Source organism: Rhodoflexus sp. (genome assembly GCF_053489755.1).
Genome location: NZ_JBRCHD010000001.1, coordinates 1 through 47,235, shown reverse-complemented (window position 1 = coordinate 47,235; position 47,235 = coordinate 1). Strand labels below are relative to the sequence as shown.

General features: G+C 47.8%; 34 protein-coding genes, 1 tRNA gene and 1 pseudogene. 12 read left to right on the top strand and 24 right to left on the bottom strand.

Annotation, left to right across the window (positions count from 1 at the left end):
- Positions 1 to 5: 5 nt before the first annotated feature.
- The 5 genes from ACWIP2_RS00180 to ccoS all read right to left on the bottom strand — a co-directional run bounded on the left by ACWIP2_RS00180 (position 6) and on the right by ccoS (position 5,241).
- On the bottom strand, positions 6 to 1,340 hold the full coding sequence (locus ACWIP2_RS00180) for a sugar porter family MFS transporter (protein WP_448517860.1): 1,335 nt from the start codon (positions 1,338 to 1,340) through the stop codon (positions 6 to 8).
- 122 nt (positions 1,341 to 1,462) lie between these two features.
- On the bottom strand, positions 1,463 to 2,665 hold the full coding sequence (locus ACWIP2_RS00175) for a c-type cytochrome (protein WP_448517859.1): 1,203 nt from the start codon (positions 2,663 to 2,665) through the stop codon (positions 1,463 to 1,465).
- 12 nt (positions 2,666 to 2,677) lie between these two features.
- On the bottom strand, positions 2,678 to 2,872 hold the full coding sequence (locus ACWIP2_RS00170) for a CcoQ/FixQ family Cbb3-type cytochrome c oxidase assembly chaperone (RefSeq protein ID WP_448517858.1): 195 nt from the start codon (positions 2,870 to 2,872) through the stop codon (positions 2,678 to 2,680).
- Between the two features lie 11 nt (positions 2,873 to 2,883).
- Positions 2,884 to 5,052 (bottom strand): cytochrome-c oxidase, cbb3-type subunit I, encoded by a 2,169-nt coding sequence (gene ccoN / locus ACWIP2_RS00165; RefSeq protein WP_448517857.1) that lies wholly within the window; start codon positions 5,050 to 5,052, stop codon positions 2,884 to 2,886.
- Between the two features lie 27 nt (positions 5,053 to 5,079).
- The gene (gene ccoS / locus ACWIP2_RS00160; RefSeq protein WP_448517856.1) at positions 5,080 to 5,241 is read right to left on the bottom strand and encodes a cbb3-type cytochrome oxidase assembly protein CcoS; all 162 of its coding nucleotides are present in this window, start codon (positions 5,239 to 5,241) and stop codon (positions 5,080 to 5,082) included.
- Positions 5,242 to 5,455: 214 nt separating this feature from the next.
- On the opposite strand from ccoS, the gene ACWIP2_RS00155 reads away from it, so the two are divergent.
- From ACWIP2_RS00155 to ACWIP2_RS00140, 4 genes are all read left to right on the top strand, one after another.
- Positions 5,456 to 5,758 carry a type II toxin-antitoxin system MqsA family antitoxin gene (locus ACWIP2_RS00155; protein WP_448517855.1) on the top strand — a complete coding sequence of 101 codons (303 nt, stop codon included), beginning with the start codon at positions 5,456 to 5,458 and terminating at the stop codon, positions 5,756 to 5,758.
- A gap of 75 nt (positions 5,759 to 5,833) precedes the next feature.
- Entirely contained in the window at positions 5,834 to 8,983 is a 3,150-nt protein-coding gene (locus tag ACWIP2_RS00150) for a PAS domain-containing protein (RefSeq protein WP_448517854.1), read from the top strand.
- A 46-nt stretch (positions 8,984 to 9,029) separates the two neighbouring features.
- Positions 9,030 to 9,257, top strand: coding sequence for a DUF433 domain-containing protein (locus ACWIP2_RS00145; RefSeq protein WP_448517853.1), 228 nt, complete (start codon positions 9,030 to 9,032; stop codon positions 9,255 to 9,257).
- A 33-nt stretch (positions 9,258 to 9,290) separates the two neighbouring features.
- Positions 9,291 to 9,908, top strand: coding sequence for a hypothetical protein (locus ACWIP2_RS00140; RefSeq protein WP_448517852.1), 618 nt, complete (start codon positions 9,291 to 9,293; stop codon positions 9,906 to 9,908).
- Between the two features lie 6 nt (positions 9,909 to 9,914).
- Here the strand turns inward: ACWIP2_RS00140 and ACWIP2_RS00135 are convergent, their stop codons facing one another.
- From ACWIP2_RS00135 to ACWIP2_RS00110, 6 genes are all read right to left on the bottom strand, one after another.
- The gene (locus ACWIP2_RS00135) at positions 9,915 to 10,889 is read right to left on the bottom strand and encodes a YpdA family putative bacillithiol disulfide reductase (protein WP_448517851.1); all 975 of its coding nucleotides are present in this window, start codon (positions 10,887 to 10,889) and stop codon (positions 9,915 to 9,917) included.
- Between the two features lie 21 nt (positions 10,890 to 10,910).
- Positions 10,911 to 11,846, bottom strand: a complete 936-nt coding sequence (locus ACWIP2_RS00130; RefSeq protein ID WP_448517850.1) for a hypothetical protein — start codon at positions 11,844 to 11,846, stop codon at positions 10,911 to 10,913.
- A gap of 64 nt (positions 11,847 to 11,910) precedes the next feature.
- A complete protein-coding gene (locus ACWIP2_RS00125; RefSeq protein ID WP_448517849.1) occupies positions 11,911 to 13,410 on the bottom strand; it encodes a tetratricopeptide repeat protein in 1,500 nt (499 codons plus the stop codon).
- Positions 13,411 to 13,448: 38 nt separating this feature from the next.
- A complete protein-coding gene (gyrA, locus tag ACWIP2_RS00120) occupies positions 13,449 to 15,932 on the bottom strand; it encodes a DNA gyrase subunit A (RefSeq protein WP_448517848.1) in 2,484 nt (827 codons plus the stop codon).
- A gap of 104 nt (positions 15,933 to 16,036) precedes the next feature.
- The gene (locus ACWIP2_RS00115; protein ID WP_448517847.1) at positions 16,037 to 16,975 is read right to left on the bottom strand and encodes an MlaD family protein; all 939 of its coding nucleotides are present in this window, start codon (positions 16,973 to 16,975) and stop codon (positions 16,037 to 16,039) included.
- An 83-nt stretch (positions 16,976 to 17,058) separates the two neighbouring features.
- Entirely contained in the window at positions 17,059 to 17,850 is a 792-nt protein-coding gene (locus ACWIP2_RS00110) for an N-acetylmuramoyl-L-alanine amidase family protein (protein WP_448517846.1), read from the bottom strand.
- Between the two features lie 97 nt (positions 17,851 to 17,947).
- Between ACWIP2_RS00110 and ACWIP2_RS00105 the strand changes: the two genes are divergently transcribed.
- Complete coding sequence (locus ACWIP2_RS00105; protein ID WP_448517845.1) at positions 17,948 to 20,656, top strand: putative LPS assembly protein LptD; 2,709 nt, start codon at positions 17,948 to 17,950, stop codon at positions 20,654 to 20,656.
- Between the two features lie 156 nt (positions 20,657 to 20,812).
- Here the strand turns inward: ACWIP2_RS00105 and ACWIP2_RS00100 are convergent, their stop codons facing one another.
- Positions 20,813 to 23,281, bottom strand: a complete 2,469-nt coding sequence (locus ACWIP2_RS00100; protein ID WP_448517844.1) for a TonB-dependent receptor — start codon at positions 23,279 to 23,281, stop codon at positions 20,813 to 20,815.
- 122 nt (positions 23,282 to 23,403) lie between these two features.
- Here ACWIP2_RS00100 and ACWIP2_RS00095 point away from each other — a divergent pair, with 122 nt between their 5' ends.
- The gene (locus tag ACWIP2_RS00095; RefSeq protein WP_448517843.1) at positions 23,404 to 24,048 is read left to right on the top strand and encodes a MarR family winged helix-turn-helix transcriptional regulator; all 645 of its coding nucleotides are present in this window, start codon (positions 23,404 to 23,406) and stop codon (positions 24,046 to 24,048) included.
- 200 nt (positions 24,049 to 24,248) lie between these two features.
- Here the strand turns inward: ACWIP2_RS00095 and ACWIP2_RS00090 are convergent, their stop codons facing one another.
- Positions 24,249 to 25,151: a bile acid:sodium symporter family protein gene (locus tag ACWIP2_RS00090; RefSeq protein ID WP_448517862.1), complete on the bottom strand. Its 903-nt coding sequence runs from the start codon at positions 25,149 to 25,151 to the stop codon at positions 24,249 to 24,251.
- A 73-nt stretch (positions 25,152 to 25,224) separates the two neighbouring features.
- Between ACWIP2_RS00090 and ACWIP2_RS00085 the strand changes: the two genes are divergently transcribed.
- Entirely contained in the window at positions 25,225 to 26,274 is a 1,050-nt protein-coding gene (locus ACWIP2_RS00085) for a hypothetical protein (RefSeq protein ID WP_448517842.1), read from the top strand.
- Positions 26,275 to 26,466: 192 nt separating this feature from the next.
- Here the strand turns inward: ACWIP2_RS00085 and ACWIP2_RS00080 are convergent, their stop codons facing one another.
- The 6 genes from ACWIP2_RS00080 to ACWIP2_RS00055 all read right to left on the bottom strand — a co-directional run bounded on the left by ACWIP2_RS00080 (position 26,467) and on the right by ACWIP2_RS00055 (position 35,111).
- Entirely contained in the window at positions 26,467 to 26,607 is a 141-nt protein-coding gene (locus ACWIP2_RS00080; RefSeq protein WP_448517841.1) for a hypothetical protein, read from the bottom strand.
- A gap of 33 nt (positions 26,608 to 26,640) precedes the next feature.
- A complete protein-coding gene (locus ACWIP2_RS00075) occupies positions 26,641 to 27,324 on the bottom strand; it encodes a metal-dependent hydrolase (RefSeq protein WP_448517840.1) in 684 nt (227 codons plus the stop codon).
- Positions 27,325 to 27,359: 35 nt separating this feature from the next.
- Positions 27,360 to 28,886, bottom strand: a complete 1,527-nt coding sequence (gpmI, locus tag ACWIP2_RS00070; protein WP_448517839.1) for a 2,3-bisphosphoglycerate-independent phosphoglycerate mutase — start codon at positions 28,884 to 28,886, stop codon at positions 27,360 to 27,362.
- An 81-nt stretch (positions 28,887 to 28,967) separates the two neighbouring features.
- On the bottom strand, positions 28,968 to 31,301 hold the full coding sequence (pbpC, locus tag ACWIP2_RS00065) for a penicillin-binding protein 1C (protein ID WP_448517838.1): 2,334 nt from the start codon (positions 31,299 to 31,301) through the stop codon (positions 28,968 to 28,970).
- Positions 31,302 to 31,305: 4 nt separating this feature from the next.
- Positions 31,306 to 33,888, bottom strand: a complete 2,583-nt coding sequence (locus ACWIP2_RS00060) for an ATP-binding protein (RefSeq protein ID WP_448517837.1) — start codon at positions 33,886 to 33,888, stop codon at positions 31,306 to 31,308.
- Between the two features lie 86 nt (positions 33,889 to 33,974).
- A complete protein-coding gene (locus tag ACWIP2_RS00055) occupies positions 33,975 to 35,111 on the bottom strand; it encodes an NAD(P)/FAD-dependent oxidoreductase (protein ID WP_448517836.1) in 1,137 nt (378 codons plus the stop codon).
- A gap of 164 nt (positions 35,112 to 35,275) precedes the next feature.
- Between ACWIP2_RS00055 and ACWIP2_RS00050 the strand changes: the two genes are divergently transcribed.
- The 3 genes from ACWIP2_RS00050 (at position 35,276) to ACWIP2_RS00040 (ending at position 38,940) form a co-directional block, all read left to right on the top strand.
- A complete protein-coding gene (locus ACWIP2_RS00050) occupies positions 35,276 to 35,839 on the top strand; it encodes a hypothetical protein (protein ID WP_448517835.1) in 564 nt (187 codons plus the stop codon).
- A 141-nt stretch (positions 35,840 to 35,980) separates the two neighbouring features.
- Positions 35,981 to 38,158, top strand: coding sequence for a S9 family peptidase (locus ACWIP2_RS00045; RefSeq protein WP_448517834.1), 2,178 nt, complete (start codon positions 35,981 to 35,983; stop codon positions 38,156 to 38,158).
- 47 nt (positions 38,159 to 38,205) lie between these two features.
- Positions 38,206 to 38,940 carry a 3-keto-disaccharide hydrolase gene (locus ACWIP2_RS00040; protein WP_448517861.1) on the top strand — a complete coding sequence of 245 codons (735 nt, stop codon included), beginning with the start codon at positions 38,206 to 38,208 and terminating at the stop codon, positions 38,938 to 38,940.
- Positions 38,941 to 39,037: 97 nt separating this feature from the next.
- On the opposite strand, the gene ACWIP2_RS00035 is transcribed toward ACWIP2_RS00040, so the two are convergent.
- The 4 genes and pseudogenes from ACWIP2_RS00035 to ACWIP2_RS00020 all read right to left on the bottom strand — a co-directional run bounded on the left by ACWIP2_RS00035 (position 39,038) and on the right by ACWIP2_RS00020 (position 41,649).
- Positions 39,038 to 40,387, bottom strand: a complete 1,350-nt coding sequence (locus tag ACWIP2_RS00035) for a saccharopine dehydrogenase C-terminal domain-containing protein (RefSeq protein WP_448517833.1) — start codon at positions 40,385 to 40,387, stop codon at positions 39,038 to 39,040.
- An 81-nt stretch (positions 40,388 to 40,468) separates the two neighbouring features.
- Positions 40,469 to 40,789, bottom strand: a complete 321-nt coding sequence (locus ACWIP2_RS00030) for an ABC transporter permease (RefSeq protein WP_448517832.1) — start codon at positions 40,787 to 40,789, stop codon at positions 40,469 to 40,471.
- Positions 40,714 to 41,226: pseudogene (locus ACWIP2_RS00025) on the bottom strand (ABC transporter ATP-binding protein). The gene ACWIP2_RS00030 and the pseudogene ACWIP2_RS00025 overlap by 76 nt, the downstream one beginning before the upstream one ends.
- A 339-nt stretch (positions 41,227 to 41,565) precedes the next feature.
- Positions 41,566 to 41,649 (bottom strand) — tRNA-Leu (locus tag ACWIP2_RS00020).
- A gap of 106 nt (positions 41,650 to 41,755) precedes the next feature.
- Here ACWIP2_RS00020 and accC point away from each other — a divergent pair.
- Positions 41,756 to 43,267 (top strand): acetyl-CoA carboxylase biotin carboxylase subunit, encoded by a 1,512-nt coding sequence (accC, locus tag ACWIP2_RS00015; protein WP_448517831.1) that lies wholly within the window; start codon positions 41,756 to 41,758, stop codon positions 43,265 to 43,267.
- A 37-nt stretch (positions 43,268 to 43,304) separates the two neighbouring features.
- Here the strand turns inward: accC and dnaG are convergent, their stop codons facing one another.
- Complete coding sequence (gene dnaG / locus ACWIP2_RS00010) at positions 43,305 to 45,347, bottom strand: DNA primase (RefSeq protein ID WP_448517830.1); 2,043 nt, start codon at positions 45,345 to 45,347, stop codon at positions 43,305 to 43,307.
- Between the two features lie 284 nt (positions 45,348 to 45,631).
- Here dnaG and ACWIP2_RS00005 point away from each other — a divergent pair.
- On the top strand, positions 45,632 to 47,235 hold a 1,604-nt coding region (locus tag ACWIP2_RS00005; protein ID WP_448517829.1), incomplete at its 3' end, for an FAD-binding oxidoreductase.

The following is a 47,235-nucleotide window of genomic DNA, read 5'->3' as shown; positions in this document are numbered from 1 at the left end:
TTTTTTTATGAAAGCCCCAACTCATGCTGAATTTCTTCCAGCGATTTGCCTTTGGTTTCAGGAATGAAGCGTTTGACGAAGAGGAGCGTTATCGCGCTCAATACCGCAAAAATGCCAAAAGCTGTTGCGCCGCCTGCATTTTGGAGAATCCAAGGGAAAGTTTGAACCACCAAAAATGTGGACGACCAGTGTAGAAAAATAGAAAAGGACATGGCTGCCCCGCGAATGCGATTGGGGTATAACTCTGCCACAACAACCCACATCACAGGCGCAAGCGAGGCGGCAAACGAGGCGATGTATCCCAAAATGGCAAACAGCACCCAGTAGCCTTCTAACTTATTCATTGCAAAAGCCGCCACCAGCATGCCCAGCGAAATTGCCATACCTGCCGAACCCCACATCATCAGCGACTTGCGCCCGGCGCGGTCAATCAGCCAAATGGCGACAAAAGTAAACGAAAGGTTGATAACCCCAATGATGACCGATTGCCAGAACGCCGAGCCAACCCCTGCGCCGGCTTTCATAAAAATGGTTGGCGCGTAGTAGATAATCGCATTGATGCCTGTGATTTGCTGAAAACATGCCAGCAGCGTACCAAGGGTAATGATGTAACCCATCTTGCCTTTGAACAGGCTGCTAAAATTTACTTTTTCCTGATTGCTTCCGGCTAATGACGCTTTGATTTCGGCCATAGCGCTCTGGGCAAAGGCTATGCCGTTGATTTTGGTCAGTACCTGAAGGGCTTCTTCGGCGCGTTGATTTTGTACCAGCCACCGCGGGCTTTCAGGAACAAATAAAACCGCAATCAAAAACAATAGCGCCGGAGCGGTTTCCACGCCCAACATCCAGCGCCAGTTGTTGTCGCCAAGTCCTACAAGCAGGTAGTTAGATATGTAAACGACCAAAATACCGATAACAATCATTAATTGGTTAAGCGAAACGAGCCTGCCGCGCACATGAGCGGGCGATATTTCGGAAATGTAGGTTGGGCAGAGTACTGAGGCAGCCCCTATGCCCAGCCCGCCAACGATGCGGAAAATGATAAATATTTCAAAGGAAGTGGCGATAGCCGTAACGATGGCCGAAAATGTAAAAAAGACGCCTGTGGCAATCAGTACGAGCTTGCGCCCGAAGCGGTCGCTGAGTGCGCCAGAGCTTGCCGCGCCAATCGCACAGCCGATAATGGCGCAGCCTACCGCCCAGCCTTCGCCAATTTCGTCTAACTGAAAATAGGTTTTTACAAAAGGAATTGCGCCCGCAATAACGGCTGTATCAAAACCAAACAAAAAGCCGCCAAATGCGGCAATGAACGTGATGAACAGCAGAAAGTTTTTTTTCATTTTCAGCGTATTTGTGCGATGTGGTTGTGCGTTTTCAAATATAACTTTTGGCAATAAAAAAACCGCTCTGCAATGCGGAGCGGCTTTCGCAAATATGAATCAGCTTTAAAGATTTGCTACGATTATTGCATCACCGTGCCTTGTGGCGCTTTGGCGTTAGGCGGATTGCTGCCTTCCATCGTTTTGATGAAACTTGCCACTTGCAAAATTTCTTCATCGGAAAGTTTGCCTTTCCACGAAATCATGCCTTTGGCAGGTACGCCTTCGCGAATAACTTTGAAAATATCGGCTAATTGATTGCCGTGCAAGTAGGCGTTGTCTGTCAGGTTGGGGCCTACGCCGCCTTCCAGCGCTTTGCCATGGCAGGCTGTGCAGTTTTTCTCAAAGATGCTTTTGGCATTTTCCAACAGCGCTTTGTCGGATATTTGCACAATTTGTACTTTGACTTTGTCTTTGTTGTCGCCATAGCGAAGAACGGCTTGCGCTACTTCGGCTTGATACTCAGCTTCTTGTAGGTCGCTGATGCGGAATACGTGGTAGTTGAGCATATATACGATGCCAAAACCGATGGTAACGTAGAAGAAGTAAGCCAACCAAGGCGGCATTCCGTTGTCCATTTCCTGAATGCCGTCGTAGCTGTGGTCGGCCATGACCTCATTGGTAGCGATGCCGCTGAACAAGCCTCTAATGTCGGAAAGAATACCTTTGCCAAGTTCCGGCATGCGTTTAACCGCAGGTTCGCCTTCGGGCTGTGGCTCTAAGGCGCGTTGTAGGCTAATAAGTTGGCTGACGAGCGCAACTAGGGCCGCGAGGACCAGCAAAACAAAAGCGGCAAAAAATGCGAGAATTATTTTCTCATTGTCAGACAATTTGATGCCTGTCGCTGCCGGCGGCGCAACCGCATTTGTAGCGGCGGTTGTAACCGCAGGGGCAGGAGGAGGCGCCTCAGGGGCGGCTACTTTCAAATAGCTGACCAGCGCATCTATGCCCGCTTCGGGGATGGCGCCTTCAAAGGCTGTCATGGCTACTTTGTTGTACTTTTCGTAAACTGCCTTTGCCTCGGCATCGCCCTGCTCTATCATGCGCGTAGAGTTTTTGATGAACGATTTGACCCACTCGGGTTTGCGGCGGTCTAATATGCCTACCAGATTGGGGCCAATCAAGTCTTCGCCCAGTTTGTGGCAAGTGGTACAGTTTTCCAAAAACAACTTTTTGCCTTCGGCAACCGCCGCATCGTCCTGCGCCTGTGCAAACAGACTGCATCCCGCTATCAGAATGCCTGCTAACGCGGCTTTGGCATATGATTTTAATGGTTGAGTTCGCATAATTAAAATGGCTTAGCGTAAAAAATGTTGGTTAGCGTCTGCCTCATCGCTGTCTTTTAAGGGCAGTTCTGAGAGCGCTTTGATGGAATCCTTGTTAGCGCGGAACGCATAAACAAGCGCGGCGGTGAAGAGCGTAAAAAATATGGTTAGCGAGATGATGGGGTAAATATCTACCCCATCAATAGATTCTAAAACGTTGCGAATCATAGCTGTAACGATTATTGACTGTTTTTCTTAATGTCAGTACCCAGACGTTGCAGATACGCGATAAGCGCCACAATTTCCTTGTCTGATTTGACTTCTATACCAGCCTCTTTCAGGTTTTGCGCGATTTGGTCGGCTTGTTTTTTCAGGTCATCATTGGCGGTCGCTTCGTAGCCTTCGGCATAAGGCACGCCTAAGGTGCGCATAGCCTTGATTTTGTCGCCGGTGTTGTCTATATCCAGCGTTTGTTCAAACAACCACGGATAAGGCGGCATAATGGAGCCGGGTGTCATGGTGGTTGGGTCTAACATGTGATGGTAGTGCCACGAGTCGGGATACTTGCCGCCTAAGCGCAACAAATCAGGGCCGGTGCGTTTAGATCCCCACAAGAAGGGGTGGTCGTACACATACTCGCCCGCTTTGGAATATTCGCCGTAGCGTTCTGTTTCGGAGCGGAAGGGACGGATCATTTGAGAGTGGCAACCTACGCAACCCTCGCGGATGTAAAGGTCTCTGCCTTGCAGTTCCAAAGGCGTATAAGGCATTACGCTTGCAATGGTCGGCACGTTCGATTTAACCAGCCATGTTGGAATCAATTCTACCGCGCTGCCAATCAGAATAGCCACGGTCGCCCAAAATGTCATCTGAACAGGGCGACGCTCTAATCGGCGGTGCCAGAAGTCGCCGGCATGGTTGGCATGCAATATGCCACGCGCATAGGCTTGCGCAGGTTCATCGGCAAGGAATTTACCCCTAACGGCAGTCATAATCAGGTTATAGGTCATCATCAGTACGCCTGTCAGGTAGAGCAAGCCGCCTAAGGCGCGCATGGCGTACATCGGAATAATTGCATTAACGGTCTCAACAAAGTTGGGATATTGCAGCATGCCCTCGGCATTGAACTGTTTCCACATCAAACCTTGCGTAAAGCCAGACCAATACATTGGGATAGCATAAAACAGGATGCCCAGCGTGCCAATCCAGAAGTGAGCGTTAGCCAGTTTCCATGAGTACAGTTGGGTGCGGAACATGCGCGGGAACAGCCAGTAGAACATCGCAAAACTTAGGAAGCCGTTCCAAGCTAATGCCCCAACGTGTACGTGTCCCACAATCCAGTCAGTAAAGTGTCCGATAGCGTTTACATTTTTCAGCGAGAGCATCGGGCCTTCAAAAGTTGCCATGCCGTAGCCTGTCAATGCTACTACAAAGAATTTGAGAATAACATCTTCGCGCACTTTGTCCCAAGCGCCACGCATAGTCAACAGACCATTTACCATACCGCCCCATGAAGGCGCGATAAGCATTACGGAGAACACTGTGCCGAGCGATTGCGCCCAGTCAGGCAAGGCTGAATACAGCAAATGGTGAGGCCCTGCCCATATATAAATGAATATCAGCGACCAGAAGTGAACAATAGACAATCGGTAAGAGTAAACGGGACGCTGCGCCGCCTTAGGCAGGAAATAATACATCAAACCAAGGTAAGGCGTGGTAAGAAAAAATGCTACCGCATTGTGTCCATACCACCATTGCACCAGCGCATCTTGTACGCCTGCAAAGAGCGAATAACTTTTGAAAAATGAGACAGGCAATTCAAACGAATTGACAATATGCAGCACCGCAACCGTTACAAAAGTGGCGATGTAGAACCACATTGCTACATAGATGTGTTCCTCACGGCGTTTAATCATCGTGCCAATCATATTGATGCCAAAAACCACCCAAACAACCGCAATGGCAATGTCAATCGGCCACTCTAACTCGGCGTATTCCTTAGATGTGGTAATGCCCAGCGGTAGGGTGATTGCCGCAGCGACAATGATTAGCTGCCAACCCCAAAAGTGGATTTTGCTAAGTAAATCGCTGTACATGCGCGCTTTGCAAAGCCGCTGAATAGAGTAGTAAACCCCTGCAAAAATGGCGTTGCCCACGAAAGCAAAAATAACGGCGTTGGTGTGTAGCGGGCGCAAGCGACCGAACGTAGTGTACTGAATGCCGAAGTTCAACTCAGGATAAACCAATTGCAGCGCAACCCACAAACCTACGGTCATGCCTACAATGCCAAAAATGATGGAAGCATAGGCAAAATTGCGCACAATCGTATTATCATAACTGAACTGCTCCAGCATCGCCCCGACGGGGACTTTCTTTTCCTCTTGGCTAAGTGTTTGCGGAGTTATCATAATGGTAGCAGATTGTTTGTTTTTACTTTATTTCAGTGGTTGATTTTTCAATTCGTCATCAAAAAGCATCCGAATGCTTGGCGTGTAGCTGTCATCATATTGTCCATTGCGAACCGACCAAATAAATACGCCCAAAAAAATCAGAGCCACCGTAATACTGATTCCGATAAGTAGGAAGATGACGCTCATAAAATTCGCCTTTAAAATTTCTTCAAAACAACAGCACACGGCGGGCAAAAAAGATGATGTAGGTCATCAATTGCAGATTTTTTTGATTTTGACCCGCTACGGTTGCTTATGAGGATACATATTGGAGCGATAGTGTGCAATGCGGCGGACAACTCATGGGAAATAAATGATGACATGTAAAGATTATTCGTACAGCGGGCGCTCAATACAGAGGATGTTTGAGCCTATCAACCCGATAAGGTTGTCTGGGAATCTGATTTTAAAACTAAAAACCCCAAAAAATAAAGCTATGAAATGCGTCATTTGTAAAAATGGTACCACCAAAAGCGGTAAAGTAACCGTAACGCTGGAGCGAAAAGGTTTTATCGTACTGATTAAAAATGTTACTGCACAGGTTTGCAATAACTGCGGTCATTACTACCTGTCAAGCGCTATGACAAGAAAGGTTCTTGAAAAAGGGGAGGAGTCTTTAAAAAAAGGCGTAGAATTGGGAGTAGTAAAAATGCAGCCTGTGTAGATTGCGCATAAGCTCGTTGTTCATATCTTCACGAGCAACGTTTTTTGCTTATGTTAGCGTACTTTGAAGACAACTATGAACCCACCCGGCACAACCCCACAACTCTTTTCACCTTTCGCCATTATCGCAACTGCTGTTGCTTTTGCACTGATTATCTGCGTATTATGGCTCGCCGGCGAACCGCTGATACCTGCATGGACTATCCCGTTAGCAGCAGTTACAGGGACTGCGGCAATCGCATTCATGCTTTGGCGGCAGTTAAATATAATTAATGACAGCATCCAAGCCCAACAAGCCGACTGGCAAAGCCGTAGCGTTGCCGCAGCGGAGGCAGCCAATCGGCAAATTGCACAACTGGAACAGGAACGGCAAGCGTACCAAAAACAAGTCAATGCGCTGTTAAATGCGCTTGAAAAAGCTGCCTTTCAAGGGGATAATTTACAACAGCAGTTGCAGCGCCTAACGGCAGATTTAATTGATTATCAGTGTGTTGCCGCTTTTGAAATTTGGCAGATGCAAGCCGATGAAGTAAACATGATAAGCGGAAAAACAACAAGAACGTATGAAAAGTTGCCGCTCAATACGCCGCAATCATTGTGGGAGTGGTTAGCGCATCAGCCCGAAGGTTTGCGGTGGGACAATGTTGCCGCAACTTTCCCCGAGCAGGCGCAAGCATTTCAGGCGGCGTTTGTACTGCCACAGCAAATTGCCAAAGGGAAATTGCTGACATGGCAGTCTAATACAGGCGAGAAGGGATTTTTCCTATTGGAAAATATTGATAACCAACTGGTTGCAGATGCTTACTGCTACGCTGCCCGTCAGCTATTAAGCCAATATTTCAGCAGGCAAAAAGCCCGACAGCAGGATGAAAAAATCAAGGGACAAACTGAACAAATTGCTGTGGCGCTGGAGCAGTTGCGCCAAAAAGAGGCAAGCATCCAGCAGTTGCAGCAAATAATTAGTGAACTGAACGCCCAAATCAGCGCGCAGAAAAATCAGTATAGGCTGTTGCAAGATGAACATCGTCTTATCTATGAAGGCGCGCCCGGCGGCTTGGCCTATTTTACAGCCGAAGAACCCATCGGCTTGTTTTATGAAACCGATACGCAAGTGCGTTTGTTACATCAGCATTTGAAGCTCAAATCTTGTAACCGTCAGTTTGCGCGGCGCAATGGGCAGGAGCAGCCACAGCAAATGACAGGCACTCGCTTTGAAACGCTGTTTGCCAATCCCAACGGACGCGATACGGTCGCTATTCTGGGGCAAATGCTCAAAGAAGGACAGTTTGCCGAAGAAACGCTGGAGCAAGACAGAGACGGCAACCTATACCGTTGTTACAAGCAATACCGCGCCGTAAAGGCGGACAACCATCTGCTCGGTGTGCTGGCAGCACATTTGCGTTTTGCCAAACTCAATCCCGATGTGTCGCAGGCTGCGCTGCGCGAGCGACAACTGCGGGCATGGGTAACGCGGCAACCTGTTTTTTCCGCTTTGGCAGATGTTTCAGGAATAGTCAAAGAACTTACCCTTGCGCTGGAATTGTTTACAGCTTTGCAAAAAGGACAAAATATTTTTACCATTATCCATCCTGAGGATTTGGCAGAGGTTCAACAAAAATATTATGCCGCCGCCGCGCCCGATAGCCTGCATACCTTCTCGGCGCGTTTCCGCAATAAGGAAAACGACTGGCGCGAAGGCGATTTTGCGCTGCGCAATGTCACCGATGAAGTTGTTGGCGGAGGCATCATCATTGCCATCCACGACGTAACGGAGCGCAACCGACAACGCCGAACCGCCCGAGCGCGCATTGAGTTGCTAACGGCTACTTTAGATAGTGTTGCTGACCCGATAGCTGCAATAGATGTTAAAAATACCTTACTTTATGCCAACCCCGCCATGAAAGCGCTGGCAGGTAATGGACGTTTGGCTGTGGAAACGCTGGCGCATCCGCCCGAAATAGCCGCGCAGTTGCTCTACAAAGGCGGTCAGGCAGAAATCCGCTGGCGTAATCAGGCGTTGCAGCAAACGCAGCGCATGGAAACGCACGTAGTCAGACTTTCCGCAAGTGGGGGAGGGGCGCATACGGTCGTTCATCTGCACAACGTAACCCGCAGCCGCGAACAAACAGAGCGCCTACAACTGCTCGTAGAAAAATTTTCAGGGATAGCCATGCAAACAGCAGCGGCAATAGCTCTCTGTGCCCCCGATGGTGAAATCCGCTGGGCAAATGCGGCGTTCCGGCAGGCGTTGGGATTTGCCGAAGCCGATGCGATGCATCTATCACAACTTGCCGATAGCCAATCAGATGCAAGCCCCTTGTCGCTGCTGGAAGACGCAATCACTCACCCTAATTACCATTTGAGCGCCGCCATTTCCTACCTGAACGCACAGGGCAAAACCTGCTGGGGCGAGTGGACATTCCTCAACTTGCTGCGTCGGGAAGCGCTCAGCGCTGTGCTGATTACGCTGCACGAATGTACCCATGCCAAAATGCAGGTGGAAAAATTAGCCCGACATTATCGCTACACGCAAGCCATGTTGAACGCTACTCAACAGGCAATCATATTAGCTGACAAAGAAGGGCGCGCGCTGCTTTGGACTGCCGCCGCCGACTTCCTGCAACTGCGCGAAGGGCAGCGCATCCAACGCCTGCACGATGCTGACTTTTGGGCGGAAGAAAACGGGCAGACCTTCCGCCATCGCCACTCATTAGCAGGGGAATATATCGTTGCCGATGTGGAAAATATTACGCCTTTGGTTCAACTGCGCGAGGCTTTGGACGAATCTATTGCTGCGGAGAAAGTACAAGTGCAGCACACTTGCGATGTGATTGCTCGCTTTGAAGCCATTATTGCCGAAATGCAAACCCGCATTAACGCCTTGCAACGCACGACGGATTTAGCGGTGCAAACCGCCGCCACCGGCGCTACAGCCATTGCGGAAGCCCGCGCCCTGCTGCCCGAAATAGCGGCGGCAAGCCAACTGCTGCCCAACCTGCAACACCGCATACAAGACTGGTCGGCACTGCTGGAACGCTACGAAGAAATTGACGAAACAACCGACCTCGCCGCCAAACTCTTGGAAATCAATGCGTTCCGAGTAATAATAGAAGGCGATGAACTACCCAAAAAAACTAATTCGCTCATTGCGTCATTTACCGAAAAGCTGCATGCTATCCATCAGGCAATCATCCGCTTGCAGCGCTTAGAGCCTGCGTTGAAATAGGGTGTGGTTTTTTTTTGCGTATTTTTACGATACAGACAATGAAATAATGAATACAACAGCCAATTCATTACTTAACCGAATTAGCATTGACCCTGATATATGTCATGGAAAACCATGTATTCGGGGGATGCGATTTCCTGTGGAGGTGGTGCTGGATATGCTTGGCAGTGGGATGACTATTGCAGAAATTACCGAAGACCATCCTGAACTGGAAGCGGCGGAAATTTTAGCCTGTATTCAGTTTGCAAACAGCCTACGTATCATCAGCGACTAAATTTAGCTTACTTTTTTGCCTACATAACCTCACATGAACCTGAAAACCGCCTTCCGAATGATTTTTAATGCCTGCTTTGCTATTGTGCGGCGCGTCGTGTGGATAGCGGCAGGAGGTGCGGTAGTCAATTGGCTGTTTGCCTTTGTGCTGTTCTTTGTTCTTTCAGGATGGACTTTTGTCAAAGTCGCGCTTGTGATGCTGGTCTTTATGCTAGGCTTCCCGATTGCTTATTTGCTGCTGGGCAAAACCTACGGCTTTCGAAAGGGCATTTATGAATTGGTTACTGTACACAAAACCGCGTTGTTGGAGTATGTGATGTATCAATTGCTGACAACAGCCCAAACCAAGACCTTAGACAACCGGAAAATACAACAAGGTCTGCTGCAAAGCCGCCGCTGGATGGAGGGAATGCCCGCGCCTGTCAAATGGGTAATGCGCATGCTCAAAAGCTACTTGCCACTGAGTGAAATTTTACAGGAAGCAATTCAAAATCAGAAAGTTACAGAGGAAAATCTGACGACGGTCAGTCGCTTGGCTGCGCAAAAGTTAGATGCTCGTACCGAAATTAGTTTGCTGCAACCTTCGCCCTATCCTTTGCAGGGCTTGGCAGCAGGCAATTTGTTGGCGATGATAATAGCCTCATTTTTTTAGCAGTTGTCAGATACTAACAGTTTGTTTTTTACCTGCAATGCTGGCAATGATCTTATCGGCATGTTCGCGCGAGTTTTCAATGAACCACTTATTGGTTTCCATGCCGCCGCAGACTACTCCTGCTACATAAACTCCCTTAGCGTTGCTTTCATGGGTCTCAGGGTCATAAACCGGCGCTTGTTTATCGCCTGTAAATGCCACACCTGCCATTTCCAAAAGGCTGAAGTCGGGGCGATAGCCCGTCATGGCAAGTACGAAATCATTGGGCAGTGTTACGATGCCTTCAGGCGTTTGTACATCAATTTCATCTGGTCTGATAGCAATTAGCGTGGCATTGAAGTAGGCTTTGATACTGCCTTCTTTGATGCGATTTTCTATATCGGGCTTTACCCAGTATTTAACGCTTGGTCGGATTTCGCTTCCTCTAATAATCATTGTAACGTCTGCTCCACGCCGCCAAGTTTCCAGCGCTGCATCTACCGCTGAGTTGGCAGCGCCCACAACGGCAATTTTCTGGAAAGCATAGGGGTGCGCCTCATCGTAATAATGACGTACTTTAGGCAGGTCTTCGCCGGGCACATTGAGTAGGTTGGGCAACCCGTAGAATCCTGTAGCAAAAACAATATTTCGGCTCAAGTACTGATTTTTTGAAGTATGTACGTGAAATGTACCATCTGGCTGCGGGTTTATTACCTGTACTTCTTCATAGAGCCGCACCGACAAGCGAAAGGCAAGCGCTACGCGGCGGTAATAGTCTAATGCTTCGCGGCGACTGGGCTTATCTGCATGAGCAACAAAAGGCACACCGCCAACTTCCAACCGATCTGCGGTTGAAAAGAAGGTCATATTGGCTGGATAATGATAAATCGCATTAACTAAACAGCCCTTTTCTACGATCAGGTAATTAAGCCCCTGCTTTTGAGCGGCTATGCCACAAGCGATACCAATGGGCCCTGCCCCAATAATAAGTACATCTAACATTGCTGACACGTTATTTCAACTTTAGAAGATGCCAAAAAGTTTAGGTCTTTTCTGTTGTGTTTTCTTTGCAGGCGTTTTTTTGACAGGAGCTTTCTTGGTTGGTGTTTTCTTTGCAGGCGCTTTCTTTGTTTGTATTTTTTTGGTTGGTTGTGCAGCCTGTTTGCCTTTGGGTTGGTTTTTAAGCTTTTCAAAGGCTTCTCTTTCGCGCTGATTTTTGAGTTTGATCTCTTCGCGCCTTTTGGCGAGGCGTTCCTTGCGTACTGCATCGCGGTCGGGGGAGTCGTAGCTGAGCGGCGCAACTACGGAAAAACGGATACTCAAAGCATTATCTTTTGTAGCAGGATCGCCTAACTGGCTGATATTGTCTAAATAATCGGTGCGGGTATTCATTAGCCCTACTTCCAGCCCAAGGCCTAAGTAGTTTGGAAATTGATAAGTTCCGCCAATAGCAGTAGGCAGCATGAAAGCAAAATTGCCGTAGGTTTCGTCTGTGGCACGTGTGGCGGGCTGATTGATGAGCGTTCTATTGCGGTTGTCTTTCGGATTGAAGCGCATCAGCCCTGCCCCCTGACTAATGTATAAACGCTGATGCGGTTTTTTGATTATGTTTAGCTGTGCATGTCCCGAAAATTGGAAGAAAGAAGTAGTAAACGAACGGTTGGGAGATCCTGCCTCTGAAGTGTAGAAAACGTTGTTGCCCGTAAGTTGCCCCCAGCCAAACTCTATGGCAGGATTGATCCAGCGGTGGCGTGTTTGTACCAGCCGTCCGTAGAACATGGCGCTAAAAGATTGGTAGTTGCCCAATTCGCCGCTGTAGGCAAGCATAGAAGTACCGACAGCAAGCATGGCAGCAGGTTTGCGTTGTGCATCGTTTACTTGGGATTCCTGTGCAGCAACAGGGGTGTGAAATAGCCAACAAACAATCAGTAACAAAGAGAAATAACGCATGATTCGCATAAAAAAAGGGAAAAGCCCGATTAAAAATAGGCTTTTCCCCTGAAAGTGTGGAACTATTCCGCGATTAATTTTTTTTCTGCAACTGCTCAATCTTCACTTCAATCGCATCGGCTTCTTTCTTTTTGCCGATGGTGTAGAGGATTCTTGAATAGCCTTCCAACAGTTCTACATTGTCAGGATAGATAGAAACAGCCTGCTTGAACCATGGCTCAGCTTCTTTTACGCGCTTGGTTTTTTCGTACACGTACAACAGGTTTTGGAGCGTTTCTACGTCAGTTGGTTTCTTTTTCACGGCAGCCTCTACCAGCGGTACGACGTCTTGAACTCTACCTACTTTATCGGCAGACTGAATATAGCTTAGCATCAGGGTTGCATCATCAGGGTTTTTATCTACTGCAGCCTTGTAGAATGGCAGCATGTCGGCCGGTTTTTCCAGAATCGTAAAAATTGTATTCAACGCGTTGAGTCGTTGCAAGTCGTCAGGGTTGTTTTTAGTAGTCTTCTCAAAGAAAGGCAGCGCTTGTTCAAAGTAAACTTTCGCACGGTTAATAACCGCCTGACCGTCTTTTTTAAAGGTTTCTATGTCCATGTTATCGGCTTCCTTTTTGATAGCCGCGCCTTTGTTGTAGTAGAATGCGCCTAAACTGTAGATGGCATCGTCGTTCTCAGGTTGTGTTTCGTAGGCGATCTTGTATGCCTTTTCAGCAGCCTCGAGATTTTTGGCATTCTCTTGCAGGATACCCAGATTCAGCGCGATAGGGAAGCGCTCAGCAGGATCTGTCGTAGTTTCAAGGGCTTTTTCAAGATCCACAATTGCATCCTTTTCTTTGCCTGTCTTCATGTACACCTGAATCTGCTGGAACATCAAGTTCTTATCTGTAGGATTCTTTGCGCGTGCTTCTTTCAGGATTTCCAGTGCTTTCTCGTAGTTTTCGTCTATGTTGATGTACTTATCGAGCAGGGCATAGTAAACAGAGACATCTTGCACGCCCAGTTTGATACATTTTTGAGCTAGTTCTTCTACTTTTTTGTAGTCCTTTTTGTTCTGCTGCGAAGTAGCAACAAGCGCAAAGAAGGCAGCCAATGTATCCGTAGGTTGCATCATGCTGGCACGCTCAAAGTTAGCAGCTGCTTTCTCAAAGTCGTTGTCGTTTTGATAGGCAGATACACCCCAGTTGAAATATTTGGCATAGATGTTCTGAATCTTGGGCATAGTTCTGATCTGATAGCCTTTGCTTAGTTCTACAGCCTTTGCATAAGACTCATTCACAATTGCCAAGCGCTTATTAACAGCCTCAAAGTCGGTACTGGCACTGTCAATCATGGCAAATTCTGCATAGATATCTCCGCGTAGTTCCCATGCCTTAGGATCGTTTTTGTACTTTTCGGATTCGAAAGACTTTTCTATCTCAGTAGCGGCAGTAGCAAAATCTTTCTTTTTGAAAGATCCCTCGGCAGTTTTGTACGCTTCTTTAGCACGTGCAGTTACTTCTTTGTCTTCTTTCTGTGCATATCCACAGTAAGCGAGTGCCGCGAAAGTGACGGCAAATAACAACTTCTTCATCGTCGTTGGTATATTAAGTTCAAAAATCAGTTAAGTGGCTACTCTGTAAAGGTTGTATTATTCTCTGTTGAAGTAATATCTTCACTCAAGCCCTCAATTTTGGCTATAGATGAGATCTCGTCGTCTTCGTTGAGGCGGATAAGTTTTACGCCCTGTGTGGCCCTGCCCATCACGCGCAGTTCATCTACCGAAATGCGGATGGTGATGCCCGACTTGTTGATGATCATTAGTTGGTCGGTATCTACCACCTCTTGGATGCTTACCAGCGCGCCGGTTTTTTCGGTAATGTTCATCGTTTTGACACCTTTGCCGCCGCGGTTGGTGATGCGGTAATCTTCCACAGGCGAGCGCTTGCCATAGCCTTTTTCTGATACGACCAAAATTTGGCTCTCTGGTCTGCTAATGGCAATCATGCCGACTACTTTATCGTTTTCTTCGTCGAAACTGATGCCCGTAACCCCGGCGGCGGTTCTTCCCATCGGGCGCACGCGGCTCTCATTGAAACGAACAGCCCTACCCGAACGCACGGCAATGACAATATCATCCTTGCCGCTTGTCAAGCGCACATCCAACAAGTTGTCGCCTTCGTTGATGGTGATAGCGTAGATGCCTGCCGCGCGTGGACGCGAAAAGGCTTCTAACGTTGTTTTTTTGATGATGCCCTGCTCGGTACACATCACAATGTAGGTGTTGTTGATGTATTCGGGGTCGCTTAACGTGCGGACTTTCAGTGCGGTGCGCACTTTTTCGTCCGGCTCAATTTGAATCAGGTTCTGAATCGGGCGACCTTTGGCTGTTTTGCTGCCTTCGGGAATTTCATATGCTTTCAGCCAGTAAAGGCGACCTTTGTTAGTAAAGAACAGCACATAGCTGTGCATATTGGCAATGAACAACTGTTCGGTGAAGTCGTCCTCCTTGCTGCCTGCCCCGCGCGAGCCTACTCCGCCGCGGCTTTGCGTGCGGTATTCGGAAAGCGGGGTTCGCTTGATGTAGCCCTGATGGGAAATAGTGATGACCATTTCCTCATCGGCAATCATATCTTCAATGTTGATGTCCTCGGCGCTGTGAACAATAGCGGTGCGACGGGCATCGCCATACTTGTCTTTCAGTTCGCGCAGTTCGTCTTGGATGATGCTCATGCGCAAACGTTCATCTGCCAAAATGTTGCGCAAGCGCTCAATGGTTGCCACCAAGTTGTTGTATTCGTTTTGCAGTTTGTTGCGCTCCAAACCTGTGAGACGTTGCAGGCGCATATCCAGAATTGCCTGCGCCTGAATTTCGCTGAAACCGAACTTTTCTTCCAATCCTAATTTGGCAACAGCGGCATCTGCCGAAGCGCGAATGTGGCTAATGACTTCATCAATAATATCTAAGGCTTTAAGCAGACCTTCCAGCACGTGGGCGCGTTTTTCGGCTTCCTCCAAATCGAAGCGGGTGCGGCGCACAACAATTTCATGACGGTGTTCTACATAGTAGCGGATCAGGTCTTTGAGGTTGAGCGTCATCGGGCGACCTTTCACCAGCGCCACGTTGTTGATGCTGAAAGAAACCTGTAAGGATGTAAAAGCGTAAAGCGTGTTGAGCACGACCTGCGCATTGGCATCTTTCTTCAGTTCGTACACAACGCGCACCCCTTCGCGGTCGGACTCATCGCGGATGGCTGAAATGCCTTCAATTTTCTTTTCATTGACCAGCGCGGCGGTTTTTTCAATCATTTGCGCCTTATTGACCTGATAAGGCAACTCGGTTACAACGATTTGCTGACGACCCGAGGGCAGCTCTTCAATGGTAGCCACGCTGCGGATAACCACGCGCCCGCGACCTGTTTCGTACGCATCTTTTACGCCTTGATAGCCGTAAATAATGCCTCCGGTAGGGAAGTCGGGAGCTTTGATGTATTGCATCAACTCCGAAATACTGATTTGCGGATGATCAATGTAGGCAATGATGCCATCAACTACTTCGCCGAGATTGTGCGGGGCCATATTGGTAGCCATACCTACGGCAATACCCGATGAGCCGTTTACCAACAGATTAGGAATTTTGGCAGGCAACACAGAAGGCTCCTCGAGCGAGTCGTCGAAATTGGGCTGAAAATCAATCGTATTTTTATTGATGTCTGCCAACATTTCTTCGGCTATGCGGCGCAGGCGAGCTTCGGTGTAGCGCATCGCCGCTGCGTTGTCCCCGTCCATCGAGCCAAAGTTGCCTTGACCGTCCACCATCATATAGCGAAGGCTCCAAGGCTGGGCCATGCGCACCATCGCATCGTAAACGGCAGAGTCGCCGTGTGGGTGATATTTACCCAACACTTCGCCGACAATACGGGCAGATTTTTTGTAAGGTTTGTTAGGCGCTAATCCTAATTCATCCATAGCGTATAAGATACGGCGATGAACAGGTTTCAGACCGTCGCGAACATCGGGCAGCGCGCGGGAAACAATGACAGACATAGAATAATCTATGTACGCTCCCCGCATTTCATCCTCGATATTAATTGGAATAATATTTCCTTTTTGCATGGGCGCTCGTTTAGCGGGAAAGATATTTACACGGGTGCAAACATCTCTCCACGATTGAAAAAGTTATGCTTAAATGCGGCGCAAGTTACGAAAATACGACTAAATTATTTCTTAGCGGCAGGGTCTTTCTTACCGAATATAGAAAAGTGAACGTAGCGTTTAGGTCGCGCTTTGAGGTCTATAAACAGACTGTCTAAATGTACCAGCGTGCGGTTCAGGTTAGTATGCAGCGAATCGGTAGCTACTAACTTGCCGATTGTTCCCTGACCTTGTTCGATAGCCTGTAAATTTTTTTGCAAACTCTCTAACGTTTGGTTAGCACGATTTACCGTTGCGGCCAATTGCATCGCGTTGAGCGAATCGGCAAAAACATTTAGTTTGCCAATAATTGGGCGAATGTTCTTTTCTGTTTCTAAAAGCCGTTCGGAAAGTTCTTTCAGGTTGGAGATTGAAAGGGATATTTTGTCATTATTTGTTAGCAATAGCTCTTTGGCTTGGCCTGAGGCATCGGCAATATTGGTTATCATACGGCGGGCCTCGACGCTTGTGCCTTGATATTCTTTGATCAAAAGGTTGATATTGACCAATGTAGAGTCTAAACCTTTAATAACGGGCGAGGCTCTTTCCATCAGCATTTCGGTCATGCCGCTTTCCCGTCTGGCTATCAGCGTATCGCCTTTTTTGAGTTTTTGGTCAGAAAAAGCTACAAATAGATCTATTTTTTTTCCGCCGAGCAAGCCGTTGTCCGACAGTTGGGCAATCGTTCCCTTGCCGAGTTGAATGTCGTCTTGGATGTCGAGCGCTACCAGCAGTTGGTTGCTGCGTTCTTGCAGAATTTTAATAGCCGCTACTCTTCCAACCGACATGCCATTGATTTGCACTTGATTAGAAACGGTCAGCCCATCTACGCGGTCGTAAACAACATAGTAAGTTGTAGTAGGGTCAAAGAAGTCTATACCTTTCAGATAATTAAAGCCTACATATAGGATCACACCGGCGATTAATGCCAGCAAACCCACTTTTAGTTCGCTTGATAGTTTCACGTCTTTGCTTTATTTGGTACAAAGATGAAAAAAATGCGGGATTTTTAAAATTCTACGTTTTTAAGTAGTTGATAGTCAATTCATTATTTTTCGATGTATTCCTTGTATTCTCGGATGGAGCGGAAAATGACAGATGCGGTTTCGTTGATCCCCTCTTCGCTGTCCAAGTATTTCTCCTCTTCGCTGTTGGTCAGATAGCCTACCTCGATCAGCACGGAAGGCATGTAAGTTTTCCAAAGAACGAGCAAATTTGCTTGCTTTACGCCACGACTAATGCGATTGGTTAGTAACTTGTTGCCGAAATTTTTTTCGATAATATTAGCCATCTCGATGCTGTGTTTTTGTACAATATTTTGTCGGGTGTACATGGCTATAAAGTCAATGTCATCGTCTCTTACGGCATTGAAATCGCGGTAGTCTCTTTTTGCGTTTTTTTCGTAGTTAATGACTTTATTTTCGCGCATCACTGTTTCTATATGCTCTTGAGTAGAGGAAATACCCAGCACAAAAGTTTCTGTTCCTTTGATGTTAGGATTGGACGAAGCATTAGCATGGATGGAAACAAACAGATCAGCACCTTCCTTGTTGGCTAATCTGGCTCTGTCTAATAGTGATACAAATTGGTCTTCCTCGCGCGTGTACAAATAAGAAACTTCAGGCATATATATTTTGAGCATACTGCCCACCTGTGTGGTTACTGCAAAAGCAATTTTCTTTTCTTGCGTATGATTAGCACCCAAAGCACCCGAGTCTTTTCCGCCGTGTCCACCGTCTAAGACAACTTTGCGCACTTTATTACTGATAAAATTTGCATTGGAGAAGGATAACACGAAGAAAGCTAATGTTAGTAGTGAGATGTTAATGAGGGGTTTCATATAATTAACAAATGTTAAAGTGATTCATGGCATGTTTCAAACAGTTGTAAAAGTATATAGGTGCCACTAATATTGCGTGTTATCTAATTCAAAATTTTTGAAAAAGTTATCAAAAATTACATTGAAGCTATGCTGTGTGTATTGGGGACTATTTTTTAGCCAATTTCTCACAGCACAAACTACCTCACCCGTTGGATCACCAATACGAGATACGGCAGTAATTGTTATTGATTCGTTAGATATTTTACAAGATTCTGCTGCTCGTTCCGCACCTCAAGGCGACATTACAACTACCATCAAATATGCGGCCAAAGATTCAATCCGTTTTGATGTGAGGAGGCGCATGATTTACATGTATGGCGAGTCCAAAATTGACTACGGAGACATTTCGCTCAAGGCATCCAGAATAGAGATTGACTGGGAGAAAAGTGTTATAAAAGCCTCATATACAAGGGATAGCGCAACAAATGCCGAGATCGGGCTGCCCGAATTTACCGATCGGGGCGATACCTACACTTCCAAAGGGCTTTCTTACAATTTTAAGACTAGAAAAGCCAAAGTTGCAGGCGTAACAACCAAGTACGGCGAGGGTTTCATCCTGATGGATAATGTTAAGAAGGATGAGAACGACAACTCGTATGGAGAAAACGGCATCTATACGACCTGTGATTTGCCTGTACCACACTTTGGTATCCGTGCTCAAAAAATGAAAGTTATTCCCGGAAAAGTGATAGTTGCAGGGCTTTTCAATTTAGAAATTAACCAAATTCCTACGCCTTTGGGCTTTGTTTTTGGAATGTTTCCACAGCCTAAGACGCGTTCATCGGGCTTTGTCATGCCGCAATACGGCGAAACCCGCGAACGCGGATTTTTCCTAAGTCAGGGTGGTTTTTACTTTGTTATCAACGACAATATGGATCTTTCGCTGCTTGGGGAGATACACACCAAGGGAGGCTGGGGGCTTACGGCGGCTACCCAGTACAAAAAGCGTTACGCCTACAACGGTCAGTTGCGCTTCCAGTACAACCGACGGATCAACGAGGTACCCGGACGGGTAGAAAACAACGTCGTTAATGACTTCAATATCAGCTGGAATCACACTCCCGAAAGTCGTGGAGACAGCCGCTTCAGTGCCAGTGTGAATGCCGGTACGAATACTTTTGGACGCAACAACGCTCCGCAGTTGAACAACTTTCAATCTTCAGCATTTAACTCTAATATTTCCTACAGTAAGAATTTTACCGGAACGCCCATAACCGCAGGGGCAAACTTACGCCACGAGCAAAATATTGTTACCCGCGTGGTGAGCATATTCCCCGAAGCCAATGTAGGAATCAACCGTATCTTTCCTTTCAAGGGCAAAAAAAGCGACAGCAAATCCATTTTAAGCCAGTTGAACCTGAGCTATACAGGCAGGGCGAGGGCTGTAATTACCAACAATCGTCAAGGGCAGTCGTTTCCTTTCAGAGTGGCGGGCAACTTAGACACGGCAGGCAGAGCAGTCAATCAGATTCCTGCGAGCTTTCTGCCCTTTAATTTCGAGAACCTGAGCACCATTCTGGCGCGTTCACAAATGGGTGTGCAGCACAATATTCCCGTAACGACGGCCGTAACGCTTTTCAAGTATTTTACGACGAGTTTCAATGGCAACTACTCCGAGGTATGGTATCCCGAACGCTACGTGTACACACTGGAGCGCAACGATATTGTTCGCATTGATACCATTCGCGGCTTTTCGCGTTTTTATTCGTACAACATCGGCACCTCTGTACAGACGCGACTCTATGGCTTTTTCTATCCCAAATCGAAAAAGATTGATCGGATTCGTTTAACGATCAACCCGAGCGCGGGTTTGAGCTATCAGCCTGATTTTGGCGATCCGCGCTTCAACTTCTTTGACAACTTGACCATTCAGGCCGAGAACCAGCAAAACCCCAATTTGGTGCGCCAGAGTCGCCTCAACGGTATTTATGGGCAGCCTGTTTCGGGGCGGCAAGGCAATATCAGTCTTGGACTGACCAATACGCTGGAGATGAAAATGAAGGTTAAGCAAGACACATCTGCCGCACCCAATGCTAAGCCGCCTAAGGCGGAAAAGATTATGCTGCTCGATAACTTCAGTTTCAATACGAGCTACAACATGATTGCAGACTCGTTCAAACTTGCACCTATTGCCATTGCAGCGCGGACGAACCTTTTCAAGAAGTTCAATGTATCGGCCAGTGCCACCTTAGATCCTTATGGATTCGAACTGCTGCGCGTAGATACTGCCAGAGGAACGCGCAACGTGATTCAGCGACGCAATCAAACCTATGCCTGGCAAAATGGCAACGGCATTGGCAACATCACAAACGCAAATATTGCGATTACAACTAACTTTGCCCCGCCACAGGCAAACCGACAGCTTCGATCCAATAAAGCCAGCCAAGAAGAACTGGATTTTATCAGTCGGAATCGCAATATGTACATAGACTTTACGCTGCCCTGGACGCTGAGCGTGAGCTATAACCTCTCCTACAACAAAATCGGTTTTCAAGAGGCACGCGTAACGCAGACGCTGAATTTTAACGGCGATGTGAAGATGACCGAAAAGTGGAAAATTGGCTTTAATTCGGGCTATGATTTCGAGTCCAAAGGCTTGAGTTTCACTCAGTTTACTATCTATCGCGACCTGCATTGCTGGGTAATGAACGTCAGTTGGATTCCGTTCGGCCCGCGGGCAGGTTATACCTTAGACATCAACGTGCGGGCTTCTGTCCTTTCCGACCTCAAACTCAGCCGCCGCAACCTTTGGTACTTCAGATAGGACGTGCAGTTCTATAAGGCTGACATGAGTCATTCTGAAAATCTACATACAACACGGATTCAGGCAGATAACACAGATCAACACTGTTTGGATCAATCAACAAATCCGCTCGTTGCTGCATCGCTGTGTTATCCATCCAAATCCGTGCTATCCTCCCTAAAACTCAATAATAAAGCCCAGCGTAGGCACGACCGAAGGGTCGTTGTTGAGCAGGATGAACGGAATACCATTGCTGCCGTCGGCTGCCAGCGGCTGTCCATCGGTGGTTGCAAAGCCGCTGTTATCAGCCGTCCGCTGGAAAGTAAACTGCGGGAAGGCTGGATTAGGCTGTACAAAAGCATTTTGTACGTCAAAATACAGGTCAATAGTAGCGCGGCGCAGGTTCCACTTCTTGTCAATGCGGAAGTCGAACTGGCTGAAATTACCCAAACGCAGCGAGTTCACGCGGTTGAAGTCCAGTACGCCTGTGCCTAAGCTCAGGAAGTTGCGCTGGCTTGCTTCCATATCAAACGGCGTGTAAGGCGCGCCGCCGGCAAAGCGATATTTCAAGCCCATTTCCCAGCCTTTGTTGAACTTGCGCCCAAACAGCGCTGAAATCAGGTGGCGATTGTCCCATGCCGAAGGCACAAGCACACCGTTGATGCCTGCAAATTCGCTGCGCACAAAGGTATAAGAGAACACAGCGAAAATATTCTTGGTCAGTTTTTGTTGGAAGAAAAACTCAAAGCCATAGGCGCGCCCTGTGCCGTCCGATTGTACGGCTTCGTTGCCGATTGCGCCGAAATCGCCGCCTTGGTTGGCAAGGCTGATGCCGTCTCGAATAGAAATTGGATAGTTGGCGTAGTTTTTCCAAAAGCCTTCTAATGTGAAGCGTGTACTTGGGCGCGGAATAAATTCCAAACCGGCTACGTAGTGGTCGCTGCGGGTGTACTTGCTGTCGCGGTTGGCAAAATTGCCCTGCTCATCCTGAAAGCCGAGAATGGTGTAAATCGGCAACTTGTAGTAGCGTCCTGCCGAAACGTTTACGCTCCACTTATTAGACAGTAAGTAGGAAAGGGCCGCACGCGGCGAAAGCGTTTCCAGCGGATTGTTGCCCGATGTGGTGAAGTCGTTCATATCGGTGCGCAAACCACCCGAAAAGCTCAGACGGTCGTTGAGGAAACTGCGGGCAGCCTGCACAAAAGCTCCATAGCGGAAAAAGTCAATGCCTGTGTCAAAACTCACATTAATGGCAGGCTGAATCAGTTGCCCCTGTGAGTTGCGGATTTCGCGACGGATACGGGTAAACACATCATTATTAAATTTGACATATTGCCCTACCGCGCCATAAGAATATTTCCAACCGTTCCATGTTTTATTGACATCTATGCGCAGCTTATTTTCAATTTCCTGTGAACGCACGCGCAACAGGCGGCGGCTCTCATCGCCTTCCTGACGGTCTTCAAAACGGTCTAAGCTGTTGTCAAACATGTTGCGACTTAGGGCTACATTGAGGAAGCCCCTGTCCAAAGAGCGGCGCAGGCTTACACCAAAGGTGTAGTTCCACTGCTGGATAGATGGCTGCGAACGAAGCACATAATCGTTTTCGGGTGTGGTTTCGCGTGGCTGCGCGAAGCTGAACTCATCAATCGCACCTATGCCGATGAAATTGAGCGTGGTTTTCGGGTTGATTTTGTGGGTTACTTTGTACTGAAAATCCCAGTAGTTGGGGCGAATCGGCAGGTCAATCGCCTGAAACAGAAATTGCAGGTAAGAACGGCGCACCGATGCCAAAAAAGTTGTTTTTTGGGAAAGCGGCCCTTCGGTTGTAAGCGCCAGTTCGGTGCTGCTCAGGCGCACATTGCCCTGAAAGCGATCGGGGTTGCCGTCGCGCTGCTTGAATTGGAACACAGAAGCCAGCGCATTGTCGTAGCGGGCATCAAAGCTGGACGATTTCAGCGTTACATCTTCAATGAACGATACGTTCAGAATACCGACAGGGCCGCCCGCGCTGCCCTGCGTAGCAAAGTGGTTGATGACAGGAATTTCAATACCATCCAGATAATACACGTTCTCGTTAGGAGCGCCGCCGCGAATGATAATATCGTTGCGAAAACCGCCAATGCCGGTCGTGCCACCTACGCCGGGTAGCGACTGCACCACCCGCGAAATGTCAAAATTTCCACCCGGATTGCTGCGAATTTCTTCTGTCGTAAGTCGCTGAATGGAGTTGGGGGAAACGGCAGACGTTACGGCAATTGAGCGGTTGGCTGTGATTTCCACCTCGCCTAATTGGGAAACAGCCTCTTCCAGTTCTATGTTGAAAGTGTTGGCGTTGCCCGAAGTAACCACGATGTTGAACAAGACAAAAGGCTTATAGCCAATCAGGCTGATCTTGATGTTGTAGCTACCCGTCGGGATGCCTGCAATGCGAAAACGACCCTCTGTGTCGGTTGCAGCGCCCAGCGTAGTGCCTTCAACTGCTACCGAAACACCAACCAGCGGCTCTTGCGTGGCTTTGTCGCGAACCGTGCCGCTCACTACGCCCGTAGCCTGAGCAAAAAGCTGCTGCGCCGCCAGTAACAAAACCGCGAGTACAGCTAATCGCTTCAAAAAGAATGTTTTTGTACTAAAATACAGGTTCATTGCTCTGATAAAGTTTAATCATAGCGCAAATGTAGCTGCAAATGGATCAAATGAAAATGTTTTCGTACTTTATTTTTGATTTTTAATAGGTTTTCGTACTTTTGTAGAGAGCAAATAAATTCATGTCTTACGCATTTATCCGACAACTGACCGAAGCGGCCGAGCAATACGAAGCGCAAAAAGGCAACCCGCAAGACCTTGCCGCGTTTGGGGCATGGTTGCAAGCGCGTCATAGCGGCACACAGCCGCCCTTGCAGCAGCCGTCTGGTCCGCAGGCAGCACGGGAAACCATCGAATCGCGTATAGGCAGTTATATTATTTTCCTTTATCGCTATGCCAAGAGCTACACCAAAAAAGCATTGGAAGGCAGTCCGCTGCAAACCATTGATGAGTTTTCATTTCTGATTTCGCTGATGTTTGGCGGGAGCAAAACCAAAACCGAACTCATCCAACATACAGTACAGGAAAAAACATCGGGTATGGAAGTGATTAAAAGGCTGCTCAGGCAGGGGTTTATCAGGCAGGAAGAAGACAGTACCGACCGCCGCAGCAAGCGCCTGTACATTACGCCAAGCGGACAGCAGGTACTTTTTGAATTATTTGAAAAAATGAACCAAGTATCGCAAATTGTAGCAGGCAACCTCAGCACAGCAGAACGTGAACTGTTGGCGCAACTGTTGCACAAACTGCACCTGTTCCACAAGCCCATTTTTTTAGAACGGAAAGAGGCTTCGCTGACAGAGATTTACGAGCAAGTTGTGAATTGAAATTTGGGCTTCGGTTTTTATTAATCGCCTGCGTAGAACAGCCCTTTAATGATTGCTTCGCCAAACTGTTCTTGCGTGAACTGCATCTAGCCTATCTGTCCGAAGGAGGTTTTAACTAAATCATGCGAATCAGGTGTAAGCATCTGTTAAAAACAAATGTGGCAAGCCAACGAACTTATATAATATGCACAAAATATAGCTCATTGCGCTTGACGAAAAATCCAGATAGCCGCTACTCCCGTAATGCACATCGCAATGCCATAGACCGCTGCCGGAACTGCCATTTCGGGACGATTGAGCAGGAAAGGACTGGAGGCGATTGTAATGCCAAGTGTTCCGTTCTGAATACCCGTTTCAATAGCAATAGTAATAGCCTGACTGACGGGCAGTTTAAGCAGTTTTCCTATCAGAAAGCCAAGCGAGAGCGATGCCACATTGAGCGCCAGCACCACAGGCCCGGCCTGTGCGACAAAGTCCCAAACGCTGCCTCTCTGCTGAATCACAAGGACGATCAGCACGACAGCCAGCACAATGAACAGGGCAGAAATCCAACTCATAGGCTTTTCGAACCAACGGGCAAAACGAGGGAAAAAACTGCTGACAGCCATACCAATACTGACAGGCAGCACCGTAAGCGTAATAATTTGCAAAATCGTTTTGAGTACAGGCAGTTGTATGTCTTGCCCCTCACCTGTAAAATAAGTAAGTGCGGCATTGATTATCAGCGGTATAGAAAAAACTGTTACCACACTGGATAGCGCCGTCAGTGTGATAGACAGCGCAACATCGCCGCGCGAAAAGTAAGTGATGAGGTTGGAGGTAGCTCCGCCCGGACAGGCAGCTACGATCATTACACCAACGGCAATCACCGTCGGCAGTGGCCAAATGCTTACGATCAGCCAGCCGAGCAAGGGTAAAAGCAGGACTTGGCTTGCCAGCCCTACAAGCGCTGCTTTGGGAAATACAGCTACACGTTTGAAATCGGCGGGGCTAAGCGTCATCCCCATACCCAACATCAGTGTAGCTAAGATAGCCGGAAAAAGTACTCCCGAAATAAATGCGGTATCCATGATTTCTTTACAAGCAAGGTGTGCGAAGAAAATTAAGTAAACTTATCTGCAAATAACCTGCTTTACCTTAAATTCGTTGTATCTGCAACGACAAGTATTCAAACCAATGACGATACACCCCTTGATGCGCATAGGCGCTCTCTTATTGATGTTTCTTTGCCTTGATTTATCAACGGCTCATGCACAAGCGGCTGATTCCTTGCAGGAGGGCAAATATTCGGGTAATTTCCGCGCGGGAAAGCGCCACGGACGCGGTACCTTCACTTGGCCCGATGGTAGCACCTACGTTGGTATGTGGCGCAACGGACTGATGGAGGGGCGCGGTACATACACCGGCAAAGATGGGACTACTTACACAGGCGACTGGCTGCAAGGCAAACGCAACGGTTTCGGAACTTACACATGGCCCAATGGCGACCGCTACGTAGGACGATTTATCAACGATAAACGCGATGGGGAAGGTAAACTGACTACAGCAGACGGCGGCTCGCACGAGGGTAAATGGTTGGCAGACGAACCCAATGGCTACGGAGTCCGTATCTGGGCGAGCGGAGCCAAGTACATGGGCGACTGGAAGCAAGGCAAGCGCCACGGACGAGGCGTGATGATCTACCCCGACGGGCGCATAGATCAGGGCGACTTTGCCAACGACAATTATATTCCCTGTAAGTGTGCAGATTCGTTAATAACAGTAGAGACTGCCATTGAGCGCTCAGATGCCGTTTTTCACGGGAAAATTACAGGATTTATAGACATGGGCGCTAAGAAATATGCTATTTTTGATGTTATTCAACTTTGGAAGGGAATCGTTTTGCAAGACCGCAACTTATACGTGGAGATAGGCTTCGGTTCTTGCGACTGGCTTTTTTTCAAAGGCGAAGAATATCTGATCTATGCCACTGCCAATGCAGATTATACCTATACAACCAGTACCTGTACCCGCAGCGACCTGATCATTCGCGCTCGGCATGATCTGTCAGTGCTTGCAAGATTAGAGTGCGTGAAAAATCGTGCGGTGGACGTGCGGACAGGCAGTTTTTCAAGCACCACTGCGGCTTCCGTTTGCGGCTGCGACGGTATGACCTATCGCAACGCTGCCGAAGCGCTGCGCAATGGCATCTCGCAGTGGAAAGCCGGACGCTGCCAGACGCAATAAACAGGCTAATGGTCGTTTGTGCGGAAGGTTAGGACTTATGAAAAGGTTAATGTGTGGTTTTTTTTCATAAGTCCTGCCATCTCTGACCAGCGCCATGATTCTTTGAATAATTTTATTTTTGACTACATGAGGAGGCTGTCCAAAAAGTACACAGGCTTTAGTCTGTGCTACGTTCATTCTTTTTGGACAGCCTCAGAAAAAGGGCAGAGATGATTTCAATACTGCCAATATGCCATCCTTACGACCCGAACTATGCTCAAAAGGTGCTATACCACAATAGCAAGCCGATTTTTTGCCAAACTGAATTCTGTAACCCCTCCGTATAGCAACCAATAAAGCAATATCTGCCTGTAGCCTGCGTTGAGTTTATATGGTAATAGTTTCGCCGATAGCAGGCAATAGCAGTTCTTTACCTTTGGCAGCGAAATGTGCCTTTGCCTTTGCTGTATCAATTTCGATGGGCGGAAAGGTATTATAGTGAATGCCCATCACTCTATTGCACTGTACAAAGTCGGCGGCGATGGCTGCGTCTTCATAGCCCATCGTAAAGTTGTCGCCGATAGGTAAAAATGCTAAGTCTAACTTGGGACAAGTCATTGGTATAAGTTGCATATCTTGTGTAAGGGCGGTATCGCCGGCAGCGTAGAAGCAGCCTGCATCGCCCCAGATAACGAAGCCGCCGGGATTTCCGCCGTTGCTGCCGTCGGGCAGGGTGCTGGAATGCACCGCATTCACATATTTCACTGTTCCAAAGTCAAAATTAAACTTGCCTCCGTGATTCATCGGATGTCCTTTCTTAAGTCCTTTTTCACTGAACCATGTAACGATTTCAAAGTTAGAGATCAGGGTCGCATCGGTATTTTTTGTGATAGCTTCTACGTCGAGCATGTGATCTTGATGTCCATGTGTAACGAGGATGTAGTCTGCTTTAATCTGTTGCCAGTCAATATGTGCCGCCAGTGGATTGGCAGAGATGAAAGGGTCGAACAAGAGATTTTTGCTTCCAAATGCTACCAGAAAGCAGGAGTGTCCGAAATAAGTGATTTTCATAGTAACAGCGTTATGTTTGAAGATTGAGTATAAAGTTAAAATAGTGGTGTGCCATCCATTTGGGCAGGTTGCGCTATGCCCATAAGTTTTAAAATGGTGGGAGCAACGTCGGCTAATTTGCCGTCTTGCAGGCTGATTTTTCCCCTTAATGCGTCATCTGCCAAAATGCAAGGCACTAAATTGGTGGTGTGCGCCGTGTTAGGCGTGCCATCGGGGTTAATCATGATGTCGGCGTTGCCATGGTCGGCAATGATGATAGCTGTATAGCCGTTTGCAAGGGCTGTTTCCACCACTTTTTGTGTGCAAGCATCCACCGTTTCGCAAGCCTTGACTGCCGCTTCAAAAACGCCCGTATGCCCTACCATGTCGGGATTGGCAAAATTGAGGCAAATAAAATCGGCGCTGCGGGCTTGCAGTTCGGGAATAATTGCATCGCGGATGTCGGCCGCGCTCATTTCAGGCTGTAAATCGTAGGTTGCAACCTTGGGCGAAGGACACAAAATCCGTTTTTCCCCCACAAAAGGCTCCTCTCTTCCACCGGAGAAAAAGAAAGTAACATGTGGGTATTTTTCGGTTTCTGCAATGCGGATTTGGGTTTTGCCTGCCGCTGCCAGTACTTCGCCGAGCGTGTTTTGCATGTTGTCGTCTTCGTACATGACTTGTACGTCTTTGAAAGTATCGTCGTAGCGCGTCATGGTCAGATAATACAATTTCAATGGCTGCATGCCTTGTTCGGGGAATGCCTGTTGGGTCAGCGCCAGTGTGATTTCGCGCCCGCGGTCGGTGCGGAAATTGAAACACAGCACTACGTCGCCTTCGGCAATAGTAGCCAGCGGCTGTCCTTTGGTATCGGTGCAGATAATCGGTTGGATGAACTCATCGGTAACGCCTGCAGCATAGGAAGCGCGGATGCCTTCTGTAGCTGAAGCAAATTGATCACCGATACCGCGTACCATTGCATCATAGGCAAGTTTGACGCGTTCCCAGCGCTTGTCTCTGTCCATCGCATAGTAACGACCTGTAACAGAGGCGATTTTGCCCGTCGTACTTTTCAGATGCTCGTTTAATTCGTCTATGAAACCCAAGCCCGACTGTGGGTCGGTATCGCGCCCGTCGGTGAAGGCATGTACATACACTTCCGAAAGTCCATATTTGTGCGCCGCTATGGTCAGCGCTTTGAGGTGGTTGATATGCGAGTGGATGCCGCCGTCGGAAACCAGCCCGATAAAGTGAACTTTCTTATGATTGGTTTTCGCATATTGAAACGCCTGTAACAGCACGGGATTTTCCTGCATGGTGCCGTCGGCAACGGCTTTGTTGAGTTTTACTAATGTTTGGTTGACCACGCGCCCCGCGCCGAGGTTCATATGCCCCACTTCGGAGTTGCCCATTTGTCCTTCGGGAAGGCCGACGGCAAGCCCTGAGGCTTGGAGCTTGCTATGCGGATAGCGCGCCCAGAGGCTGTCCATAAAGGGCGTTTTAGCCGCATCAATCGCCGAAGCGGCTTTATTGATGGCAATTCCCCAGCCGTCCAGAATGATGAGAATGACTTGCTTATTCATACCCAAATTTATGGATATTCCTGAATCACGCAGGAAAGATTGGTACAAGTTTTTCAAAAATCGGATGGCGGAAGGGTGTGATTACTCTACCCGAATTTCGATAGTTGTGCTTATGCCTTTGTCGTCGGTGCAGGAAATTTTGCGTCTGCCGGGTTGTGGCGTGAAAAATACAGCTTCTTGGGGGCGCGCACGTCGGTAAAATTTGTCATCAATGTACCAAAAAACCTCGTTTACGTCGTTGGCTACGCGGCAGGAAAGCAACAGCTCGATGTCGTTGCTGTCGGCGCGGAGGTAGCTGCGCCCTTCAACAGGTGAGATAATCGCGGGCGGCTGTCGGTCAAATACCCTCGTACAGGCAGGATTGTGCGGCGGAATTGCCTCGAAGCGGATACCTGAGGAAGTCAGAAAGGCAACCATATCGGGGGAGTGGTTGGGGAATCTCCGCCGCCCAAACTGTCCGTTGGCAGGCAGGCAGTGGGAGCAATAGCTCATTTTTTCATCAGCGGATACAAAAACGGGCTTCAGATGCTCACAACGCATGGCAGGCGAAACACCCGGAATGTACCAGTCGCTTGTGAGTTGTGTGCAGAATTCGGCAGGCGGCAATCCGGTTTCGATGCAGATGCTGCGTTTTTGCAAGCCTTTGGGCTGCTCGAACCACTTTAAGGGCTGATTGAAGTCAATGGCATTAAAAAGTCTGAACAGCAGCGGGGTAGCCACGCCTGCGCCTGTCAGTTCGGGCGAGCCGATGCCGCTGAAGTTGCCCAACCAAACGGCGATCGTATAGCGGGAATTGTACCCGATGCTCCACGCGTCGCGCCGACCGTAGGAAGTACCTGTTTTCCATGCAATTTTGGGTACATGCGGGTTGTGTTCGTAGTCCGAGGGCAGTTCGGGGCGCGTTACCTGCGTGAGTATTTCATTGACCATGAAGGCAGCTTCGGGGCTGATAACCACTTCTGTTGCTGATTCCTGTGCTTGCGGGATGAGTTGCAGCGGCGCAAATCGGCCTTGATTAGCAAAGGTTGCATACAGTCCTGCCATTTCCCATACACTAACCCCGCAGCCCCCTAAAGCAAGCGAAAGCCCCAGTTGCTTTTCTTGACGGCTGATGTAGGTGAATCGGGCATTTTTCAGTGTTTTGATAAGGCGATTTACCCCCAACTCGTGCAGCACCTTAACGGCAGGCACATTGAGCGAGTAGGCAAGCGCCTGCGCGATGGTGACATATCCATTAAACTTTTGGTCAAAATTTTCAGGCGTATAGCCGTTAAAATCTACTGGAATGTCGGAAATGACAGTTTTTGGGGTCAGCAGTCCGGCATCGAAGGCTGCGGCATAGAGTATCGGTTTGAGGGCGCTTCCCGGCGAGCGAATGGCGCGGATACCGTCTACTTGCCCTGCATGCCTGTCGTCGTTGAAATCTTGCGAGCCTATATATGCCAGCACCTGCCGCGTGCGGTTATCTACGATCAATACGGCGGCGTTATGTACGCCTATCTTGGCCATGCTTTTGCTATAAGTGGCTGTAATTTCGGCAGCCTTGCGCTGCATATCGGCGTTGATGGTAGTTGTAATATTGGCATCGGCAAGGGCTGCTGTGCGGTGTATGCGCAGCCCCAAATGTGGGGCAAGTGCCGGCAACTGTTCCCGGGTAGCTTCCAATGGTTCGCGGAGCGCATCTTCTATAGCTTCGCGGTCGAAAATCTCGTCATCGCCGAAAATTCGCAGCCAGCGATTGCGCTCTTCTAATAGCTTGTCGTTTTGCTTACCTATCGCAAGTGAGTTGGGGCGATTGGGTACAATCGCCAGCGTTACAACCTGCGCAAGGCTTAGTTTGTCAGGCATCCTGCCGAAATAGAGTAGCGAGGCAGCTTTTACCCCCTCCACGTTGCCGCCATAAGGCACTAAGTTGAGGTAGAGTTGCAAAATTTCTTCTTTGGAATATACCCATTCCAATTGCAGGGCGCGAAAAATTTCAATTATTTTATTGGTATAACTGCGTTTTTTGGGTTCTAAGAGTCGGGCTACCTGCATCGTAATTGTAGATGCGCCTGAGGTAGTTTTGGCGCGGATAATATTTTTGGCAATCGCTCGCAAGATCGCCAGCGGATTCACGCCCGGGTGATAATAAAAAAAGCGGTCTTCTTTATTGATGAATGCGTGGCGCAGGTCGTGAGTAATTTCGTGCAACTCGGTTTTCATGCGCCATTTGTCGTCCGGGCTGAGGTAGGCTTGCAGCAGCGTTCCGTCTTGTGCCAGAATCATCCGCGAGTAATAGATCCGATCGGGTAGCGGAAAAGCAAGATGCAAAACAAAAAATAGCAGCCCAAGCAAGCCAAACCCTGCCAGTACTTGCCATAGGCGACACAACGAAGGATGGGCCAGAAAAGTAAGTAGGCGGTTTCGCAACATGGAACTAATCTCTAGTCTGTGCGAGTAAAATATCAGTTGCAGCGGCTGTTATTTCCTCCAATTGCCGGAAAGCCTCTTCTGTGCTTTCCCCATTGCGCATGCGCTGTAGAATATTGCGTAGGACATTCTCTATGCGGCGCGCCGACAGACTTTGCAGTGTCGGTTTTACTTTGTGCAAAAGTGCATCCATTTGGGCAGTGTCTTGCAGGCTGATGCAGGTGTACACTTGTTCGGGCAACTGCCGGAAGGTTTTCAGATAAATGTTGATCAATTCCTGTTCAAAAGAGGGATCGCCCATAGCAAAGTCTGCAATTTTATCAGGCTGTATGATGCTTGCTTCACTTCTACAACTGCGCGAACTCCTAGAAGGCGTTTGATTGCCTGCGTCGAGTTCCACCAAACTAAAATCGGGCGGCAGATAACCGAGCAGTTTCTGGTACAACTCTTCGGGATAGAACGGCTTGCTGATGTAGTCAGTCATTCCTGCTTGTGCTACTTTGTTGCGCACATCGCCCAGTACGGATGCTGTCAGGGCGATGATGGGAACAGGGGGAAGCCCCAGCTCCTGTTCTCTTTTCCGAATGGCGATTGTTGCTTGATAGCCATCCACCTCAGGCATTTGCAAGTCCATCAAAATCAGGTGGTAAGATTGCTGGCGCACGGCTTGAATAGCTTCTAAACCATTGATGGCTATGTCGGGTTTGATGCCCCATTTTTCTAAAAACTTGGAGGCAACAGTGCGGTTGGTTTCATTGTCTTCTACGAGCAACACCTGCAAACCTTCAAGTGAGATTTTTTTACCGCGTCCAATATTCTTATAGCCAATGCTAGGGCGTTCGTCTGTTTTTTGGAACGCAAGTTCAAAAAAGAAGCAAGAGCCTTTGCCTTCTTCGCTTTCCAACTCGATACAGCTGCCTTGCAATTCCAACAAGCGTCTGACAATAGCAAGCCCTAAGCCCGTTCCGCCGTATTTGCGCGTAGTATCGCCCGCTGCCTGCGTGAAGTAGTCAAAAATGCGAACGTGCTGCTCCTTAGGGATGCCTATACCCGTATCTGTAACGGAAAAATGCAGGCGGATATGTTCGGCAGATTCGTGCTTCACGGTGATTTCCAGCACTACTTTGCCCTGTTCAGTAAATTTGATGGCATTACTGAGCAAGTTGGTGATGATCTGGTTGAGCCGTATCGGATCGCCTTTGATAAAGGGAGGAATGCCTCGATCTATGCGCACCCTGAAGCCGATGCCTTTTTCCTCTGCTCGCGGGTTGAAGATATTTTTGGCAGAAGCGATCAGTTTGTACAGGCTAAAAGCTGTATGTTCAAAAGTGATTTTTCCGGCTTCAATCTTAGAAAAATCTAAAATATCGTTGATGAGCACCAATAAATTTTCGGCAGCAAAGCCGAGTGTTTGCAGGTATGGCACTTGTTCGGGGCGCGGGTTTTCGTCCATGAGCAGGTGTGTCATGCCTACTACTGCATTGAGCGGCGTGCGCAGTTCGTGGCTTATGGTCGAAAGGAATGTTTCCTTTGCCTTCATCGAACGCAGGGCCTCTTCTCGTGCTTGTATTAACTCCTGCTCAAAGGCTTTTCGCTGATCAATATTACGCGAGGTGCTTTGGATCTGCACCAATTTACCCTGCGGATTGAAGACTGCCTTGGCAATAGTCTCAAACCAGCAGTAAGTGCCGTCGGAGCGTCGGATGCGATATTCGATGGCATCTGTCCGTCCGTTGCGGATCAGCAAGCGGTGGTAGCGAGCCAGTTTGATCCAGTCTGCCGGATGTACGAACAGGTGCGGAGAAAGCGAGACCATTTGCGAAGGCTCGTAGCCCAGCAAATCGGAAACCGACTGCGATACATACTGAAAATCGCCGTTGGGACAATGCACGCAAATCAGATCCTGTGCATTTTCGGAAAGCAAGCGGAAGAGATTTACACTCGTGCGCAACTTCTCTTCGGTGAGCTTGCGGTCGGTAATGTCTTTGGGGTGGATGTAGATATAGCCTAATTCGGGCAGCGGTGTGAAATTGAAACGGTAGAACCGATTGCCAATCAGCATCTCTGTTTCCGAACTAAATCCTTTAGCAAGGTTTTCCAGCAATTGCTTGCCTTCTTCTTTGGCAAATAGGCTGTTCAGGTAGGGCTGAAAGATCTGGTGTTTCTCGGAAAAACCGATCATATTGCCCTGAAAATCAATGCAAATGAGGTTTTCGGTAAGGTTGCCGGGCAACAACTCAACCTCGTTGGAGCGATTGTTGGGCAGCCCGTAGAATAAATAGCCGCCACACTGTTGTCGGGCAACTTGGAGGTAGAAATACTTCTTGTTGCCCATCGTATCTATCATTGCCAACTGCATAGGACGGCTATAGCCCGAAGTGGGCAAAAGTGCTACCAGAATATCGGAAGAAATAGCACTGAGGCGCGTCAGAAAAGACTGACCAATGCTCTCCTCGGCGGTGTAGCCGGTTGCTTTAGTTGCGCCACTGCTCCAATGTGTCATTGCCCACTGCTCGTTGGTCGCAATGAGGATATGCGCATCCAATAGCGTAAATAGCGCTCCAATATCCAATCTACTTATGTCGGGCATCAATACCATGAGGCGATATTTTTCAGCTTTTCTAATGCAATAACGATATTTCTGCACAAAGGAGCATGAATGGATACACAAAAAAATCATACCAGTTGCGATTGCAGTTGCAAAGGTGCGCCATGTGTTTGGCGAATCAGTAGTGCGGCCGCAGCAGGCATCGCGCGAAAACTGCTTACAAGCATTTCTGTAAGCAGGGGCGAGCCAAAGAAACGCTGGATCTGTCGCCCTGCCCATAGCCTTCTTGCAAAGAGTTGCCTCCACTGTTTTTGGTATTGGCTATAAAGTTCGTCGGTGCTGAGGCTGCCACTTTCGCATTGCAAGAGCAGGTCAGCTAACAAAGCGCCGCTGTGGATAGCCATTGCCATGCCATTGCCGCATAGTGGAGTAATCATGCCTGCCGCGTCGCCACAAAGCAAAATACCGTTTTCTACCAACGTTTTAGGCGCAAAAGAGACCTCATTGATCACTTTGGGGGCATCGTAGAGCATTTCTGCCCGTAAAAAAATTTCTTTCAAAAATGGATTCTGATGTAAGTTTTGCCGCTCTAGTTGTACGATTGTACCATATTTTCTGATTTGATCACGTGCTACTAAGTAGCACAGGCAGCACTTGTCGTCCTCAATTCGCGAAATGCCGCAATAACCATCTTTGAAATTATGCAATGCAATCAAATCTTGATTATGTGCAATTTTTACATGGTATTTTACACCAACATAAGGCGAGCGTTGAGTAAAGAAATGGCGCTTGAGTTGTCTGTCTATGTTCGAGCGCTTGCCGTGTGCAGCAATCGCCCATCGTGCCTGCCATCGTTGCCCGCGGTTGTTAACAGCTACGAATTGCTGTTTGCCAATTCGTTCGATCTGTTCCACCGAACAGCGCTCTACGATTTCTACCCCGTTTGCAGTGGCTATTTCCGCCAGTTTAGCATCCAGCAGAAAGCGGCTGATGCCAAATCCTCCGCTTTCCAAAGGTATCTCAAGCCATTTTCCGGCGGGAGAACTTATTTGCAGGCGGCTGATTGGGACAGCACCCCATGCAAAAGGATCTATGCCGATACTTTCGAGGAGGGGCAAAGTTTCGTTGGAAACATATTCGCCGCAGACCCTGTGCAAAGGATAGCTGTTTTTTTCGAGCAAAGCAACCTTTAGACCTGCTTTTCCGAGCAAAATAGCATTGATAAGTCCGGCAAGCCCACCTCCGATAATTACAAAATCGTACATTCAGCGAATAAAATTTATCTAAGTAATATTACTCACAAGATTGCAGAAAAGCTAATATACAAAAGCGCTACTTTTAACGTTAGTAAGATGTACAAACATTTTAAAGTTTATCCCTTATGACTAACTGCTACCGTGTTGTAATCAAAGTTGTTTTGCTTTGTGTTTTGTCTTGTTATTTTTCTGCAGCACAAGCGCAATTTATAGACGATCCGCTCAAAAAGCCTGCACAATGGACAAAAGTCCGTCAAAATCCCGATGACTTGGAAACATGGTGCAACTATTACGGCAAAAAATGGGTTCTGATGAGCCAGACCGAGCAGCAGCAGATACTAGAATGGAAACATCAGCTACTTTTACAAGATATTGCCGACAAAGAGGCTATTATTACTTCTGCCTCAGCTAATACATCAACTGTTTCTGCTGCTAAACTACCGGCCTCCTCTGACCTACCCAGAGCAATCGCAGACATGGAAGGCATGATCCGTGAGGAACACAAAGGACTCAACGAACTGCGGAGTAATGTCCATGAAAACTTTGTGATACTGGAAGATATGTACCGCGATATTTTCAAAGAGCTTGGCGTTACGTATATCCCTTATGAAAAGCGCTATCCAAATGGCGACTACAGCCGGATTAAGTGGATTGAAGAACAAGAAGCGCAAATCAAAATGTTGAAAGAAAATAAAATCAGGCAGGTGAAGAGTAGCCTATCGAATGCGCGACATTAATAGATCAAGACCTTGCAAGATAGAACTTACGTTATACCATAAACCTTACGCTAAAACCTTTGGGCTTTGCTCAAAGGTTTTTTTCTTTGGGGTGGGCTATCTTTATGACCCGTAAAATCAATACAACAAAATACTTCGGAAATGAAAAAAAATACATGGATGTGGGGATTGCTGCTGTGTTTAGCTGCTTTCCATGCCTCAGCTCAAAAAAAATTGTCCGTTGATGATATCTATCGAAATGCTTCGCTGCGCGCCCGTTCGGTAGATAACGTGAACTGGATGAAGGATGGCAGGTATTACACTGCCCGCAAAGACAACGACATTATCCGCTACGATGTAACTACCGGTCAGCCCGTAGAAACTATCCTGGCAGGTAACAGTTTAAATATCTCTTACGATAATTATGAATTCAGCGCCGATGAGCGTAAACTATTACTCACAACCGACTTTGAGCCAATTTATCGCCGCTCGTACAAAGCAGAGTTTTATGTGTATGACCTTGCTGCCAAATCGTTGGCGCAACTTTCTACAGGGGGCAAGCAGTCGTATGCTACATTCTCGCCCGATGGCAGCAAAGTAGCTTTCACGCGCAACAATAATCTGTTTTTCAAAGATTTAGCATCGGGAAAAGAGACAGCGGTTACCACTACAGGTAAATTCAACGAATTGATTCACGGCAGTGCAGACTGGGTATATGAGGAAGAATTCAGCATGGCAAAAGCATTTGAGTGGTCGCCGGATGGTAGCAAGATCGCTTTCATCAGCTTTAATGAAAGCAACGTGCCTGAGTTTAATATGCAGATGTGGCTGACTAATGCGCTTTATCCTACTGACTACCGGTTTAAGTATCCTAAGGCGGGCGAAAGTAACTCGATTGTCAGTGTTTCTGTGTACGATCTTGCATCGGGTGCAACTACGGCTGTCAATATAGGTGAAGAAACGGATATTTACGTGCCTCGCATCCAATGGACGAGCATTCCTAATACACTTGCCGTGTTGCGCATGAATCGCCTGCAAAATAAAATGGAGCTGCTTTATGCCGATGTAACTACAGGTGCTACGCGAGTTATCCTCGAAGAAAATAGTAAAACCTATCTGGAAGCTGAAAACTTTGACATGATGGTTTACCTGAAAAATGGTAAACAATTCATCTGGGCAAGCGAACAGAGCGGCTATAAACATTTGTACTTGTACAACAACGATGGCAAACTCGTGCGTCCGCTGACGCAAGGCGACTGGGAAGTAGATAAATTTCTCGGCATTGACGAAACGGCAAAAGTTCCTGTGATCTATTACACTTCTACGGAAGTTTCGCCTTTGGAGCGCCACTTTTACCGCATCGGATTGGACGGCAAAAACAAGCAGCGACTGACCGCATCGGCAGGTTCTAACCGGATCAACCTGAGCCACGACTTCAAGTACTATTTCTGCTACAACACAAGCAATCAGGTTGCGCCCAATGTAAAACTCTATCAAGTCAATGGCAATAAATTGGTGAAAGTATTAGAAGAGAATACCGAACTACAAAAGGCTGCCGCCGATTTCAGACTCTCGCAAAAGGAGTTTTTCACCTTCAAAACGGCAGATGGAACAGTGTTGAACGGCTATTTTATCAAACCGCCTGATTTTGATGCAACAAAGCGCTATCCCGTGTTGATGCACGTGTACGGCGGCCCCGGCTCGCAGCAGGTGTTGAACACTTATGCGAACGGAACTAATGACCTGTGGCACAACATGCTGGCTCAGAACGGTTATTTGGTTGCCTGTGTGGATAATCGCGGAACAGGCGCTCGCGGTGAAGCCTTCAAAAAAATAACTTACGCTAATTTAGGCAAATACGAAGTTGCAGACCAGATCGAAGCGGCAAAATATTTAGGCAGCCTGCCTTATGTGGACAAAGAGCGCATTGGTATCTGGGGGTGGAGCTATGGCGGCTATATGAGTTCCCTGTGCCTGCTGCTGGGCAACGATGTGTTTAAAGCAGCTATTGCTGTTGCGCCCGTGACCAACTGGCGGTTTTACGACACGATCTACACCGAGCGCTTCCTGCAACGCCCGCAGGACAATCCGAGTGGTTATGACGACTATTCGCCTGTTACTCATGCCAATAAGTTGAAAGGCAAGCTACTCCTCGTACACGGCACGGGCGACGACAATGTTCATTTTCAGAATGCTGTTGCGCTCCAAAACGCGCTAATCGCCGCTAATAAACAGTTTGATTCGTTCTACTATCCTGACCGCAATCACGGCATCTACGGCGGCATCACCCGCATCCACTTGTACCAGATGATGACTGACTTTGTGCTTAAGAATCTGTAATGCGATTTTTACTTATATTGATTGGCACAAACAAATAAAATCCAATGATGAAAAAACTTGCATTATGGAGCTTGACTCTGCTGATAGCGGCAGCGGCAAGCGCACAAGAAAAGCCTAAGCCTGAAGAAACTGAGGTTTGGGAGCCTGAACCCAAAGTAGTAACTGCGCCGGGTATGGGCAAAGCTCCTTCAGATGCCATCATATTGTTCGATGGCACCAACCTTAACGAGTGGGTAAGCGCTAAAGACGGCGCTGCGCCTAAGTGGGAGGTAAAAGACGGAGTAATGACTATTGTACCCTCTACGGGCGATCTACTAACGAAGCGCACCTTTGGCGACTTTCAACTGCATTTAGAGTGGCGCTCGCCCGACGAGCCTAACCGCAAAGGACAAGACAAAGGCAACAGCGGCGTGTTTATGCAAGACCGCTATGAGGTGCAGATTCTGAACTCCTACGAGAACCGCACTTATTCCAACGGGCAGGCAGCCAGTATCTATAAGCAAAGCATTCCTTTGGTAAACGCTACCTCAAAGCCTGGTGATTGGAATACCTACGATATTATTTACACCGCTCCGCGATTCCGCCAAAATGGCTCGTTGGAGCGCCCTGCTTACATTACAGTAATTCACAACGGAGTAGTAGTGCAGAATCATGTAGAAATTCATGGAACGACCGAGTATATCGGTGCGCCTAAGTATATTGCGCACGGCAAGGGGCCGATCCGCCTGCAAGACCACAGTAACCCAGTAAGTTTCCGCAACATCTGGATTCGGGAAATGTAACAAATAAGTATTCCCAATTTTTGGAACGTTGATACAGGCGGATAGCACAGATTTTCACTATCTGTGTGTCCGCCTGTATCCGAGCGATCCATACTTTTTATTCTATTAGGCGTTCTCTTTCGCAGAAACTGATGCCCATTTGTGATAGTTCTGTCAATACAGGCTTATAAATCTCTTCCATTACGGGTATTTGTACGCCTGTGAGTCGTATCTTATTTGCCAATAAAAGTTTTGTAGCAATACCTAGTGGCAAACCTACTGTTTTTGCCATAGCAGTATGGTGGCTATCGTCGCCAAATACTACCAAATTAGATACGAGTTCAAAGTTGCCCTCTGCCTTGTGGTACTCGAAGGCGTGCTGCAAAATGATCATATCCCGATCGCCTTCTGCTAACTTCCATTTTTTCTCCAGCAGGTGTTGCAGGATTTGAGCTGGGGTAGCTTTTTCCAGTCCTATTTTATTATGACTGAACAGTCCGAGCCATTGAATTTTTTCAATCAGTTCTGACTTAGGCGCTACGTTCATCATTTTAGCGAGTTTTTCTTCTACTAGATAGGTGCGGCTATATTGCAGGAACATATTGGTAAACTCGCGATAGGTAGTTGTGGCAGAGTTGTCAATAATAATTTCATCATCTGTCATTCCAAGTTGTACAAAAGTATTCCAAGCGGCGCAATAACCTTTTTTACGCAAAGTTCCGCGCAGAATGGTCGGAATTTGTCGCAGACCATAAAGCTCGCGGTAGATAATAGAATCACGGTTGGGGTATCCTTCGTAGTCGCCTAGTCCTTCTACATACACATCTTCCGTATGGCTGAAAAGACGGTGATAAGGAACATATTTCGGCTGCCCGTTGATCATATATTTGGCCGTTCCTTTACCTGCCAGCACCACATTGCGTGGATTCCATGTGAATTTATAGTGCCATGGGTTGTTGTCGTACTCGGGTGCTACCAGCCCCCCTGCATAGGAGCGGAAACTGGTAATAACGGCATCTTCCCGATGGAGTCTGTCTATGATTTGCATGGCGGACATGTGATCAATGCCCGGATCAAAGCCCATTTCATTGAGCAGCAGAATGCCTTTTGCCTGTGCCTCTTCATGCAGCTCCCGCATTTCAGGCGATACATAGGAAGCCGTTAGGAGCGGTATGCCAAACGCTACACAGACTTTGGCAACCGTCATATGTGCCGTAGGAGGTAAGAGCGAGATGACAACGTTTGCATCCTGTACGATGCTCCGGCATTGCTCCTGATTATTCCCGTCCAACGAGATCGCTTTTGCGGAGGTATTATCGCCACCATTGGCAATAATTTTGGCATGAGCTGTTTCCTGAATAGCATCTGCGACAGTGAGCCTGTAGCCCTCGCTTTGGCAGAGTCGCAATAAATAATTAATCAAGACATCGGAAGAACGGCCTGCGCCCAGCAAAAGGATATGTTTCATGGTAGGAAAAAGAAAAAATCTATCTTCATGCAAAGATAAATTTTCCTGATGAGAGTTTGTACAAATAGCGCTACTCGTCTTTCAAGGCAACAACCGGATTAACGGCCGCTGCTTTGGCGGCAGGAATAATACCTGCCAAAGCCCCGAAATAACCAACATTGCCAATGCTGACAATGCAACAGTCATGTTCACCTCAGGATTGGCAAAAAATTCGCCTTCGGCTTCAAATTTCTTGAATAGAAAGTTAATCAGTTCAATTAAGCCAATGCCGCACATCAGGCCGACATAGCCCGCTACAGCAGTAATCGCGATAGATTCCTGCACAATCAGGCTGACGATGCTCCATGAAGTAGCGCCCGACGCCTTGCGGATGCCGATTTCTTTGGTGCGTTTCCGAACCACGATGAGCCATCGGCGAGGATGATTTTAGGTTGGCTAATCAGGGCGCGGGCAATAGCAACGCGCTGCCGCTGACCACCCGACATCTCGTTGGGGCTGTGCTCTGCCCAATCGCGCAAACCGACCATGTCTAAGTATTCCAATGCCTTTTTGTTGCGCTCTTTGTGGCTTACCTGCTGCTAGTACAGCGGCAATGCTGCATTTTCCATCGCATTTTTGAAGTTCAGCAAGTTAAAGGACTGAAAGACAAAGCCGATGAAGCAATTGCGATAATAAGCGGCTTTAGTTGCTGGCAAGTTTTTTATCAGCGTATTGTTCAGGTAATATTCGCCTGTGTCGTAATCATCCAGAATCCCCAGAATATTAAGCAGCGTGGACTTGCCAGAACCCGAAGAACCCATGATGGATACAAGTTCGCCTTCTTCAATAATAGCTTCCAGACCTTTCAGGACATGCAGGCGGCTGTTGCCTACCGAGTAGTATTTGTGGATGTTGTTGAGTTGGATCGTAGCACAGGCGCTTTTTGACGTAGATTTAAATACTAACTGCCAAATGCAGTACCAAAAGCGATAAGGCGTTGATAAATAGCACTTTAACAGCTACTTTATCTGCGCAAATTCATAGATGAACACCTGTGCGTACATTATAGAACAACAAAAATAGGCCGTCCAAAAAGGAAGGATGTAGCACAAACTTCAGTCTGTAACTATTTGATTATCAGGTAACCAAAAAAATAACAGACTAAAGTCTGTGTTACTTTTTGGACAGCCTCTAAGAAGTACCCAGGGCCGGGGTCGAACCGGCACGGTATTGCTACCACTGGTGTTTGAGACCAGCGCGTCTACCGATTCCGCCACCTGGGCGAACAGTGGCACAAAGGAAAAGTTAAATTTTGGTTAATACAAGTGCGTCCTACAAATTTTTTTTTGCGCTTAATTGCTTTTAGATTTGCTCACATTCCTGACTGATATGCGTAAAATACACAAGATACTGGTAGCTAATCGCGGTGAAATCGCTTTGCGCGTGATGCGCACGGCACGCGAAATGGGCATTCAAACCGTTGCTGTTTACAGTGAAGCCGATCGCAATGCGCTGCATGTGCGCTTTGCCGATGAGGCGGTTTGCATTGGCCCGCCGCCTTCGGCCCAGTCTTATTTGTTGATGGATAAACTCATCGAAATCAGTTTGCAACTCAATGTAGATGCTATTCATCCGGGCTATGGTTTCCTATCGGAGAATGCTGCTTTTTCGCGCAAAGTGAGCGAGGCAGGTCTGATTTTCATTGGGCCCTCGCCCGAATCTATCGAGATGATGGGCAGTAAACTCTCAGCTAAACTGGCTGCCAAACGGTACAATATTCCGCTGGTACCGGGTACAGAAGAAGCTATTAGCGATATTTCTGCAGCTAAGCAACGCGCCGCAGCAATCGGCTACCCTGTCCTGATCAAAGCCAGCGCAGGCGGCGGCGGCAAAGGGATGCGTCTGGTGCATAACGAGGAAGAGTTCGAAGAGCAAATGAACCGCGCCATCAGCGAGGCACAGGCAGCTTTTGGCGATGGGGCTGTTTTCATTGAGAAGTTTGTAACTGCGCCGCGCCATATCGAAATTCAGGTATTGGGCGATAAACACGGTCATGTAATCCACCTCTTCGAACGCGAATGCTCCATTCAGCGTCGCCACCAGAAAGTGATCGAAGAAGCGCCTTCTGCCGTGCTGACTCCCGAAATTCGGGCAGCAATGGGCAAATGTGCGGTAGATGTAGCCCGTGCATGTAACTACTACGGCGCAGGAACGGTCGAGTTCATCGTCAATGATAAATTGGAATTTTACTTCCTTGAAATGAATACGCGTTTGCAGGTAGAACATCCTGTAACAGAGATGATTACGGGTGTGGATTTGGTGCGCCAACAGATCCTCGTTGCCGAAGGTCATCCGCTGGAAATCCGTCAGGAAGATCTCCAAATCAAAGGCCATGCGATCGAAGTCCGCGTGTGTGCAGAAGATCCTGCTAATAACTTCCTGCCCGATATTGGCAAATTACACACCTACGTGCGCCCGCAAGGCCCGGGTATTCGAGTAGATGACGGTTTTGAACAGGGCATGGACATTCCTATTTACTACGATCCGATGATTGCCAAGCTGATCGTTCATGCGGAAGATCGCAGCAAAGCTATCGCCAAGATGCTACGCGCCATCGAAGAGTACCAGATTACAGGCATTCAAACAACCTTAGGCTTTTGTAGCTATGTACTCAACCACGAGGCATTCATTAGCGGACAGTTTGACACCAAGTTTGTAGAAAAATACTTCAGGCCGGAAGTATTGCAAAGCGTCCACAAGGCTAAGGAAGAACAAATAGCTGTGGCCTTGGCTGCCCTTCTGCTGGAGCAAAGTGAAAATAAACCTGCCGTAGTAGGACGAACTGTGCCGCAATTAGCGGTTGCGGGCAAGTCGGCATGGAAGCGCCGCGCGAAGTTGTAGTCATACGCAAAAATTTTTGGGGTGAAAACCCTGTACATTAACCCATCGAGCGTCGCGTAGATACGACGTTGCCCAATTCCTTCGCAATTTCAACGCGCTGTTTTGCTAATTGGCTGTAGGAGTGCAGTTTAAGGATTACTTCAGCCTCGTCATTTGCCTTTTCAGCGCGTTTGATTTCGGCAAGAGTTTCTAATTCTAACTTTTCTATAAATTCTTTTTTCAATCGCAGGATGTTTTCATAGACTGCTACGGGCAATTTGTCTGTTTCTTTAGGAACGTAGATGTCGTGCATTAGTTCCCAGTTGGGACTGATCTCGTGCCGCTCTTCGGTAATACTTGCCACCATCTCCACAATATCGGGTGGGCCATACCTGATAAAGTATTGTACGTCAGGCTCTTCGCCTTGTAAAGTAGCATCCTTGTACATTTCCAACGCACGACGATACAGCGGCGTATGAAATTCTATATCATCAATTTCGTGTAAAAGATATTGCCATAATTTGAGGTCTTCTTCCAAAAAATATTGACCATAGTTGAGCAATAGGCGAATACTTTCCTGCTCGTGCCGGTTGACAATAGTAGAAATACTATGCTGGAAGATCGGAGTTCCTGTAACAAACTCGTCCGGTAGCTGATCGCTCGTGCGATAATCTTCATAAGGCTCATCGGGTAGGGGAGGCAAACGATCATCTGCCGGATGTGGCGGTTCGTAAGGTGCTTTTTGCTGTTGTTGCTCGCGCTCCCGTTGGCGCTGCTGTGCGTTTTTCCAAAGCGTTTGCCCAAGTTCGGCTACCAGTACCTCCTCACTGACCTGCAACAAAGTAGCGCACTGCTTCACAAACATTTCCCGCTTGATCGCATCAGGCACTTTGGCAATACTATTGACAATTTCGCGAATTGCTTCTGCTTTTTTGATAGGTTCATCGGCAGCATCTGCAATCAGGGTCTGTACTTTGAAGCGAATAAAGTCAGTTGCTTTTTCGTTGAGGAAATGGCTGAAGGCTGCGCTACCCTGCTTCTTGATGAAACTATCCGGGTCGTCGCCTGCGGGAAATACGACTGCCCGCACGTTCATGCCCTGCTCCAGTAGCATATCAATCCCTCGCAGCGATGCTTTGATCCCTGCCGCATCGCCGTCGTAAAGTACAGTTACATTGTCGGTAAAGCGCTTGATGAGCTTGATTTGTCCCTCTGTGAGCGAGGTTCCCGAAGAAGCCACCACGTTAGCAATGCCCACCTGGTGCATGGCGATCACATCCATATAGCCCTCTGTCAGGTAGCAATTATCGGCTTGCCGGATGGCTTGCTTGGCTTGAAAAATGCCATATAGCACTTCACTTTTCAAGTAAACTCCCTCAATTTCAGGCGAATTGAGGTACTTAGGTTTGTCATCGGCTTTGAGGGTGCGCGCTCCAAAGGCAATCACTTTACCCGCTAAATCGTGGATAGGGAACATCACGCGCCCGCGAAAACGATCGTAGCGCTGTATCTTCCCTTCGCTTTCCTTCACGACTACCAAACCTGTTTTTTCCAATAATTCGGTGCTATATTGCTGCTTGGTAGCTGCCTGTTCCAGCGCATGCCAGTCGTTGAGGCTGTAGCCCAGTTCAAAAGTCTCGATACTCTTTAAGTTGATACCACGCTCTTTTAAATAACTCAGGCCGAGAGATTGACCTTCCTGCGACTGCATAAGTTGTGTTCTGAAAAAATTATTGGCAAATCCAAGCACAATGAGCATAGACTCCCGCTGTGTCTTGACTTCTTCGTAAGCCTCGTTTGGCAGGTGTTCTTCTTCAATTTCAATGTTGTACTTCTTTGCCAAGTAGCGCAGTGCTTCGGGATAGCTCAAACCTTCTATGTCCATTACAAACTTGACCGAGTCGCCAGCGGCCCCACAGCCAAAACATTTGTAAATTCCTTTGGCAGGCGCTACCGAAAAAGACGGCGTTTTTTCGTCATGGAAAGGACAACAGGCCCACAGGTTCGCACCTTTGCGTTTCAGCGAAACAAAATCGCCTACTACGTCCTCAATAGCAGCCGTTTCCTTAATGCGGCGAATGGTTTGTTCAGAAATACGCATACTCCCTCTAATATCCGGATTTCTTCCGAGTTCTACCCAATGATACAATGCGCCCCAGCGAGGCAAGATACAATTGAGGCACAACGCTCAATCATTAGATCAAATTAAAATGTGTCGTACCCTGCGGATACTTTGATATTACTTGCTGATTGGCAGCTACTTACACACCTCAGAGGCTGCTACATATTATTTGCATTTTGCCAAACTACTTAAGACAATTCTAAAACTACGAAAAAAGCGCTAATTTCAAGGCTATAAATTTAGTTACTAACACACCTATAGACATGATCAATGCCCTCGAGCGGTTGGGAAAGCAGTTGCAGGGAAATTTATTGACTGATCGCGCAACGCGCATACTCTATGCGACCGACGCTTCCGTTTATCGCGAGATGCCTTTGGCAGTAGCTATTCCTAAAAACACCGAAGATTTAAAAAAATTAATTCGCTTTGCCAATGAATTTAACACCTCGTTAATTCCCCGAACGGCGGGAACGTCTTTGGCCGGACAAGTGGTTGGCAGCGGCATTGTAGTAGATATTTCCAAATATTTTAACCAAATATTGGAGATTAATCCAACGGAAAGATGGGTTCGCGTACAGCCCGGCGTAGTGCGCGACGAGTTAAACATGGCGCTAAAGCCCTACGGACTTTTTTTTGGACCTGAAACTTCCACCGCCAACCGCGCCATGATTGGCGGGATGGTAGGCAATAATTCCTGCGGTTCTAATTCCATTGTCTATGGCAGCACACGCGAGCATGTCTTGGAAATCAAGGCTTTACTTGCGGACGGCAGCGAGGCGGTTTTCAAAGAATTAAGCCTCAACGAGTTTCAAGCCAAGTGTAACGACGACAACGTCGCCAGTCCTTTAGAAGCGGCTATTTATCGGCAAATCAGGGACTTATTATCCAACCCTGACAACCAAAAAGAGATACGCGACAATTTCCCTAAAGCAATTATCGAGCGGCGCAATACGGGCTACGCACTCGATTTGCTGCTGGAAACCGAACCTTTCAGCACGGCAGAGGAATACCGCACCTTCGGACCGTATCAGCAGAAGGCGGCAGCCCCGCCGCCGTTCAATTTCTGCAAACTTATTGCAGGTTCAGAAGGCACGCTGGCGCTGATTACGGAAATTAAGCTCAATACCGTGCCGCGCCCGCCCGAAAAAGTCGGGCTGGTTTGCGTGCATTGCCACAGCATTGACGAGTCGCTGCGGGCGAACATCATCGCTGTGAAGCATCGCCCAAGCGCCAGCGAACTGATGGATCATTACGTGCTGGAATGTACCAAAACCAACATTGAACAACGACAAAATCGCTTTTTTGTAAAAGGAGACCCGCAAGCAATTCTGGTGGTGGAATTTTCAAAAGACACTGCCGAAGAAGTCTTTGAGGCTGCCAATAATTTAATCACTGAATTACAAGAACACGGCTTAGGTTACCATTATCCCATTGTCAGCGGTGCAGATGTCAAAAAAGTTTGGGCGCTGCGCAAAGCAGGGCTGGGCTTGCTCGCCAACATTCCCGGCGATGAAAAAGCGGTTGCTGTAATTGAAGATACTGCTGTTGCTGTAAACGATTTACCTGCCTATATCCGTGAATTTAATGCGATTCTGAATAAATATAACCTATATAGCGTGCATTATGCACATGCAGGCTCAGGCGAATTGCACCTGCGCCCAATAATTAACCTAAAAACCGAAGAAGGTAATCACTTATTTAAAATTATTGCACAGGAAATCGCCACATTAGTCAAAAAATACAACGGCTCGCTTTCCGGCGAACACGGCGACGGCAGGCTGCGCGGCGAGTTCATCGCCCAGATGGTCGGGGAACGCTGCTACGAAATGTTCCGACAAATCAAGCAAACGTGGGATCCCAGAGGCAT

What these genes read in the sequence shown, in the direction of transcription:
- ACWIP2_RS00180 (WP_448517860.1), bottom strand. Translation starts at nt 1,340, where the DNA reads ATGAAAAAAAACTTTCTGCTGTTCATCACGTTCATTGCCGCATTTGGC.
- ACWIP2_RS00175 (WP_448517859.1), bottom strand. Translation starts at nt 2,665, where the DNA reads ATGCGAACTCAACCATTAAAATCATATGCCAAAGCCGCGTTAGCAGGC.
- ACWIP2_RS00170 (WP_448517858.1), bottom strand. Translation starts at nt 2,872, where the DNA reads ATGATTCGCAACGTTTTAGAATCTATTGATGGGGTAGATATTTACCCC.
- ccoN (WP_448517857.1), bottom strand. Translation starts at nt 5,052, where the DNA reads ATGATAACTCCGCAAACACTTAGCCAAGAGGAAAAGAAAGTCCCCGTC.
- ccoS (WP_448517856.1), bottom strand. Translation starts at nt 5,241, where the DNA reads ATGAGCGTCATCTTCCTACTTATCGGAATCAGTATTACGGTGGCTCTG.
- ACWIP2_RS00155 (WP_448517855.1), top strand. Translation starts at nt 5,456, where the DNA reads ATGTTTGAGCCTATCAACCCGATAAGGTTGTCTGGGAATCTGATTTTA.
- ACWIP2_RS00150 (WP_448517854.1), top strand. Translation starts at nt 5,834, where the DNA reads ATGAACCCACCCGGCACAACCCCACAACTCTTTTCACCTTTCGCCATT.
- ACWIP2_RS00145 (WP_448517853.1), top strand. Translation starts at nt 9,030, where the DNA reads ATGAATACAACAGCCAATTCATTACTTAACCGAATTAGCATTGACCCT.
- ACWIP2_RS00140 (WP_448517852.1), top strand. Translation starts at nt 9,291, where the DNA reads ATGAACCTGAAAACCGCCTTCCGAATGATTTTTAATGCCTGCTTTGCT.
- ACWIP2_RS00135 (WP_448517851.1), bottom strand. Translation starts at nt 10,889, where the DNA reads ATGTTAGATGTACTTATTATTGGGGCAGGGCCCATTGGTATCGCTTGT.
- ACWIP2_RS00130 (WP_448517850.1), bottom strand. Translation starts at nt 11,846, where the DNA reads ATGCGAATCATGCGTTATTTCTCTTTGTTACTGATTGTTTGTTGGCTA.
- ACWIP2_RS00125 (WP_448517849.1), bottom strand. Translation starts at nt 13,410, where the DNA reads ATGAAGAAGTTGTTATTTGCCGTCACTTTCGCGGCACTCGCTTACTGT.
- gyrA (WP_448517848.1), bottom strand. Translation starts at nt 15,932, where the DNA reads ATGCAAAAAGGAAATATTATTCCAATTAATATCGAGGATGAAATGCGG.
- ACWIP2_RS00110 (WP_448517846.1), bottom strand. Translation starts at nt 17,850, where the DNA reads ATGAAACCCCTCATTAACATCTCACTACTAACATTAGCTTTCTTCGTG.
- ACWIP2_RS00100 (WP_448517844.1), bottom strand. Translation starts at nt 23,281, where the DNA reads ATGAACCTGTATTTTAGTACAAAAACATTCTTTTTGAAGCGATTAGCT.
- ACWIP2_RS00095 (WP_448517843.1), top strand. Translation starts at nt 23,404, where the DNA reads ATGTCTTACGCATTTATCCGACAACTGACCGAAGCGGCCGAGCAATAC.
- ACWIP2_RS00085 (WP_448517842.1), top strand. Translation starts at nt 25,225, where the DNA reads ATGACGATACACCCCTTGATGCGCATAGGCGCTCTCTTATTGATGTTT.
- ACWIP2_RS00075 (WP_448517840.1), bottom strand. Translation starts at nt 27,324, where the DNA reads ATGAAAATCACTTATTTCGGACACTCCTGCTTTCTGGTAGCATTTGGA.
- gpmI (WP_448517839.1), bottom strand. Translation starts at nt 28,886, where the DNA reads ATGAATAAGCAAGTCATTCTCATCATTCTGGACGGCTGGGGAATTGCC.
- pbpC (WP_448517838.1), bottom strand. Translation starts at nt 31,301, where the DNA reads ATGTTGCGAAACCGCCTACTTACTTTTCTGGCCCATCCTTCGTTGTGT.
- ACWIP2_RS00060 (WP_448517837.1), bottom strand. Translation starts at nt 33,888, where the DNA reads ATGCCCGACATAAGTAGATTGGATATTGGAGCGCTATTTACGCTATTG.
- ACWIP2_RS00055 (WP_448517836.1), bottom strand. Translation starts at nt 35,111, where the DNA reads ATGTACGATTTTGTAATTATCGGAGGTGGGCTTGCCGGACTTATCAAT.
- ACWIP2_RS00045 (WP_448517834.1), top strand. Translation starts at nt 35,981, where the DNA reads ATGAAAAAAAATACATGGATGTGGGGATTGCTGCTGTGTTTAGCTGCT.
- ACWIP2_RS00040 (WP_448517861.1), top strand. Translation starts at nt 38,206, where the DNA reads ATGAAAAAACTTGCATTATGGAGCTTGACTCTGCTGATAGCGGCAGCG.
- ACWIP2_RS00035 (WP_448517833.1), bottom strand. Translation starts at nt 40,387, where the DNA reads ATGAAACATATCCTTTTGCTGGGCGCAGGCCGTTCTTCCGATGTCTTG.
- accC (WP_448517831.1), top strand. Translation starts at nt 41,756, where the DNA reads ATGCGTAAAATACACAAGATACTGGTAGCTAATCGCGGTGAAATCGCT.
- dnaG (WP_448517830.1), bottom strand. Translation starts at nt 45,347, where the DNA reads ATGCGTATTTCTGAACAAACCATTCGCCGCATTAAGGAAACGGCTGCT.